This is a genomic window from Apilactobacillus xinyiensis, assembly GCF_019656235.1.
GTDB lineage: Bacteria > Bacillota > Bacilli > Lactobacillales > Lactobacillaceae > Apilactobacillus > Apilactobacillus xinyiensis.
Genome location: NZ_BPLL01000011.1, coordinates 1 through 48,441, shown reverse-complemented (window position 1 = coordinate 48,441; position 48,441 = coordinate 1). Strand labels below are relative to the sequence as shown.

At 31.9% G+C, this 48,441-nt stretch carries 51 protein-coding genes; 8 read left to right on the top strand and 43 right to left on the bottom strand.

Annotation, left to right across the window (positions count from 1 at the left end):
• Positions 1-94: 94 nt before the first annotated feature.
• The gene (locus K5Q11_RS03825) at positions 95-1,492 is read right to left on the bottom strand and encodes an MFS transporter (protein WP_251067904.1); all 1,398 of its coding nucleotides are present in this window, start codon (positions 1,490-1,492) and stop codon (positions 95-97) included.
• Positions 1,493-1,602: 110 nt separating this feature from the next.
• On the bottom strand, positions 1,603-2,478 hold the full coding sequence (locus tag K5Q11_RS03820; protein WP_220751290.1) for an alpha/beta hydrolase: 876 nt from the start codon (positions 2,476-2,478) through the stop codon (positions 1,603-1,605).
• Positions 2,479-2,644: 166 nt separating this feature from the next.
• Between K5Q11_RS03820 and map the strand changes: the two genes are divergently transcribed.
• Entirely contained in the window at positions 2,645-3,439 is a 795-nt protein-coding gene (gene map, locus K5Q11_RS03815) for a type I methionyl aminopeptidase (RefSeq protein WP_220751289.1), read from the top strand.
• Between the two features lie 41 nt (positions 3,440-3,480).
• Here the strand turns inward: map and K5Q11_RS03810 are convergent, their stop codons facing one another.
• The 4 genes from K5Q11_RS03810 to K5Q11_RS07535 form a co-directional block, all read right to left on the bottom strand.
• On the bottom strand, positions 3,481-5,031 hold the full coding sequence (locus K5Q11_RS03810; RefSeq protein ID WP_285289890.1) for a BCCT family transporter: 1,551 nt from the start codon (positions 5,029-5,031) through the stop codon (positions 3,481-3,483).
• A gap of 235 nt (positions 5,032-5,266) precedes the next feature.
• On the bottom strand, positions 5,267-5,818 hold the full coding sequence (locus tag K5Q11_RS03805; RefSeq protein WP_220751287.1) for a sugar O-acetyltransferase: 552 nt from the start codon (positions 5,816-5,818) through the stop codon (positions 5,267-5,269).
• A gap of 39 nt (positions 5,819-5,857) precedes the next feature.
• On the bottom strand, positions 5,858-6,667 hold the full coding sequence (locus K5Q11_RS03800) for a ribonuclease H family protein (RefSeq protein WP_248601561.1): 810 nt from the start codon (positions 6,665-6,667) through the stop codon (positions 5,858-5,860).
• Positions 6,668-6,732: 65 nt separating this feature from the next.
• The gene (locus tag K5Q11_RS07535) at positions 6,733-6,855 is read right to left on the bottom strand and encodes a hypothetical protein (protein WP_269147720.1); all 123 of its coding nucleotides are present in this window, start codon (positions 6,853-6,855) and stop codon (positions 6,733-6,735) included.
• Positions 6,856-7,011: 156 nt separating this feature from the next.
• On the opposite strand from K5Q11_RS07535, the gene thiD reads away from it, so the two are divergent.
• Positions 7,012-7,827 carry a bifunctional hydroxymethylpyrimidine kinase/phosphomethylpyrimidine kinase gene (gene thiD / locus K5Q11_RS03795; protein WP_220751285.1) on the top strand — a complete coding sequence of 272 codons (816 nt, stop codon included), beginning with the start codon at positions 7,012-7,014 and terminating at the stop codon, positions 7,825-7,827.
• A 37-nt stretch (positions 7,828-7,864) separates the two neighbouring features.
• Here thiD and K5Q11_RS03790 read toward each other — a convergent pair whose 3' ends face one another.
• From K5Q11_RS03790 to K5Q11_RS03760, 7 genes are all read right to left on the bottom strand, one after another.
• Positions 7,865-8,041 carry a hypothetical protein gene (locus tag K5Q11_RS03790; RefSeq protein ID WP_220728396.1) on the bottom strand — a complete coding sequence of 59 codons (177 nt, stop codon included), beginning with the start codon at positions 8,039-8,041 and terminating at the stop codon, positions 7,865-7,867.
• Positions 8,041-8,745: an NAD(P)H-dependent oxidoreductase gene (locus K5Q11_RS03785; protein ID WP_220751284.1), complete on the bottom strand. Its 705-nt coding sequence runs from the start codon at positions 8,743-8,745 to the stop codon at positions 8,041-8,043. Before K5Q11_RS03785 ends, K5Q11_RS03790 begins: the two co-directional genes overlap by 1 nt.
• A 104-nt stretch (positions 8,746-8,849) precedes the next feature.
• Positions 8,850-10,646 (bottom strand): ABC transporter substrate-binding protein, encoded by a 1,797-nt coding sequence (locus K5Q11_RS03780; protein ID WP_220751283.1) that lies wholly within the window; start codon positions 10,644-10,646, stop codon positions 8,850-8,852.
• A 72-nt stretch (positions 10,647-10,718) separates the two neighbouring features.
• On the bottom strand, positions 10,719-11,666 hold the full coding sequence (locus K5Q11_RS03775) for an ABC transporter permease (protein WP_220751282.1): 948 nt from the start codon (positions 11,664-11,666) through the stop codon (positions 10,719-10,721).
• Positions 11,667-11,678: 12 nt separating this feature from the next.
• Positions 11,679-12,638, bottom strand: coding sequence for an ABC transporter permease (locus K5Q11_RS03770; RefSeq protein ID WP_220751281.1), 960 nt, complete (start codon positions 12,636-12,638; stop codon positions 11,679-11,681).
• 2 nt (positions 12,639-12,640) lie between these two features.
• A complete protein-coding gene (locus K5Q11_RS03765) occupies positions 12,641-13,624 on the bottom strand; it encodes an ATP-binding cassette domain-containing protein (RefSeq protein WP_220751280.1) in 984 nt (327 codons plus the stop codon).
• 18 nt (positions 13,625-13,642) lie between these two features.
• Positions 13,643-14,635 carry an ABC transporter ATP-binding protein gene (locus K5Q11_RS03760; RefSeq protein ID WP_220751292.1) on the bottom strand — a complete coding sequence of 331 codons (993 nt, stop codon included), beginning with the start codon at positions 14,633-14,635 and terminating at the stop codon, positions 13,643-13,645.
• 295 nt (positions 14,636-14,930) lie between these two features.
• Here K5Q11_RS03760 and K5Q11_RS03755 point away from each other — a divergent pair, with 295 nt between their 5' ends.
• Positions 14,931-15,134 (top strand): cold-shock protein, encoded by a 204-nt coding sequence (locus tag K5Q11_RS03755; RefSeq protein WP_220728402.1) that lies wholly within the window; start codon positions 14,931-14,933, stop codon positions 15,132-15,134.
• A 59-nt stretch (positions 15,135-15,193) separates the two neighbouring features.
• On the opposite strand, the gene K5Q11_RS03750 is transcribed toward K5Q11_RS03755, so the two are convergent.
• The gene (locus K5Q11_RS03750; protein WP_220728403.1) at positions 15,194-15,718 is read right to left on the bottom strand and encodes a TetR/AcrR family transcriptional regulator; all 525 of its coding nucleotides are present in this window, start codon (positions 15,716-15,718) and stop codon (positions 15,194-15,196) included.
• 166 nt (positions 15,719-15,884) lie between these two features.
• On the opposite strand from K5Q11_RS03750, the gene K5Q11_RS03745 reads away from it, so the two are divergent.
• Positions 15,885-16,118 (top strand): P8 family protein, encoded by a 234-nt coding sequence (locus K5Q11_RS03745; protein ID WP_220751279.1) that lies wholly within the window; start codon positions 15,885-15,887, stop codon positions 16,116-16,118.
• A 112-nt stretch (positions 16,119-16,230) separates the two neighbouring features.
• Here the strand turns inward: K5Q11_RS03745 and K5Q11_RS03740 are convergent, their stop codons facing one another.
• On the bottom strand, positions 16,231-16,545 hold the full coding sequence (locus K5Q11_RS03740) for a DUF7671 family protein (RefSeq protein WP_373310672.1): 315 nt from the start codon (positions 16,543-16,545) through the stop codon (positions 16,231-16,233).
• A gap of 105 nt (positions 16,546-16,650) precedes the next feature.
• On the opposite strand from K5Q11_RS03740, the gene K5Q11_RS03735 reads away from it, so the two are divergent.
• A complete protein-coding gene (locus tag K5Q11_RS03735; RefSeq protein WP_282575966.1) occupies positions 16,651-17,349 on the top strand; it encodes a DUF6198 family protein in 699 nt (232 codons plus the stop codon).
• An 8-nt stretch (positions 17,350-17,357) separates the two neighbouring features.
• Here the strand turns inward: K5Q11_RS03735 and K5Q11_RS03730 are convergent, their stop codons facing one another.
• The 27 genes from K5Q11_RS03730 to K5Q11_RS03600 all read right to left on the bottom strand — a co-directional run bounded on the left by K5Q11_RS03730 (position 17,358) and on the right by K5Q11_RS03600 (position 43,799).
• The gene (locus tag K5Q11_RS03730) at positions 17,358-19,016 is read right to left on the bottom strand and encodes a putative glycosyltransferase family protein (RefSeq protein WP_220728406.1); all 1,659 of its coding nucleotides are present in this window, start codon (positions 19,014-19,016) and stop codon (positions 17,358-17,360) included.
• A 67-nt stretch (positions 19,017-19,083) separates the two neighbouring features.
• Positions 19,084-20,817 carry a putative glycosyltransferase family protein gene (locus tag K5Q11_RS03725; protein WP_220751278.1) on the bottom strand — a complete coding sequence of 578 codons (1,734 nt, stop codon included), beginning with the start codon at positions 20,815-20,817 and terminating at the stop codon, positions 19,084-19,086.
• Between the two features lie 30 nt (positions 20,818-20,847).
• Positions 20,848-21,783: a DMT family transporter gene (locus tag K5Q11_RS03720; protein ID WP_220751277.1), complete on the bottom strand. Its 936-nt coding sequence runs from the start codon at positions 21,781-21,783 to the stop codon at positions 20,848-20,850.
• Positions 21,784-21,887: 104 nt separating this feature from the next.
• Positions 21,888-22,799, bottom strand: coding sequence for a DMT family transporter (locus tag K5Q11_RS03715; RefSeq protein WP_220728460.1), 912 nt, complete (start codon positions 22,797-22,799; stop codon positions 21,888-21,890).
• A 27-nt stretch (positions 22,800-22,826) separates the two neighbouring features.
• A complete protein-coding gene (locus K5Q11_RS03710; RefSeq protein ID WP_220751276.1) occupies positions 22,827-24,242 on the bottom strand; it encodes an amino acid permease in 1,416 nt (471 codons plus the stop codon).
• 340 nt (positions 24,243-24,582) lie between these two features.
• The gene (locus K5Q11_RS03705; protein ID WP_220728410.1) at positions 24,583-27,252 is read right to left on the bottom strand and encodes an MMPL family transporter; all 2,670 of its coding nucleotides are present in this window, start codon (positions 27,250-27,252) and stop codon (positions 24,583-24,585) included.
• 17 nt (positions 27,253-27,269) lie between these two features.
• Positions 27,270-27,890 (bottom strand): TetR/AcrR family transcriptional regulator, encoded by a 621-nt coding sequence (locus tag K5Q11_RS03700; protein WP_220751275.1) that lies wholly within the window; start codon positions 27,888-27,890, stop codon positions 27,270-27,272.
• A 108-nt stretch (positions 27,891-27,998) separates the two neighbouring features.
• Positions 27,999-28,901 carry a DMT family transporter gene (locus K5Q11_RS03695; protein ID WP_220751274.1) on the bottom strand — a complete coding sequence of 301 codons (903 nt, stop codon included), beginning with the start codon at positions 28,899-28,901 and terminating at the stop codon, positions 27,999-28,001.
• Between the two features lie 99 nt (positions 28,902-29,000).
• Entirely contained in the window at positions 29,001-29,906 is a 906-nt protein-coding gene (locus tag K5Q11_RS03690) for an aldo/keto reductase (RefSeq protein WP_220751273.1), read from the bottom strand.
• A 77-nt stretch (positions 29,907-29,983) separates the two neighbouring features.
• Positions 29,984-30,970 (bottom strand): UDP-glucose 4-epimerase GalE, encoded by a 987-nt coding sequence (gene galE / locus K5Q11_RS03685; protein ID WP_220751272.1) that lies wholly within the window; start codon positions 30,968-30,970, stop codon positions 29,984-29,986.
• Between the two features lie 120 nt (positions 30,971-31,090).
• On the bottom strand, positions 31,091-32,329 hold the full coding sequence (gene fabF, locus K5Q11_RS03680; RefSeq protein WP_220728415.1) for a beta-ketoacyl-ACP synthase II: 1,239 nt from the start codon (positions 32,327-32,329) through the stop codon (positions 31,091-31,093).
• A 14-nt stretch (positions 32,330-32,343) separates the two neighbouring features.
• Positions 32,344-32,787 (bottom strand): 3-hydroxyacyl-ACP dehydratase FabZ, encoded by a 444-nt coding sequence (fabZ, locus tag K5Q11_RS03675; protein WP_220728416.1) that lies wholly within the window; start codon positions 32,785-32,787, stop codon positions 32,344-32,346.
• Positions 32,788-32,808: 21 nt separating this feature from the next.
• A complete protein-coding gene (locus K5Q11_RS03670; protein WP_220728417.1) occupies positions 32,809-33,576 on the bottom strand; it encodes a biotin--[acetyl-CoA-carboxylase] ligase in 768 nt (255 codons plus the stop codon).
• A gap of 13 nt (positions 33,577-33,589) precedes the next feature.
• Entirely contained in the window at positions 33,590-34,156 is a 567-nt protein-coding gene (locus K5Q11_RS03665) for a 4'-phosphopantetheinyl transferase family protein (protein ID WP_220751271.1), read from the bottom strand.
• 1 nt (position 34,157) lies between these two features.
• Positions 34,158-34,919, bottom strand: a complete 762-nt coding sequence (fabI, locus tag K5Q11_RS03660; RefSeq protein ID WP_220728419.1) for an enoyl-ACP reductase FabI — start codon at positions 34,917-34,919, stop codon at positions 34,158-34,160.
• Positions 34,920-34,965: 46 nt separating this feature from the next.
• Positions 34,966-35,736 (bottom strand): acetyl-CoA carboxylase carboxyltransferase subunit alpha, encoded by a 771-nt coding sequence (gene accA / locus K5Q11_RS03655; protein WP_220728420.1) that lies wholly within the window; start codon positions 35,734-35,736, stop codon positions 34,966-34,968.
• Positions 35,737-35,748: 12 nt separating this feature from the next.
• Positions 35,749-36,519, bottom strand: a complete 771-nt coding sequence (locus tag K5Q11_RS03650; protein ID WP_220728461.1) for an acetyl-CoA carboxylase carboxyltransferase subunit beta — start codon at positions 36,517-36,519, stop codon at positions 35,749-35,751.
• Between the two features lie 28 nt (positions 36,520-36,547).
• On the bottom strand, positions 36,548-37,924 hold the full coding sequence (locus K5Q11_RS03645) for an acetyl-CoA carboxylase biotin carboxylase subunit (protein ID WP_220751270.1): 1,377 nt from the start codon (positions 37,922-37,924) through the stop codon (positions 36,548-36,550).
• A gap of 21 nt (positions 37,925-37,945) precedes the next feature.
• A complete protein-coding gene (locus tag K5Q11_RS03640; RefSeq protein ID WP_220728422.1) occupies positions 37,946-38,359 on the bottom strand; it encodes a 3-hydroxyacyl-ACP dehydratase FabZ family protein in 414 nt (137 codons plus the stop codon).
• A 2-nt stretch (positions 38,360-38,361) separates the two neighbouring features.
• Positions 38,362-38,799, bottom strand: a complete 438-nt coding sequence (locus K5Q11_RS03635) for an acetyl-CoA carboxylase biotin carboxyl carrier protein (RefSeq protein ID WP_220751269.1) — start codon at positions 38,797-38,799, stop codon at positions 38,362-38,364.
• Positions 38,800-38,844: 45 nt separating this feature from the next.
• A complete protein-coding gene (fabG, locus tag K5Q11_RS03630; RefSeq protein WP_220728424.1) occupies positions 38,845-39,585 on the bottom strand; it encodes a 3-oxoacyl-ACP reductase FabG in 741 nt (246 codons plus the stop codon).
• 1 nt (position 39,586) lies between these two features.
• On the bottom strand, positions 39,587-40,492 hold the full coding sequence (locus K5Q11_RS03625) for an ACP S-malonyltransferase (RefSeq protein ID WP_220751268.1): 906 nt from the start codon (positions 40,490-40,492) through the stop codon (positions 39,587-39,589).
• Positions 40,493-40,518: 26 nt separating this feature from the next.
• The gene (locus K5Q11_RS03620) at positions 40,519-40,764 is read right to left on the bottom strand and encodes an acyl carrier protein (RefSeq protein ID WP_220728426.1); all 246 of its coding nucleotides are present in this window, start codon (positions 40,762-40,764) and stop codon (positions 40,519-40,521) included.
• Positions 40,765-40,789: 25 nt separating this feature from the next.
• A complete protein-coding gene (locus K5Q11_RS03615; RefSeq protein WP_220728427.1) occupies positions 40,790-41,743 on the bottom strand; it encodes a beta-ketoacyl-ACP synthase III in 954 nt (317 codons plus the stop codon).
• A gap of 211 nt (positions 41,744-41,954) precedes the next feature.
• A complete protein-coding gene (locus K5Q11_RS03610) occupies positions 41,955-42,896 on the bottom strand; it encodes a DUF4097 family beta strand repeat-containing protein (RefSeq protein WP_220751267.1) in 942 nt (313 codons plus the stop codon).
• Positions 42,897-42,910: 14 nt separating this feature from the next.
• The gene (locus K5Q11_RS03605; protein WP_220751266.1) at positions 42,911-43,489 is read right to left on the bottom strand and encodes a DUF1700 domain-containing protein; all 579 of its coding nucleotides are present in this window, start codon (positions 43,487-43,489) and stop codon (positions 42,911-42,913) included.
• The gene (locus K5Q11_RS03600) at positions 43,482-43,799 is read right to left on the bottom strand and encodes a PadR family transcriptional regulator (RefSeq protein ID WP_220728430.1); all 318 of its coding nucleotides are present in this window, start codon (positions 43,797-43,799) and stop codon (positions 43,482-43,484) included. Before K5Q11_RS03600 ends, K5Q11_RS03605 begins: the two co-directional genes overlap by 8 nt.
• Before the next feature lie 176 nt (positions 43,800-43,975).
• On the opposite strand from K5Q11_RS03600, the gene K5Q11_RS03595 reads away from it, so the two are divergent.
• The gene (locus K5Q11_RS03595) at positions 43,976-45,709 is read left to right on the top strand and encodes a phospho-sugar mutase (RefSeq protein WP_220751265.1); all 1,734 of its coding nucleotides are present in this window, start codon (positions 43,976-43,978) and stop codon (positions 45,707-45,709) included.
• Between the two features lie 42 nt (positions 45,710-45,751).
• Here K5Q11_RS03595 and K5Q11_RS03590 read toward each other — a convergent pair whose 3' ends face one another.
• Positions 45,752-46,072, bottom strand: a complete 321-nt coding sequence (locus tag K5Q11_RS03590) for a MazG nucleotide pyrophosphohydrolase domain-containing protein (RefSeq protein ID WP_251067903.1) — start codon at positions 46,070-46,072, stop codon at positions 45,752-45,754.
• A gap of 252 nt (positions 46,073-46,324) precedes the next feature.
• On the opposite strand from K5Q11_RS03590, the gene K5Q11_RS03585 reads away from it, so the two are divergent.
• Both K5Q11_RS03585 and K5Q11_RS03580 read left to right on the top strand, forming a co-directional pair.
• Positions 46,325-47,134, top strand: coding sequence for a methylenetetrahydrofolate reductase (locus K5Q11_RS03585; protein WP_220751264.1), 810 nt, complete (start codon positions 46,325-46,327; stop codon positions 47,132-47,134).
• Positions 47,134-48,351, top strand: coding sequence for a DUF2075 domain-containing protein (locus tag K5Q11_RS03580; RefSeq protein WP_220751263.1), 1,218 nt, complete (start codon positions 47,134-47,136; stop codon positions 48,349-48,351). The genes K5Q11_RS03585 and K5Q11_RS03580 overlap by 1 nt, the downstream gene beginning before the upstream one ends.
• Positions 48,352-48,441: the final 90 nt, after the last annotated feature.

Sequence of the window (48,441 nt, the reverse complement as noted above, 5' to 3'; positions counted from 1 at the left end):
GATTGAATATCGAAATCATTCCATGAAATTAAATATTTAATTTAGTAATAATTGTCTAACTTTTTTAAGGCACTTCATTATATCTCTAACTCTTTTATTTTTGTTTAGTATTTTTCAATAACATTGCCATCAATAATCCTATAAACTCAAGTGCAAAAAATACTATAAACACAACATGAAAACCACTTTGTTGGGCTAAATAATAGGAAATGCCATTACCAACCTTTAAATTAGTAATGTTAGTGTAGATTAGAGTAGCCACCAAAACTCCTGTAGATCCTAAAATTTGACGAAAAGTAGTAATAAAAGCTGTTCCATGTGAAATTAAATCTTTATCTAATGAATTAGCTCCCATCGTAACAGCTGGCATCATTACAAAAGCATTTCCACCCTCAATAATGGCTGCTATTAACATCATGGGTAATAGTTGAACTGTATTGCGACCTAATACAACTAATAAAAGCCAACCAAATAAGATCATTAACATTCCTGTCAACATTACTTTTTTAAATCCCCACTTATCAGCTAATTTACCAGTAAACGGATTTAATATACTTAAGAAGATAGCTCCAGGTGCTAATGCTAACCCTGACATAGACTTAGAAACGTCTAGAATCTCTTGGTAATATAGTGGAAAAATAATTGTTACTACAATTAAAGAAATATATGAAGCTGCTGTCAATCCTACAGACAAATCATAATTAAAGTTTTTCAGGACAGCCAAATTCAACAATGGATTAGGTAAATTTAACTGACGATATATAAACCAAATAATTGCAATTATACTAAGCACTAAAATAATTATAGTTGTAAACAAATTAACATTAGTTTTACCAATCATATTAATAACATATAAAAGGCCAATAAATCCTAATGATAATAAAACTGAAAACAAATCTAATTGGCTAGCTTTGTGAGGCATGATACTCTTAATTGTAAAGATAGCAACAATAAACAAAATAGAAATAACTAACATAAAGAAAATAAATAGGCCACGCCAAGTTGTAAAATGTAACACAATAGCTGAAATAATCGGTCCAGATGCTAAAGCTGACCCCATTACCAATCCAGCAAATCCCATTACACTGCCACGTTTTTCTTTAGGAGTTATGTATAACATTACTGATTGATATGAAGGAAATAGAATTCCAACTGAAACAGCTTCCATTGCCCTACCTAGCATCATCATTGGAAAATTAGGTGCTAAAACTACAATTAAGGTTCCTACGTCAAATAATGCTAATATGAATAAAAATAGATGTTTGAACTTAACATTATTCAATAACCATGGGCTAACCGGCATCATTACACACATAATTAACATAAATCCAGTTGTTAACCATTGAACTGTACTAGCATCAATTTTAAAATAACTCATTAAAGTGGGATAAGCCGTTGATATTGAAGATTGACTAATCGACATTGTAAAACTACCCAGCAATAAAACTAATATAAACAAATTAGTATGAAATTTATTAAGTTTATTTTCCAAAAAAACACCCCTTAATTATAATTTTTATAAACTAATAATCAATTTAATTTTATTCCTGTAAATTAGATATGTAAAATAATAAAGTCCACATTATAATGTGGACTTTATTATTAATTATTATCGAAAAGAAAACGACTCGTAAGTCTATCCACTACTGGATTACTGTGCAATCGACTATGTTGAGCGTTGTTACCATTAATTTGAATTCCTTGATAACCTTGAGCCTTATTATGAACCAAATACTGTAAAGAACGAGCTGATGGAATTGAAACGTAGCCATCTGAATTTGGCATTTTTCCATAGTTACCGTAGATATTCAATATTTGAACCCCTTTAGGAAAGTTTTTACACTCTTTTAATAGTTCACTATAAGCTGGATACCATTTGTTAGAAAGATTTTCATATTGAGGCTTACCATAACTATTAACAATTAAATTAGAATGCGGACGATCATTAATTCCAATAACCCCATTATATGGTCCGGCGATTGAAACAAATTTTTGCAATTGTGGCATATCACTATCATGACCATACAAAGCTGTAGTTTGCAAAATAGATACACAACCTGCGGAATGCCCAACTGCATTATAATTTTCATAATGGTACTTTTGTTTTAAATTAATTAAGATTTTGTGTAGCCAGTCTACCTGTTGTGAAACTGGTGCATCATTATTCTTAAAATTAACTTGTATTAATGGATTTTTCATATGCTTATCCAAATGGCCTTCATAACTAAGGTCACCATTTTTGGCAACGTAGACAATTAATGCCTTAGTTCCACCATCACGACTAGCTACTGTAACTAAGTGATTAGTTGATTTTAACGAACCATTTAAACCATGAACATAAATGGTTGGTGTCCCTATTCCCTGCTTGATACCATTTTTGATTAATTTGTCACTACGAAAAGCAAAAAAGATAGCAAAAATTCCAACTATTACAGTTAGAATACATAAAATCACATTGGTTCTCGCTGTTTTACTCACAAAAAATCCCCCTTGTATTTACATATTAATAATACTAAAAATTAATTGAAATTACACTAATTCCACAAGTTATTAATAAATTAGCAATATAATAAAAATTGTAGTAGATTAGAAGATAGGAAACCTATTAATAACGTTTCACTTAATGCAATAAAGGAGAATTGTTTTGATTACACTCAAATCACCAAGAGAAATTGAAATGATGGCTAAATCAGGTGCTGTTTTAGCTGGAGTTCACAAAGAATTACAAAAGATTATTAAACCCGGTTTAGATACCTGGGAAATTGAAGAATTAGCTAACAAATATATTACTGAACATGGTGCCCGTCCTTCTGAAAAAGGTTTTGATGGTTACAAATTTGGTACTTGTATTTCAATTAATGATGAAGTTGCACATGGTATTCCACGTAAGGGCTTATTATTAAAAGAAGGCGATGTCCTAAAAGTTGATATGACCGTTAACAAAGATGGCTTTGAAAGTGATTCATGCTGGACATATGCTGTTGGAAAAATTTCTGAAGAAAACAAGAAATTAATGCAAGTATGTCACGATGCTTTATATCGTGGTATTGACCAAGCTGTAATTGGTAATCGCTTAGGTGATATCGGTTTTGCTTGCCAAGACTACATTGAAAACCAAAATCATATGGGTGATGTCCGTGAATTAATTGGTCATGGAATTCAACCCACAATGCACGAAAAGCCAAACGTTCCTGCATATGGAGAAAAAGGTCAAGGAATGCGTTTACGCGAAGGTATGACCATTACCATTGAACCAATGGTTAACTTAGGAACTTGGGAAATTACTGATCGTTATGACAAAAAAGACGATTGGACTTACTACGTTTCAGCTGATGGTACTAACTCAGCTCAATATGAACATACAATTGCCATCACCAAAGATGGTCCTAAAATTTTAACATCTCAAGACCACGTTGCTGATGCTAAATACATGCTATAAAAATTAAAAACAGTGTTGATTTTTCAATCAACACTGTTTTTTTAATCTTTTTCAACAATCGTTTCTTTGTTAACATCTTTTTTAGCTTTTCGACGAATAATAGGTACTCGGCGATATTTTACTGATTCATCTTTACTAATCATTTTAAAGACTGACATCAAAATCAACAAACAAACAAACATTAGTGGGAAACCTGCAATCGTACAGAAAGTTTGAACAGTTTCAAATCCTCCAACTAGCACTAAACTAAATGAAAAGATGATGAATATAAATACCCAAGTCATTCGGTTTAGTCGACTAGGTTCTTGACCTTGTTTTAATCTCAAACTAGTAAATGATGATAAAACAAACGCTGATGACGAAATTGTGGTTGCTAAGAATATAAAACAAGATACACAATAAATTGCAAACATAATGTACTTCATAGGTAACGTTGAAATAACTGCAGAGATAACTTCAGCCTGACCTTGTGTGTTTAAAATGTGCACTAAATCAACTGTACCGGTTTTTTGCAACCATAATGAATATCCACCTAAAATGGCATAAAAACTCATACATCCCAAAGCTCCATATGTTAACATCCCAACTAAAACTTGTCGGATCGTACGACCACGAGAAATTCTAGCTATGAATAAACCCATAAACGGCATGTAAGATAACCACCAACCCCAATAAAAAATGGTTTGTTGTTGAGCTATTCCGGGATGACCATTAGGAACCGTATTTAAACTCATTGGAATAAATTTTTGAATTAATAAACCAAAACTATTAGTTTCAGAATTTAAAATATAAACTGTCGGACCGACTAATAACACAATTGCTAAGAAAATAATTGCAGTCCAAATATGCGCATTACTTAACTTATCAATTCCACCGTTCAAGCCACGAAAGACGGTAACTGAAAAAATAACAAATAAAATTGCAAACAGTTCAACTTTTAACATTAAATTATCTGGAATCCCAGTCAGTGAACTTAAAACATTAGAAATAACAGGAATTTCCATTCCTACTGATGCTCCTACACCACCCATGATACCGAAGACAACTAAAATATTTACAATTTGTTTAGCTGTTCGTTTCCACATTTCATCGCCATCTAAGATGGTAATTGCATCACTTAAAGATTGGATTTGACGATGGTTGTTATACATCATGTAACCAATAGCTATCGTGGGTGCTCCAAACATTAGCCATGCCATTGGGCCCCAATTAAACTGACCATACATATGTGCCAAATTATAGGCAGATTCAGAAAAAGGCTTAACTCCACCAGTGGGATGTTGTACATATCTCAATGGATCAACCATACTTAACATTAAGATACTAGCATCAATTGCTGTAGCAAATACCATGCTACCCCACTGAAAGTTACTATATGTAGGTTTTTCTTCCTTTTTGCCTAATCTGATATTTCCGTATTTACTAAAGATAACATAAGCGAAAAATACAAAGTTAATTGCATACACCCACATGTATCCCCACCCCATTTGAGTGGTAATCCAATTCAAAATAGAATTTAGAAAACCTTGTAGAGAGGAACCGCCAGCCATTAGTAATCCAGAAACTATGATAAATAATACTACAGTAGGAATAAAGACGAGCTTGTCAATATTTTTACTTTTTAAAATAATAATCCTCCTCAGAATATTAAAAACTTTATACACAAAAAGCCATACAAATAGGATCGTAATAACGAGCCATCTGTATAGCTTTTTTAAGGTCATACAAATGCTAAAATTCAATAACTTTTAGATTTCAATTATTATTATACACATATAAAAAAATATGTAAAATGCTAAAAAGCCCAGAAATCAACATTTATAACTATTAATCGATTGTTTTTATAACTTTAGCCGGATTCCCTACAATAACTACATTATCACCAAATGATTTGGTTACAACTGAACCAGCTCCAACTACAACATTATCACCCAAAGTTACTCCTGGTAATATTGTAACGTGACCACCCATCCAACAATTATTACCAATTGTGATAGGTTTACCTAATTCAACGTCAGCTAATCTTTGCTTAGGGTCTAAAGGATGTACAGGTGTATATAAGCCTACATCTGGTCCAAAATAGCAGTGATTACCAATTGTAATGGGACAAGTATCCAGTAGTGTTAAATGATAATTAGCGTAAAATTCATCACCAATATGAATATTATATCCATAGTCAAATTCTATGCCTGTTTCGATAAATAAATCTTTTCCACAGTCACCAAACAACTTAGCTAAATGTTCATTTGATTTAATATTGTCACCGTAGGCATTAATCTTTTGAAGTTCTTTTCTGATATATTTTCTTCTGGCTTGCAGTTCTGGATCAAACTGTTTGTATGGATCACCATTAGTCATTTTTTCTCGTTCCGTTAACATAGAAACACTTCCTATAATAATTTATATCTAGTATATCATTTATTTATACAAACCTAATTTTCGTAAATTTTCTTTGATACTTTTAACTGAACTAGAATCGTTTAAATTTCTAGATTCGTCTTTTACATTATTCTTTTTATTTAAAACCGGTTTAGATACATTCAATTTCATGTTATCCATAGTTTGATTTAATAAAGAATCCACAAAGTTATTTCCTTCATTATTAGCATGGCCCTTAGTCCACGTAAAATCAATATGGCTAAATTCACCTAACAAAACATCTAATTGCTTAAATAGTGCTAAATTTTTAATTTCAGCGCCGTTGCTTTTTTTCCAGCCACGTCTTTTCCAACCATTTAGCCAACCTTTAGTGATGGAGTCTAATACATATTTGGAATCCAAGACACATTGAATACTACTTTTCGTATAATTTCTAGTTTGTAAAAATGTTAAGGCATTAATCAATGCCATTATTTCCATTCGATTATTAGTTGCACCAAACTCACCAGCTGAGTCAGAGTATTTGTATTGTTTATGTAAAATTAGGTACGCCCAGGCTGCTTTATCATCAGCTTTTACATGTTGACCGGCCACATTACCATTATTTCTAGAACCACCATCTGTATATACAACAAATTCATAATCTTTATTTTTATTAAGTGTACGTGATGTCTTAGAAGAACTACTTACTTTTTTACGACCTATAAAATCTTCAGCTTCTGCCAAAGTTTTGAAACTTTTATATATGGCTCCGGAAAATCCCTTTACTTGCTTTTCAGTTTCAGACCAAGTTGAAAAAATTCCTTTTTTGCGACCATTTTTAACCGCATAAAATTTTTTACTTGCCAAAAAATCACTCCTAAAAATTTTATAGTATACAAAAAAAGACTCAGTCATTACTGAGTCTAAAAAAATTATTTAGCTGGTTTTGACTTCAAAAATCTTTGTAAGTCAGAAACTTCTTTTTGTTTTTTGTTACGTTTTTTGGCGTTGATAGGACGACGTCCTTGAACACCGTTTGGATGACATTGTCTCATTTCGATTACTCCTTTACATAACTTAACTCTAGTCATTATAATACAAAATCGACTACTAACGCAAATTACTTTTAATCACTATTATTATATATATATTGGATAAAAATGCAAGTACATGTTAATATACTATTAAAAATAGATTAGAAGGTGCTAATTATGGTTAACGAATATCCACAGGCTCTAACAATTGCTGGATCAGATAGTGACGGCAGTGCTGGTATGCAAGCTGATTTACATACATTTTTTGTAAGAAAAGTATATGGAATGTCAGTTATAACAGCGTGTGTAGCAGGAAATTCATATGGAATTCATGACAGCGTCAATATGCCCGAACATTTTATCAATCAAGAATTTAAAGATTTAGATGACGATTTTGATATTAAGGCAGCTAAGACTGGAATGCTATCTGACGCGAAATTAATTAACATCGTGGTTGATAATTATAAAAAATATAATTTTGGTCCACTAATCGTTGACCCAGTAATCGTTACTAAGCATGGGGCTATGTTATTGGAAACCAAGGCATTTGAAACTTTAAAAGAAAAATTAGTTCCATTAGCCACCGTAATCACCCCTAATTTTTATGAAGCTGAAAAATTAGCCGATATGACAATCAATAATGATAAAGATGTTGAAAAATCCGCGCAAATTTTAAAAAACATGGGTGCCAAAAATGTAATTATCAAAGGCAAACATGTTGCTGGAGAAACTAAAGAAGTTAAAGACTATGTCTTATTAGAATCCGGAGAAGATTTCTGGATAACTGGTCCTTACTATGATACTACCCATAAAAATGGAACTGGTGATTCTCTTTCTGCAGCGATTACAGCAGAAATTGCTAAGGGAAAATCAGTCAAAGAGGCCATTATCATTGCTGATGAATTTGTAGATGCTGCGATTAAGAATGGCATCGAAGTTGGGCATAAATTTGGTCCAATTAATCATTGGGCAGCCACTAAATTAGATAAATAAAAAATATGCTGTATCTAAAATGATGCAGCATATTTTTTTACCATTTATCAGGACTCCAAGTTCTACCATCTAACTCATCTTGTAACTGTTGAATCCGCTTATCTTGTTCACGTATCAAACACTTAGTATGTTCTAATAAAGCGCGATTGGTAAAACTAGTTTCGTCTTTTTTTAGCTTATCAACTTCTTCATCAAACCAACTTTTATCAGTCATTATTCATCCTCTTCTTTTTTTATCATCGATAATTCCCAATTAAGTTCATCTAATTTATCATAGTTATTTTGTAATTGATCAATTAACATATCCATGCTGTTCTTTTTAGAATCTTTTAAATTTTGACGAATTAATTGTAATTGTTCAATGTACCATAACTGTTTACTTTTAAAACTATTTAAATGACTATTAGTCAAATAATTGCGATACTTGACGAGTAATGAAACCTTTTCATGTTCAGTTAAATAATTAAACTGAGAAATAGAAAATACGGGTAAAAATTTCATACCTGCCTTATGCGCTAGTGCATGATACGGTTTCATCAATTCATCAATAGTAAAAGCTTCATTATGACCATCATGATAATGATAAATAGGTTCACCTAGTGTAGTTACTATTCCTAATTCTTTACCATTTAAAACCCCATCTTCATTTTTATAAGTAAATGCTCTAGTTAAAACATCATCTTCATACTGTTTTAAAATAGCTGGCGCACTATACCAATAAAGTGGAAACTGGAATACAATTCTTTCATATTTCGATAAACGTTCTTGTTCCTTAATTACATCAAAATTATAACTGGGATACTCGCGATTTAAAACTAACCAATCAACACTATCAATGTCTTTTTGACATGATTTTAAAAATCCTTGAGTCATCGAATTGTCATACTTTGGATGTGCAATAATTACTAAAGTTTTCATTCGATATCTCCTTCTGGAATTATTAACTCCTTATCAATACATTTTAATTGAATTCCAATCAAAATAACACCATTAAGCCTAAAACTTAATGGTGTTATTTCTTTTTATTCAGGTTTAGATGAAGTTAAAGATAAACTACTCCAGAATTCAGTAGCATTAGGTCTTGCATCATAACCTTTTACACGTTTATTAACAGGTGTCCATGAAAGACTCATTGAAGTTGGTATATATGCAGCTTGATCTTGCATGTATGTTTGCCAATCTTTAAATTGTTTTGCACGATAACTGTCATTCCATGCTTTCGAATTATTCATATCGTTCAATAATTGTGTATTCTTCTTAGTTGCAAAGTGCGCCATGTTAAATGATGCACCTTCACCAAATATTCCGGTAGGTGTAGGTTCAGATGAAACTCCAAATGCACCAGAAAATACATCAAATTGATTTTGTTTAGGTTTATCCAAAATAGCATAAAACTTATTCATATCCATTGGACGTCCACCGGCAAATTGAGCATTTAAGCCTAGTTTTCTCCATTGTTGCAAGTAATAATTATCTTGTGCTTCAATAGCTGGAGTTGAAGTCATTGTTCCATAATTAATAGTTAAAGGCTTACCATTTGGTTGAACACGCCATTTACCTTTCTTCTTGTAGCCCGCTTGATCTAATAATTGATTAGCTTTCTTCATATCTAACATGTAGCGTGGTGATTTACTGTTGTAGTATTTCTTGTAGTATGGAGAAATTAATGAATTTGGATACCAAGCTAATCCATTATTAAATTTCTTACGTAAAGCTCCAATATCTAGCGAGTATAGCATTGCTTGACGTAATTTTAAATTAGCCATTTTAGATTTCGAATCCATCACATTCTTTTGGGTCTTGGTATCCATATGGCCTAAATTAAATGCCAAGTAGTTATAACCTGTCCCCATCGTTCCAACAGTTGTGTAATCGCTAAGTTTACTTACTTGAGGGTATTCAGTACTAATTCCACCACTAATTGAAAAATCGAACTGTTTAGATTTTAGTGAACTAACAAAGTTACTATCATTAACAACTTGAATATCGATATGTTTAATTTGAGCTTTCTTACCATAGTAATATTGGTTTGGAACCCATGAAGTAGATTCACCGACTACTTGTTTGCTCATTTTGTATGGACCAGCCCAAAGTGGATTCTTACGAACTTGTGCAGATGAACCTAATTTAGCAATTGGCACATTTTTAATGTATTCGTAAGGTTCAATAGATCCCCACATGTATGAGTTACCACCATATTGTAATGATGGAGCAAATTTGTTGTAGTGAATAACTACTTTGTTACCTTTAGGACCATCTGGCATCGTAATCCCAGAAATAGTCTTAGCTTTACCAGCATGGTATGCTGCCATTCCGTCAATAGCTTGCCAATCATCAGAATATTGTTGAGAAGTAGTATCCTTAGATGCAATAATTTCATAAGGATATTCTACGTCCTTAGCTGTAATTTTTGATCCATTCGACCATTTAGCATTATCACGTAGCGTAATGGTTGCGGTTTTTTTATCTTTATCTAAACTAAGATTGGCTAACCCACCATCAACTACTTTATTATCCGCATCAGTTTTAAATAGAGATACACTTCCTGGTGCATAGACATCCATATCTTCACCATTAGTTTGCAAAGATGGTGACGTCATCCCAACGAATGGTGATGAATTGTATTCAGCAACTTTCAAGGTCCCATTATTATATGTAGACGTAGATTTTGCTTTGTTATCATAGTAATCTGACATTTTTACTGACGGTTTTAAGCCTGATTTGGCTTCATTATTGCCGCCACCATTTGAACATGCAGCTAGTGTTAAGGCCGAAACCATTGTAATTCCAGCTGCTAGCCATTTTTTATATGCTTTCATAATAAAATTCCCCCTAATTGTTTAAAACTTAAATTAACAAACCATCACCACCTTTAATGATTTTAAATTAAATTAATCGGTACTACGTCTTTGTGTAGAATTAGTAGCTCTACGTAAAGCTGCTCCAATGTAACTAATTGCTAAACATAATAAGATGATTTCGATTGTGGCTGGTAACCAAGTCCACCAGTAAATAGTAATGTTATCAGCGTCATTAGCATTCGCAATCAAAGTTCCCAATGAAGGTGTACCAACTGGTAATCCGAATCCTAAATAAGAAAGGCCGGTTTCTACTCCAATGTTTTCTGCAAATGAAATTGTTGTATCAACAATGATTAATGAAGAAATATTGGGCATGATTTGTTTAAAAATAATTTTCAGATTGCTACTACCTGAAGTTTTAGATGCTGAAACATAATCTTTTTGTGATTCAGCCAAAACTTGTGAACGAATTAATCGCTGTGTTCCCATCCAATAAAATAAGGAAAGTAATAATGTCAAAGTAATTGCATTATAGTTTGGAATGATGTTAACAATTTCAATGATGATCATAAATGATGGAATAATCATCATGAAATCGTAGACTCTTTGCATTGATAAATCAGTAACTCTACCAAAATATCCTGAAATTAAACCATAGCAAATTCCAAAAGCTGAAGATATTACAGTTAAACCTAAGGCAATTAAAATTGAATTTCTAGAACCCACAATTAGTTGTTCTAATATCGGTCTACCGCCTGCATCAGCTCCCAATAAGAAATTAGAAGTAAATGGTTTTGCAAAATAATTCATAATGTTAGTTTGCATCATTTGTGAAACGTTAATAAACATCGAACCTACAATGACAAATACAATGAATGCAACTAAGAATATTAATGAAAATAATGCCATTTTGTCAGCTTTAAATTCTTTCCAAATAATTTTAAAAGTAGATGGTGTAGCGTTATTTTTAGCTTCATCAGATAGTTTAATTAAATCTTCTTTAGAAAGTTGCGCACCCGTTTCTAAACTTTTTTGCATTAAAAGTACCTCCTATTCCACTCGAATTCTTGGATCAACAACACTTAATGCTATATCTGATATTAAAGTACCCAGTAAGCTTAAGAATCCATACAAAAGCACTAATGCGGTCATAACTGTGTAGTCACGGAAGTTAACTGCATTTAAGAACAATAGCCCCATTCCTGGATAAGAGAAGATTTGTTCTGTAAATAAAGAACCACCTAGCACTCCTACAATTGAATATCCAGCAAAAGCAGCAATTGGTAGAAAGGCATTTCGCATAATATGATGCTTGTAGATGTCTTTCATAGGTACCCCTTTAGCCTGAGCAGTCTTCACATAGTTAGATTTTCTAGCATCAATGACTCCTGAACGAAGATATTGTGTAATACCTGAAGTCGCAAATAATGCTCCTAGAGTTGCTGGTAAAATCATATGATAAATTTTAGATAATACCACTGGAAGAAATCCACTAGCACTAGGTGAAACTGATCCATTAGTTGGGAATAGGTTCAAATCATATCCAAAAATCCAACAACCAATAACTAATACTACGAAAAATGGAATTGACATAGTAACATAAGTGTAAATTCTTACTAATGCATCTTGTAGCTTACCTTCATGGCGACCAGCATATAGTCCCATTGGTAATCCAATTGCATACGTCATAACCATTGTTAATAATGATAACCAGAAAGTGTTAACCGCTCTTTCTGCAATTAAACGAGTTACTGGTTCTTGATATTGGTAACTATTTCCTAAATTACCGTGGAATAATGAAACTACCCAGTTCCAATATTGTTGATACCATGGGTCATATAATCCATTAATTCTCATTAAATGATGAATTTGTGACATCGAAGCTTTTGGGTTAATTGACCCTGTAAATGGGTCTCCAGGTAATTGCTTAGAAATTACAAAGACAATCACACTTAAAATTATTAATTCTGGAATCATTATTAAAATTCGTCTTAAAATTGTTTTCCACATATCTAATCACTTACCTCCCCAGAGCCACTTTTTAATAAATTGACCCTACTTTTTGGAATAGCAGCAAAATGTGTTTCAGATATTTTTTGCAAAGGCAAAGCTTCGCCTTTTTCATCATAATATTCTGATTTATGATCTTGATACATCTTTTCAACTGCTAAACGATTTTCATGATGTGCTTTTCTTTGATTAACATTAGTTTCGGGGATAGCTGCTAAAAGTCGTTTAGTATAAATGTGCATTGGATGATTATAAATATCATCTTTGGTCCCAACTTCAACTAGTCGTCCACGATTCATGATGGCTATATGATTACACATGTGTCTAACCACCCCTAAGTCATGGGAAATAAATAAATAAGATATGTTAAATTTCTCTTGTATCTTTTTCATAAAGTTAAGTACTTGGGCTTGAACTGATAAATCCAAAGCCGATACCGGTTCATCAGCAACAATTAATTTTGGATGCGTAGCGACCGCTCTGGCAACTCCAATTCTTTGTCTTTGACCACCCGAAAATTGATGTGGATATTTATACAAAGCTTCTGGCCCTAAACCAACAATGTCTAAAAGCTGTATCACCCTGATTTTTTCTTCTTCTTTAGATAATTTTTCAAAGTTACGTAAAGGTTCAGCAATAATATCAGCAATTCTTTTTTCTGGGTTTAAACTTAATTGTGGATCTTGAAATATCATTTGAACTTCTCGGTTATATTTCAATTTTCGTCTAGTAGATTTTTTAGTAATATCCATTCCTTGATAATAGATATTTCCCTTTGTAGCATCTTCTAATCCTACAATTGCTTTACCAGTCGTTGATTTACCAGAACCAGATTCTCCAATCAAGCCATATGTATCACCTTGATGAATCGTAATACTTACACCATCTACCGCTTTTACATTATCAACAATGCGGTTCCAAAAACCACCTCTAACAGGATAATGAACTCTTAAATTATTAACTTTTAATAATTCCTTATTTTTCATATAAAATACCTTCTTTAATTACTCATTGGGAAAATGGAAATTCTTATAACATGTACATCTTACCCAATGATGATTTTCTACTTCATGCATCTTCGGATTTTCTTCATGTTCAGATGAAGGAATCCATGGAATTCTAGGTGCAAATCGGTCACCTTTTTCAGGCATCTTCTTTAAAGAAGGTACGCTACCTTCAATTACATATAACTCATCACCTTCATTATCTTTTTGTGGCATTGAACGAAGTAACGAACGCGTATAAGGATGCATTGGATGGTTGAATATTTCTTCAACTGAAGCTAATTCTACAATTTGTCCTGCATACATAACTGCTACACGATCTGCTGTTTCTGCGACTACTCCTAAATCATGAGTAATCAAAATAATTCCACAATGATTAGTTTTTTGAATATCTTTTAATAAATCTAGAATTTGTGCCTGAATTGTTACATCTAATGCAGTTGTGGGCTCATCAGCAATAATTAAATCCGGCTCACAAGCAATTGCCATTGCAATTACAACTCTTTGACGCATTCCACCAGATAATTGATGTGGAAATTGATGTGCGGTTAATTTTGGATTTACGATGCCTACTTTATCTAAGAGATCTAATACTCTTTGATATCTTTTATCAGCGTTATCATCGGTATGATAGACTAACGATTCAGCAACTTGATCTTCAATTCGCTTTAATGGATCTAAGGCAGACAATGGATCTTGAAATATCATGCCAATTTTAACTCCACGAATTTCATTTATTTTTTTCTCATTTAAATTTAATAAGTTTTGACCTTCAAAAATAATTTGACCTTCACTTTTTGCTTCTTTGCTATTTTGGAGTCGCATAATGGTTTCAGCTAAAGTTGATTTACCACAACCTGATTCACCTACTAATGAGAGAATTTCATTTCTTTTAACGTTAAGATTAACGTCTGAAATAGCTTTATAGAATTTACCATCAATTTTAAATGCGGTACTAACATTTTGTACATCTAACACTGATTCACTCACTATAACTTCCTCCTTTTCGAAACATTATTTATCAATTCAATAAATTTTAATGTAATTCTAATCTTAATTTAATCTAATTTCAACACTTTTTTATAAAAAACTTTATTAATGAATAAAATATAAGCATATATTTGACATTATTCAGTTTATGATATATAGTAATACCAATGTGTTAGATAGGTTCGAGTTAAAGGTTACTTGTTTTATATGTTTTATGAAATAACTTCCTTAAACGATTCAAGCTTTATTATGATACATTAGAAATTTATAGCGCTATGCGCAATGGAGGTTTCATATTATGAAACAAGGTACTGTTAAATGGTTCAACGCTGATAAAGGTTACGGATTTATTACTACTGAAGATGGCGATGTATTCGTTCACTTCTCAGCTATCAACAAAGAAGGTTTCAAGACTTTAGAAGAAGGCGAAAAGGTTACATTGGACGTTGAAGAAGGCGACCGTGGCCCACAAGCTGCTAACGTTACTCCTGTTGAAGGTTAATTCGTTAGATAATAAAAAAGAGTTATCGTTAATTCGATAGCTCTTTTTTTGTGCAAAAATTAATTTATTTTAAAATGCATATATTTAGACACGAAAATAACTAATGACTGTATGGGTTCTTTCATACCATCTTCGGTCCAGGTAATAATAATTTCAGTTAAACCTCCGGCAATCAAAGACACTAATAGTTTGGAAGATTGTTCCCGTGTTTCTAATACTTGTTCATTGATCAAGGTTGAAATATAATGTTTTAATTTTTCTAACAAAAACATTGATAAATTATTTTTAATGATTATTTCCATCATAGTTTGATCTTCTTTAATTAATTCAAAAAAAATTGTGGCAATATCAGTTAAATTGTGAGAATGACTAGTTGCTAACCTTTGTACAAAAGTTGTAAAAGCACTATCAAATCGATACGTTAATACATCTTTTTTACTATGAAAATTACGGTAATAAGTCATTCGAGATACCCCTGCATCTGAACAGATGTCTTTTACGTTAATATCTTCGAAAGGTTTAGTTTTTAATAATTCGAACATAGATGTAACTATTTTATTTTTTGTAGAAAATTTATCTTTCATTATTTTGCCCCAATTCAATAATACTTAACAATAATTAATTATTAGATTGATTAAAAGTCGTAAAGTAATAATACACCAAAATTATTGTGAGCATTTTTTTATACATTTTTTAAAATAGAACTATAATAGAAATTGAGCTTACATATAAACAAGGAGGAATTTAATTATGGCAGAAACTGCAGAAGAAAAACTTGAAGAAAAAACAAAGGTATTAGATACACCAATGAATGAAGAATTTGACTGGTCAACTGACAAGACACCAGTTCGTGATGCTTTATGGAATCACTACATGGAAAACAACAACAAAGACACTATGAAGACTGAATCCGAAATGGAAAAGTACTTAGACATGAGTAATGAAGATGTCAAAAAAGCTTCTGTAGATCTATTAAAGAAATAATGTTTTAATTTTTAATTTCGACGCTCCTGTTTTTATAAGAAACGTTTAAGTAAGCTCAACTTAAATTATAAATTAAATAGAAACGCCAACAAATGGAACTTGATGTCTTAAGCTAGACATTGAGTTCTTTTTTCAGTTCTTTTAACAATTGATCATCAACATATTCAGTTGTAAATCTTTGCAATGGCGTATATTCATGACGATGGTTAAATTTAACATCATAAACAGCCACTACCGCAACCATCATGTTATTTTCAGTTAGAAATAATTGACCCAGTTGTTTAAATTTTCCCTTGGTATGCTTACCTGTTCGCCAATTATGAAATTTATATTCACCGTTTTCATCTTTTTTTACTATGTATTGTCCAGACGCATCACTTTCTACTGGCACCCCTACATAGCGATGAACTTCATATTTGCCTTTAATACTAATCATTCCTTTAACTTGTAATAACTAAATTCTATCATTAAAGCTGTTACAATACATTATTTTTAGATAAGTAAATATGATGTATAATAATACTACAATAATATGGGAGATGTTAACATTAAGGATAAAAACACCTTACAATCAAGAATTATCGCTTTAATATGTGGTTTAATACTAAATTCATTTGGAAATGCATTAACTATCGTTTCTAGTTGCGGATCTGGCATATGGACCGCCGCAGCAGTTAATATTAATAAACTGTTAGGCTTTGACCTTGGAATTCTTATTTTCACTTTTGGGGTTATAAACGCTTTAACCAATCAAATTTTACTAAGAAGAATTGATATCCCAAGATTTGTTGAAGAAATTGTATTTATTTCTGGATTCAGTTACTTCATTAACATTTTTACTAAACTATTTACTAACTTAGGATGGGAAAATAATGCCCTTTGGATTAGAGTAATTATGTCTATTATTGGAGTAGCTTGTTTCTGTACTGCAATCTCACTATATCAAAGAGCTAACATTTTTATGCATCCAAACGATGATACCACTAATATTTTAAGATTTAAGTTCCTTAATGGTAGTGCCATCTTATCACAATTAATTGATATGTTACCGCCAATCATAATCATTATTATATGCTCGATTCCACTAGGACGCGTATATTCAGTTGGTGTTGGAACTATTTTTTCTGTGTTGTGCAATGGAATTTTAATTCAAAATGCAGATAAATTTGTATTTCCTAGTTTAAAACATAATAAAAATATCAATGAAGAAATACAAAACAAAAGAGAATGATTTTAAAATCATTCTCTTTTTTGTTTACTCTGGTTAAAAGCAATCATAATCCAGGTTGATAAAAATATTATCCATGCAATTAACGCTATTAACATTAATACGTAAACATATTTTTTAGCATTATATTCAATCGTAAGTGTATTTTTACCCTTTTTTGATTTAACTATTATAGCGCCAATAGATGAAGTTTTAACATCTTTGACATGAATGCCATTTAAAGTCACTAAAGTATGTTTATATTTTACTACTGGAACTGTAATCAAACTACGATGTTTAGCGTTCCAGGTAACATTTAAGCGACCATTATAGTCAATTAAGTATTTAAATTTGTGGTTATGATTAATAAATTCTAAATTGTATAAACGATATGGATGTAAGTTGTAATACTTTTCTGCATTATATTTTTCAGTAACCGGTAGATAATCCGGGGTTCCCTTATCCATAATGTCAAAAACTTTATTCATTTTAGGTTCGACAAAAGCATTTCTAATTTCATGTGGGGAAAAATGTTTTTTAAAATAAACATTACTATTAGTAACAATAACTTTATCAGAATGCCATGCATCAATTTGTTTATATTGATTATTAAGAATCTGCGCATAATTAGTTAGAATTAATAACAATGCCATGAATGAAATTTTTAAAATATGATTGCTTAAAATTAAATTACTACTTATTAATTTCCCAAAAAGCAATAAAATTAAAATATAAGCAACTGTTACAAATCGTTTTGGAGTTTGAATATTAAACGCTAAACTAGGCACTAATTTTTGTAGATAATCCCATGGAAACAGATGCGTAGAAAGCAATAAGAATAAGAATCCAACAATTCCAGAAATTTTTAATATTAAGTTAATTGAATTAAATTTCCAGATAAAAATTATTAATGAAAAAATAATAATCACTAAAAAAGTTAATGGAATAAATTGAACAACTGATGCATGTAAAAAACTAAATCCTACTGTTCCAGTACTTAAATGTTCTCTAGGAAAAACTGGCAACAAATGATTAGAAGTAAAGGCTTCCAACATTACTGACCACACATTGGCAGTTAAAATTAATGTGATTAAAATAGATAAACCTAATTTTTTAACGATTAATAAACGATTGCTATTTTTTACAAATGCCATTACAAAAAATGGAATTAAAGCTAGTGCTGAAATTAAACTAGTCATTACATGAATTTGTAAGACTAAAGCCATTACAAAAGATAAACTGAATACATTAATATCCAATTTTTTTAGCATCATCGTTCCCTGCAAAAGTATTAGCGGTGTCACTGCCGCACCTAATCCGGTAAATTGATTTCCATTAACCCATTCCATTACTGGCGGACATAACATGAAAAGCAAGCCAACAAAGGTAGCCAAAACAATGCTAATATCATTTTTCCTGCATAGATAATACATTGATGAGCCGGCAACGAACATTACCATAATCGATGTAATAATCTGAAAATGAAACCAACTGCCAGCTAATAATACTATTATGCCCATAAAGTACGCTAATCCCGGACCATAAAGACTATTAACCATTCTACCTGAATGTTCAAATCCAAATTGAGATATAAAATAATTAAAGTGCCCCGTTTTTATTTGCATCGCTGTATCATAAAAACGGTTCATGTGAAAGATCGTATCTACTCCAACAATAGTTGCTCGATTCATAATTTGCGGCAATACAAAACAAATAGCAATTATTAATATTAGTAAGTAAGGCCAAGTTCGGCAAAGTCTATTTTTTAGAATAATACTTAACTCCCTTCACACCAAATTTAATAACTAAATAGCCAATTAGAATAATCCAACTAAATGAAGTTAACCACAGCAACATAGTTAACCATCTGGCCGGTTCATACTTCAGTTTGATAAAACTTGCACCTGGTTGCAAATTTAAATAAACCGAACCAATGTGTGAAGTTTTAACTTTATTTTGCAGCTTATCATTTACATATATTTGAGTATTGTGATATTTGATAACTGGTAATTCAACCGTTTGAACTTTATCACTAGCATTATTAAATTCCATTATTAAATTACCTTTATTATCAACTGAACGTTTTAAGGGTAATTTATTATTAATAACGCGATCATCATAATTACCATAGGGATGATAATCAAAATAATTAGTTGGGGTTACCTTATAATTTATCGGCAAATAGTCAGGAGTAGCTTTAGTTAATGCTTTAATAGCATATTCTACATCCATACTACGCAAACTATCTCTTAATCGATTATTGTTATAAGACTGATAATGCACATTATAATCGTTATATAAAACTCCTGGAGATTGATAGGCTTTTACACCTTGGCGAATTAACGTTGAACCCTGTAAAAACACTAAAATTGCTACTACAAATGGCAAAATCATTTTAATTCCATTAACTAGTTTTAGCTTAGATGTTTCAGTCATTATCATTCCAAAACACAAAATTAATAGAATAAATGCTATCACTGAAAATCTACGTGGCATTTGAATAAAATATGCAATTCCTGGAACTAATTTGTAAAATGTGTTCCACGGAAATAAACATGATGAAATCCAAAGAAAAAACATTCCATTTAAAAAAGTAACATGACTAATTAGCGTGATTTTTTTCCAGAAAATAATAAAGTATGCAATCACAAAAATAATAATGCATGAATAAAGTGGGTTTAGTACAAAAACATTTTTACCAAAAAATGCAATAGAGTCAGAAGCCATTTCTGTTTGTGGTGCAACCGGTAATAATTTATTATTACTATAAACTTCTAACATACCACCCCACACATTAGCGGTTAAAGCTAACGTTATGAAGACTGCAATGATTGCATTTAAAAACATGCGCTTGCGATTTCCAGAATAACAAAATCCATATAAGAAAAATGGTACTAACGCACAGGCACCAATCAAACTACTCATAATGTGTGTCTGCAATAAAAGCGTCATCGGTATTGCTAATAATAATATTTTTACGCGATGGTTTTTAGCCATGTCTAAACCAGAAATCATCAACAATGGCAATAAAGCTGCTCCCCAACCGGTAAACTGTTCACCCACTACCCAAGCCATAACTAAGTTGGACAACATATAAATAATAGCCACTACTAATGAATTAAATTTATCAATATTTAAACGACTAGCTAAATGATACATAGACGATCCACTTAAAAATAAAACGATAGTGGAAGATAAAAGTTGGTATCTAAACCAACTTCCACCTATTATTAGTAATAAGCCATTAAAATAAGCTGAAAGTGGTCCATATAGTGGATTTACCATACGTGCTGATTGTTGAAATCCAAATACTGATAAAAAGTAATTATATTTTCCTGTTTTCATCTGCATTGCTGTATCATAAAAACGATTCATATGAAAAACAGAATCAATTCCTATAATCGTTGACTTAGATACAATTTGCGGTAATAACAATAAAATTGTCACTGCAAATATTAAAAGATATGGAAACAATCGAGAAGCTCTTTTCATAAGGATTAGCTTCCTTTCTAAAACTATAGACTAACTATTCTTATCAATATCTAGTTTACGATGTGAACGTTGTAAAATAAAAATAGCTAGTATAACTAGGCAAGCGCCTAAAACTTTAATGAAATTCAAACCAGTATTAAAGAAAATAAAACTTAATATGAAAGTTACAACTGGTTGAACTGCATCCACTAAACTTACCGCTTCAGATGGTGCAAATTTTAAAGCATGCAATATAATTAGAAATGGGAGAATCGTCCCCAACAAAATAATGGCACCAATGCCCAATACGGTTGGCAAATTCAATGCTGGAGTTTTTACCCAAATAGGTTGATGCAAGTTAAAAACAATTCCCGCAATAAAAGTTCCCCAACCTAACACTACAACAGGAGGATACTTCTTTAAAACTGGTCTAGGCAAAACTACATAGAAAGCAGCTGTAACTCCAGACAACACTCCCCAAATCAATGAGTTCATTGGAATGGATAATTTATGAATGTCACCTTGTGTAATTGATAGAAAAACTCCTAACAATGAAATTAGAAAAACAATCATGTCTGATTTCATTGGTCGACGATGTTGAAACAAAATGGCCCCAATTAAAATAAAAACTGGTGATAAGTACTGTAAAATGGTTGAAGCATCAGCATTACCAGTCTGTACACTTAAATAAAAAGTCATTAAATTAGCCCCTAGTCCAAAAACACCATAGGCTAATAACCAAAAAATAACCGATTTATCTTTCCAAACGTCAAATATATGTTTTCCATACATAAAACTACCAATTAACAATAGAAATACTCCGGATATAATAGTTCGTGTAGATAAAAACCAGCCAGCTGGAATAGAGGCGTTTTGTGATACAAATTGTAGAATTGTACCTGACGTTCCCCATAAAGCAGACGCCAACATTGCCCACATAATTCCCTTTATAATATTAGTCTCTAAAATTCCTTTTTCATTTTCCATTTTTTCACCTCAAAAAAAATAAAACCATGTTTAATTTTAAATTAATCTAGTTAAAAGTCAATCTAACTAAAAAGCCAAGGCCTTAATTGACCTTGGCTTTTATATTAATCTAATTTAGCTCGTTTTTGATGTGACTTTTGTAAAATGTAAATTGCCACAATAATTAATGCTGAACCTAAAACTTCAATCATATCTATTTTTAAGCCTAGGAAAATAATACTCAAAATAAATGTCACTACTGGTTCAACAGCATCCACAATACTTGATACTTCTGATGGAGCAAATTTCAAACTATAAAGCACTGCTGAGAATGCAAAAATAGTTCCAATTAGAATAACTCCACCAATTCCAAAAACAATTCCTGGCGTAATTTTAGGTGCATCAACCCAGAATGGGTGGTAAAGATTAAAACCTAAACCAGCAATTAAAGTTCCCCAACCTAATACTACAAATGGCGAATTGTCTTCCATTAATTTTTTAGGAACTGAGTAATAAATAGCAGCTGATACAGCTGATAAAAGGCCAAAAACCACTGAAATCATTGGAATGGATAATGAGTGAAAATTACCCTTTGTAATAGCTAAAAATACTCCAGCTAGTGCAATTAAAAATGATACAATATCTACTAACATAGGTTTCTTTCTTAAGAAAATTACCCCATATACAACAATAAAAATTGGTGCTAAATATTGTAAGATAGTAGCTGATGCAGCATTACCAGTTTGAATACTTACATAAAAAGTAGACATATTAACTGCTAAACCAAAAATTGCATAAACAAACAATCTAATAATAGATTCTTTATTTTTAAAAACATCAAAAATTCTTTTGCCAACATGTATATAACCAATTCCTAACAATAAAATACCGGCAAAAAGCGTTCTAACTGATATAAACCAGTTAGTTGGTACGGCTTCGTTTTTAGCAACGAATTGCATAATGGTACCGGATACTCCCCATAAAGCTGCGGCTAATCCAGACCAAAAAATACCACGCATAACATGTTCATGTTTCATTTCCATTTCTTACACCTCAAATAAAAATTACTTCTTATTACTTACGTTTAATTTACTATGTGAAATTCCATATCCAAAGTAAATAACCAAACCAATTATAAACCAAATTATAGCTATAAGCCATGTTTCAGCAGGTAATTGCGTCATTAGACCTATACATAATAAAGTAGAAATGATTGGTAAAACCGGATAAAAAGGTACTTTAAAACCGTCTTTATTATCAATATCTTTACGCTTACGTAATGGAATTACTCCGATTGATATGAAAGTAAAAGCAATTAAAGTTCCAATGTTAACTAAACTAGCTAATTTGCTTAGTGAAACGAAACCACCCATAAAAGCAATAATAATGGTTACGATAACCACACTATGTTTTGGAATGTTATTTTTAGGATTAATTTTACCCAAGAATTTAGGTAGCAATCCATCTCTTCCAATAGAATAAATTAATCTAGAACTACTGTAAATCATTGTAACCATCATTGTGAACATTCCAGCTAAAGCACCTACAGCAATAATTCCTGATAATTTACCTTGACCAACTACTTGCAAAGCAAATGACACTGGATCAGAAACATTTAATCGACTGTAATGTACCATTCCAGTTAATACGATTGAAACTAACATGTAAAGGATTGTACAAATAATTAAGGTTCCAAAAATTCCAATTGGCATATTTCTTTTTGGATTTTTAACTTCAGCAGCAGAAGATGATACACAATCAAAACCTAAATAGGCAAAGAAGACAAGCGAGGCCCCTTTAAATATTCCAGAAGTTCCAAATGGTAAAAATGGTGTCCAATGACTTGGTTTAACATAGAAGAAACCTACCACAATGAATAAAAGAATAATTGCTATTTTCACAACTACGATAATACTATTAATTCTTACAGATGATTTTAGGCCAAATGATAAAATCCAAGCAATTAACAGAACAATTAGTACTGCGAATAAATTGAAATACGTTCCATTAGCCGGATCATAGAATCCGGTCAAAGCTTTAGGTATGTGAATTCCAAAACCACCCAACAGTGATTGAAAGTATGCCGACCATCCCGAAGAAACGGCAGCTACCGATAACATGTACTCTAACACTAAAGCCCAACCTAAAATCCAACCAGTTAGTTCACCAAAAACTACACTTCCGTATGAATATGCACTTCCGGCAATTGGTAATGCTGATGAAAATTCAGCATAACATAATGCACTAGTAGAACAGACCAAGGTTGCTAATAAGAATGAAATTATAATTCCTGGACCAGTGTGTTGAGCGGCTACAGTTCCAGGTAATATAAAAATACCGGTACCAATTACTGCCCCTACCCCTAGCATAATTAAATCTTTGGCTGTTAAAGTTCGTTCTAATTTATTATCACGAGCCAAGTAATTATCTAAGGATTCTTTTTGATTCATTCTTGAAAAAATACCTGATGTTTTCCCCATAAATATCCCCCTTAAAATAAAACGATAAAAAAAAATCGCACTAGCTAGTTATTCACCGCTAGTGCGAAAAAACACTAGCCAAACAACTTACTCATAAGTTATCTGACTAGTGTTTTAGAAGTTTTAGTAAGACACACTTTTAAAATTTCTTCTTCGAACTAGACAAGATAACTAGAAAAATTAAAGAAGAAATTATTAAAGCTGTATATAGATGTTGGTCTATAAATTGTCATACTATACCTCCGTTATTTATATCGTTAAATTAATTTAATGTAATTCTACACAATTTCTAATTTAATTGCAAGCAAAAAGCCCTTTTTATAAAAAGGGCTTTTTTATATTACTTTGTGTGCTTACCTTCGCCATAAGTTAATTGAATTAAACTTGGAATTGTAATTGGAATTATAATTACCAAAATAATCAAACCAACAATTACACCTAAAGCAACTTGAATTAACGTTAACACTCCTGATGGCATTAACGCAGCAAAGGTTCCACCTAAAATAACTGCCGCAGAAATAACTACGGTTCCAATAACTGAACATGCATGAATAATTTGTTGTGCAGGACTAGCATCAACATTGTGATATTCACGATATTTCATCATTAAGAAGATACTGTAATCTACTCCTAGAGCAATTAACATTACAAAAGTAAAGAATGGTGTGTTCCATGTCAACAGATTTTGACCTAAGAAAGCTCCGCTAATCATTTTAGTAATTCCCAATGAAGCTACGTAAGCAAATAATAATGTACCTAGAATGTACATTGGTTGCAAAATAGATCTAGTAATTACAATCAATGCCAAAGTAATTCCGACAATCATAATGATGGCTGTTCTAATAAAGTCTGAACTAGCAATCTTTCTAGTATCAGAAATATTAGCAGTTTGTCCACCAATAGCTACAGTTGATGAGCTTAAACTAGTCCCTTTCAAGTTGTGTTGAACTTGGCTTTGCAAGTCGTTAACTTGATTCATTGCAGCTTCAGAACTTGGATTGTTGTTTAAAACAACTGTTATCTTAGCAGTTTTCTTATCTTCTGATAGATAAGTGTTTACCGATTCATTAAATGTTTCACTCTTTAATACTTTATTTGGGATGTAGAATGTGTCAGCAGCTTGTGATTTACCCAAGGCTTTTAGATATTCATTAGATTGACCCATTCCATTACCAATTTGTTTAAGACCCTTATTAGCCTTTTTCAATTTAGCTTCCATAGCTTTTAATTGTTTAGCTAAGGTCTTGGTATCATTACCAATACTTTGAGTATCAGAAGCAATACCTTGTAAACCACTAACCGCTGATTGTTGTTGACTAGCTTGTTGTTGTAAAGCCATCGTTAGAATTCTAACTTGTGCATTAGATAATGGTTGCTTTACTGCGGCCATTTGTTTTTGTAATGCCTTAACAGTAGTCCCTACTGATTGACCACTAGAAGCAGCTTGCATTGATTGTAATGAACTAGCAATCGATTGAGCTGATTGACCAATTCCTTCCAATGCAGATGTATCAAAGGATGAACTAGTAGCTGCTTTATTAATCTTGTTCAAACCATTCTTAGCTTTTCCCATTTTACTAGTCAAATCGCCAAGTTGGTCACTAACATATAATTGATCAACGGGCATTCCACTAGGTTGAGTAACTGATGCTGCTGTTTTAATTCCCTTTTGATTGCTCAATTGGGTAGTAACACGATCAATTTCATTCAAATCTTTTTCGTTATCTAAACGATGATTAGATTTAATATAAATAGTTGATGGTTCAGCAGTTCCTTTAGAAAAGTGGCCTTGAACAACCAATAAACCTTGTTTAGAAGGTACATCATTATGCAATTCTACAGTATCATCATAGTTTAAATTATTGTGATAACTAACCATAAATGGCACTGTAACAATTAAAGCAATTACTAAAGCAACAATTGGTTGCTTAGTAGATACTTTAGAAATCCATTGCCAAACTTTATTTTGACCTTCACCATTAAAGTTTTTGGATGGCCAGAAAATTTTCTTGCCTAGTAAGGACATAAAGAATGGATTTAAAGTTGTCAAAACTAATAGCAATACAGCTACACCTACTGCAACACCTACTGCAGAACGGTAAATAGAGAAGTTCGCTAACCCTAAAGTAGCAAAACCAATTAAAACTGAAAGTCCTGAGAATAAAATCGTTTTGCCCGCTACTTTTCTTGCATGAATTGTCGCCGTAACGTTATCTTTACCTTCACTCAGTTCCTCTTTAAACTGGTTATATAACAGAATATTGTAATCGGTCCCTATTCCGAATAAAACAACCACTAGGAACACTCTAGTAAAGTTAGAAAGTGGGAAATTAAAAGCTGACACTAAGTTCATTACAATACTTAATGAAACAATTAATGAAACCCCTACGGTTAATAGTGAAATCAATGGAACCACTGGTGAACGGAACACTAAGATTAGCACAATTAAAATAAAAATAGCTGCAATAACTTCAGTCTTTTTAATTCCATTTTCAGTCGATACTCTAAAGTCATCGTTTAAAATATCTCCACCAGTAACATAAGTATAAACACCTTCAGTAGATACTGAATTAGTTAACTGCTGGTTAATACTTTGAATCGAACGGTCTTTAGTAACGTTCAATTGCACTAATTCAGTCGTTTTATCCTTAGAAACTAATTGTTTTTGGGTTGCAGCATTATCAAATGGTGCTGTAATCCCCTTTATTCCATATTTGTTTTGATTGTCACGCAACTTTTGAATGGTGCTGTTAATGTTGTTTTGTTGTGTACTATCAATTGCCTTATTACCAGTATTAAATACTACAACTGCTTCAGTTGTATTACTGATATTGTGTCCCCATCCTTTTTGAATGGATTGAGCAACTTGGCTTTGCATATTGGATGGTATTTTAGTTTGCCCTTTTTGACTAACAAGCGTCGACATATTTGGCAAATATATAATACTTAAAATCACAACTACTAACCAAGCAATTGCAACACCAGAATATTTTTTAATAAAATTTGGCATGTTATTAGTCCTTTCTTTTAGCTTTCCTCTGTATCAAAACTAATCAATTGATTAGGAGCTATGTGTTGTGAAGCAATAATGATTTTAGCAATGTCCATTGGTTTTTCTGGACTATCTTTTTTTAACCAAAAAATAACAATATCCATTAAACAATCCATCATTAACTCTTTAATATAATCTTTGGGTACTTTTGGATTGTATTTAACTTTTCCAGACATATCATTAAAATATTGATCCACTACTTTGTTGAATAATTTTTTAGTTTTACCCACAAAAAAAGGATCGCCCTTTTCACTTAATAAAGCTGCCAAAAGTTGACGATTATCATAAAAGTAGTTCAATGCCTTGATAACGACTGCAGAAGGTGCATCTGTTATATCTTTTTGGTAGTTATTTCGTAACTCTTCTGGCATGAACTTAGTTAATAACTCTTCTATATCCAACATTAATTTAGTTTCAACCTTGTTCAATAAATCAAATTTATCTAAATAATGAATATAAAAAGTTCCACGACTTATTTTGGCTTGTCTAGTTAAATCAGTAACTTTAATGTTGTTAAAACCCTTTTGGTTAATCAAGATAATAAGCGAATCAATTATTGCTTGTTTAGTTTTTAATATTCGCTCGTCTTGCTTCAATCACTCACCTCCTAATACAAAAGTATACAATGACTAATTATATTCATTTCAATAAACAAGTCAACACGGTGTTCATTATTTTTATAAAATTAAAAAGTAGCCAGCTGACTAGCTACTTTTTCTAGCACCTAAAGATAAAATAAAGACTGTACTTAGAATTAAAATCCCGCCAAATATTTCATAAATATTGAAATCCGTATTTAAAAATAATATTGTTCCCAATGTAGCCGATAATGGTTCGAAAGTGTTCAATAAGCCAGCTACCGTAGGTGAAATAAATTTCAAACTATTAATAAAACATAAAAAGGAAGTCATTGTACCAAACAATACAATAAATGAAACCCCTAAAATAGTGCCTAGATTAAAGTTAGGTGCATCATGCCAAAATGGATGAATAATGGTAAAAATGACCCCACCGATGACCATGGCCCAACCAACTACCAATAGTGAACTAAATTTTTTCAATAAATTAATTGGTAGCATGGTTTGAATGGCTCCAGAAAATGCTAATAACAAGCCTAATGTTAGTGCTACATCAGTTATAGCTAGATGCGTTAAATAGCCTTTAGTAACTAAAAACCAAGTTCCAATCAAAGCCACTATCACAGCTGTTAATTCATATTTACTAGGCGCATGTTTGTAGATAATTACCGTTAAGATAACTATAAAAATAGTTCCTAAGCTTTGCAAAATAGTTGCCGTCCCAGCATTACTAGCTCTTACCGTTACTAAATATAAATATTGAACTGCTGAAAGTCCAAATACCGCATACAGTATAAAAACCATAATGTTAGTTTTTCCATGCCAGATTCTAAAAATATTTTCATGTTTAAAAAATTTAGTAAATAGTAATATTAAAATACCGGAAATACCCATTTTCACTCCCATTAGCCACTCAGGAGATAAATGATTGTCCGCAAATAAATACTGTGAAACTGGTCCTTGAATTCCCCAAAGTAAAGAACCAAATATTGCTAAAAAGGCTCCAAAAGCTTTCTTATGTACTTTCAAATTTAAAACTTCCCATCATTTAATTGTTAACTTTTGAATTATAACATAATAAAAATGCATACCACATCGAGTGTAGTATGCATTTTTAAATACTTTCAATTAATCTTTGTAGTTTTCAGGTGAATCATCCCAATGATCTACCTCGTCTACGTATTCGCCACCATGCCATGCAAAGTTTTCATACCATAGACTACGTTTACCTTTATCTAATTGATTAATAGCTTCCATTTCAGCATCAGATAATTCGAAATCAAAAATATCAGAGTTTTGAATAATTCTTTCCTCATGTGATGATTTAGGAATTGTTACAAATCCACGTTGCCAATCCCAGCGTAAAATAACTTGAGCTGCAGATTTATTATGCTTTTCAGCTATTTTATTAACTTCTGGGTTAGATAAAGCTTCTCCACCGCCAAGTGGTGACCAAGCTTCTAATTGAATTCCAGCATGGTTGTTGAATTCTAAAATACCCTTTTCTTGATTAATTGGATTAGTTTCCATTTGATTAACAGCTGGTACTATGTCAGCATGATCTAATAAATCTTGTAAACGTTCATTATCAAAGTTAGATACACCAATTGCTCTAATTTTGCCTTGACGATACAAGTGTTCCATTGCTTTCCAAGTATCAACATATTTGCCATCGACTGGCCAATGTACCAAATACAAATCTAAATATGTTAAATCTAAACGTTTTAAAGTTCCTTCTAAAGCGTTGATGGTACTTTCATAACCTTGATCACCATTAAACAACTTAGTAGTGATAAATAAATCTTTACGATTCATACCAGTTTCAGCTAGAGCTTCTTTAATTCCTTCACCTACACCAGTTTCATTACCATATTGCTTAGCAGTATCAATTAGATGATAACCCTTTTTAATTGCTGTTTTTACAGATTCTTTTGCGCTTTTATTATCAGTTTTCCAAACACCTAAACCTAACTTAGGCATTTTTACACCATTGTTTAAGGTGGTTGTTTGTTCTAGACCTTCTAATCTATCCATGAACTTATTCCTCCTTTTAAATTACTACTGTATTATGCTATCGAAAATATGCTTATAATTCAACAATCCTGTCTGCATTAATTTAAACCATCGGTATGCTTTTCGATAAAATGCCAAGCTGAACTAATAATCTTTTCAATACTTTCGTATTTAGGTTGCCAGTGCAAAACTTTACGTGCTTTAGTTGAATCTGCAATTAATGTTCCTGGATCACCAGGTCTTCTATCAGCAAATTCAGCTGGAATTTCTTTATTAGTAACTCTACGCGCCGCATCAAGAATTTCCATGTTTGAAAATCCACGTGATGAGCCTAAATTAAAAATATCAGATTTACCACCATTTAAGAGATATTGCATTGCTAAAATATGCGCATTGGCTAAATCGACAACATGCACATAGTCTCTAACGTTAGTTCCATCGTTAGTGTCATAATCAGTTCCATAGATTTGTAATTTATCACGTTTACCCTCAGCTACTTGCAAAACAATTGGAATTAAATGCGTCTCTGGATTATGTTGTTCACCAATAATTCCATCGATACTTGCACCACCAACATTAAAATAACGTAAGGCTATTGAATTAATTCCGTAAGCTTGGTCTGCCCACTTCATTAATCTTTCAATAATTAGCTTACTTTCCCCATATGGATTAGTGGGATTAGTAGCATCACTTTCTTTAATTGGAACTGCTTTAGGTTCACCATAGACTGCTGCTGATGAAGAAAATACTAAATTCTTAACTTTATATTTTTCCATCATCTCTAGTAAAGTAATCATTCCATAAACATTGTTATCAAAGTATTTAATTGGATGTTGCATAGATTCGGGTACTACTGAACTACCTGCAAAATGAATAACTGCATCAATATTCTCTTTATCAAAGATTTCACTCATGAATTCTTTATCACGAATATCACCTTCATATAATCTAGCTTTAGAATTAACACTTTTAGCATATCCAGTTGCTAAGTTATCAACTACTGCAACATCGTATCCATTTTTAATTAAATCATTAACCGTATGTGAACCGATATATCCGGCTCCTCCTGGAACTAAAATAGTCATATTGTTAAAACTCCCATCAAATTCATTAACTCTATTATTTATAATATAAATTAATTAATCAAGAATAAATACTTTAATTATGATTAGATAATAAAAAAAGACCTAAAAAGGTCTTTTTTATTATTCACTATATTTTTTGAATGCAAGTACAGCATTATGACCACCAAAACCAAATGAATTACTGATAGCAGTTTTAACATCTGATTTTTTGTTATCTTCATTTACTAAAGTAACATCACATTCAGGATCTTGTTCTTTAACACCAACGTTAACTGGCATTTGACCACGATTCAATGCACCAACTGTAATTACAGCTTCTAAAGCACCAGCAGCACCTAGAGCATGACCAGTCATTCCCTTAGTACTACTTACTTTAATATGATCATTGTCACCGAACAAAGTACTAATAGCTTTAGATTCAGCAGAATCATTAGCATGTGTACTAGTTCCATGAGCATTAACGTAGTCTAAGTCAGAAGTTTTAATGTCACCTTCATCAACTGCTTGTTTCATAGCAGCAATGGCACCGGCACCATCAGGTCTAGGAGCAGTCAAATGATAAGCATCACTTGTAGTTCCATAACCTACGATTTCACCTAAAATCTTAGCTCCACGAGCTTTAGCATGGTCATAATCTTCAAGGATTAATGTACCAGCACCTTCACCCATAACAAAACCATTTCTGTTCTTATCAAATGGAATTGAACCGCCTTCAACAGTTTCAGATGTTGATAATGCAGATAAAGCAGCAAAACCAGCAATTCCAAGTTCATTAACTGAAGCTTCAGAACCACCTGTAATCATTAATTTGGCTTTACCATTTTTGATATGTTCGTATGCATCACCAATTGCATTAGTTCCAGAAGAACAAGCAGTAACAATTGCTTGACTGGTGTTTCTAGCATCTAAATTAATAGAAATGTTACCAGCAGCCATGTTAATAATTGAGTTAGGTACGAAGAATGGTGAAACACGACCTGGACCTTTTTTACTCATCTTAATAGCTTGTTCTTGGATAGTTGTTAAACCACCAATTCCTGAACCATAAATAACACCTAAGTCATAAGGGTTATAATCACCCTTACTCAATCCAGCATTTTCCATAGCTTCCATGGCAGAGTAAACAGCATATCTAGAAAAGTTATCCATACGTTTAGAAACTTTTTTATCTAAACGTTTTAGTGGGTCAAAATCGTTTACTTCTGCAGCTAATGTAACACCAGTTTCACTAGCATCAAAATGCGTAATTGGAGCAATACCTGTTTTAGAAGCAAAAATACCATCTAAAAATGAATTTAAATCATTACCTAAAGGACTAACAGCACCCATTCCGGTAACTACAACTCTATGTTGTTGCATTTTAATGTCCTCCTTTATTTACGTTTAACATCAGGAACGATGAAAGTTAATTGTGCTTGGCAAGCTTTCTTGTCATCAACGTATGCTGTACAATCAACAACTCCCATGTTTTTCTTTTGTTTACCCATGATGATTTCAAAAGTAATTACATCACCTGGTTTAACCATTTTTCTAAATTTAGCGTTTTTAATTTCACCCATGTAAGCTGTCTTATCTTTATACTTTTCACTCTTAAGAATTAAAATAGAAGCAGCTTGTGCCATAGATTCAATAATTAATACTCCAGGCATTACAGGGTTACCAGGGAAATGTCCTTGGAAGTAATTTTCATTAATTGTAACGTTTTTAGTTGCAACGATTTTTTCGCCAGGAACTAATTCTTCCACCTTGTCAATGTATAAAATAGGGTAACGGTTAGGAATTAAATCCATAATTTCTGTTGTGTTTAGTACGCTCAAAATCAGCACTCCTTATTGATATTATTCTATAAGTCTAAGATTAGAGGAATCAGAATAATTACAGTGATATAACTTTCCAGAATCTGCTTTTAATAGCAATCTAGACATTTCATCTATCCCCTGCAAAGTTCCTTTAACTAATCCAATATTTTCAATATTAATTTGCACTTTTTTACCAACCCATATTAACATATTTCGATAACTATCTAATATATAATCTTGGGACTGATTAAAATACATATTAACTATATTATTGTAAATCTCAGCAATAATCTTTTCATTAGAAAAGTTATTTTTACTGAATAAAAAACCAGCTCGATGACTAATTTCGCTTGGAAAATCATTGGGATATAGATTAATCCCCACTCCAATAACAAAGCTTTGAATATGATTTTTTTCGTTTACATTAGTTTCTACTAAAATGCCAGCACATTTATGGTGTTTAAAATAAATATCATTGATCCATTTTAGACCAACTTGAATTCCACTAATTTGATAAATTGCCTTAGATACAGCTATTCCAATTCCAATCGTTAAAATACCTGGATTCATTAAAAATCGACTAGACACAGGTAAAACAATCGAAAAATAAATTCCCGTATGTTTAGGAGAATAAAAACTATGTCCTCGCTGCCCTCTACCAGCAGTTTGTTCATCAGCAACTACTATTGTTTCATTAATAATTTTTTGATCTAAACAATATTGATTAGTCGAATTTAACTTATTAAACAACTCAACATGCGGTTTAAAATCAGCATTCAGTAGCTTATAAAGCTTGCTTTTATCCACAAAAATCACATTCTTATACTTTTGTAGCTATAGTACCTAGATAATCATTAAACAAATCTAAATCATGCAAGTGATAAATGCAGTTATTACGCTTAGCAAATTCTAAGTTATCCAAATTAATATGCACACTTTTAGGATTTCCAGATAAGCCAACTCCAATCTGTTTTAAAACAGCTTCTTTAATCGTCCATAATTTTAAAGTCATATATTCATTTTTAGCATTAGCTAAATATTCTAATTCATCCGAATTAAAAGCTCTAGCAATCCGTTTATATGAAAATGAACGTTTTTTTTCAATGTCTACGCCAACATCATGACTACTAGTTACTAAAATAACCAAGTCATACGAGTTAGAGACATTAAAAAAGCATTTTTTGGATTTTAAATATGGTTTATTATGTTGCTTATTAACAAATGGGGTTCCATTTAAAACTTCATGATATGACAAACCTAAGAACTTAGCCTTTAAATGTTGACCTACAATCTTTTGTCGAGTATGAAATTTATTAAAATCAACTTTTCTTTGAATAAACTCATCTTGATAAATCGGATTGTTAATATTATCTACATAGATGTTCATATTATGATAATAAATGAACACCCTTATCAACGTAAATTAAGTCACCAGTAATTCCTGAAGATAGGTCACTCATCAAGAAAGCGGCAGTTCCACCAATTTGGAAAATATCTACACTCTTACCATCAACAGTACGAATTTCAGATTCCTTAAGTAAGTCTCCGTGATTTTTAATTCCTGTAACAGCTAGGGTCTTAATAGCACCAGCAGAAATAGCATTTACACGGATACCCTTATCACCCAAATCACGAGCTAAGTATCTAACATTAGCTTCAAGTGCAGCTTTAGCAACTCCCATCATATTATATGATGGAATAGCTCTAGTAGATCCCATGTAAGTTAAGGTAGCAATACTTCCACCTTCGTTCATAATTCTACTTGCATATCTTGAAACAGCAATTAGTGAATATGCACTAATGTCTTGAGCAAGGTTATAACCATCTTTTTCAACGTCAATAACTCCACCAGACAAGGTCTTTTTGTCAGCATATGCAATTGCATGCAAAACTCCGTCAATGTTCCCGTAGTCTTCTTTAATTTTATTAAAAGTATTTTCTACGTTAACATCTTCAGCAACATCACATTGAATCATTGGTGTGCCTTCTGGTGAAATTTTTTCTAATTGGCGTTTTAAACGATCATTTTGGTAAGTCAAAATAACTTGTGCACCTTGATCCATTAGGGATTTTGCACAACCCCAAGCAATACTACGTCTATTAGCAACTCCCATTACAACAATTCGTTTTCCGTCTAAGATTCCTGCCATCAGATTTGGCCTCCTAAATTAATAAAATCATTATTAGAAATTACGTTTAGTTAAACTTTCGATAACGTTTATGACGGTTGTCTAACAGTTCATCTTTAGGTAGTTTCTTTAGTTCGTTTATTTTTTTCAATAATTCATTTTTTAAACTATTAATTGTTTCTGTATCACATACTTCTGGAATTATTTTATCAATGATTCCATTTTCAATTAAATCTTCGGGGGTTAATCCCATTTGTTCAGCAGCCTCAGCGGCTCTACTTGAATCTTTCCATAAAATGGTGGCATATCCTTCTGGCGATAAAATTGAATAAACACTATTTTCCATAGCCCATACACAATCACCAACAGCAAGTGCTAAAGCACCACCACTACCACCTTCACCAACAATTATACTAATGTATGGTACTGATAAATTTAATCCTTGCATAATTGATTGAGCAATCATATATCCTTGACCATGATATTCAGCATCAACGCCAGGATAGGCTCCTGGTGTATTAATTAAATTAATAATTGGTCGATTAAATTTTTCAGCTTGTTTCATTAAGCGCAATGCCTTACGGTAACCATCTGGTTCAGCTGAGCCAAAATGACGTTCAATGTTGGAATCTGTATCAAATCCCTTTTGAATACTAGTAATTGTAACTGGCAATCCGTCAATAGTTCCAATTCCTGCATAAACTGCTGGATCATCGCCATAAGCTCGATCACCATGTAGTTCTATAAAATCATCGGTTAGACCAGCTACCAAATCATGGATACTAATTTTATTAGAACTTCTTGCAGCCATTACGCGATCATATGCTGATTTAGTCATAATAATGTCCTCCTAGTTCCATGCTAATAACTTAGCCAATGTAGATTTCATTTCTGAACGTTTAACAATTGCATCCAAAAAGCCGTTTTTTAACAAGGTTTCAGCTCTTTGAAAATCTTTTGGTGGACGTTGTTGAATTGTCTTTTCAATTACTCGACGTCCAGCAAAACCAATTAAAGTATGTGGTTCAGAAATGTTAATATCGCCTTCCATTGCAAAACTAGCCGTTACTCCACCAGTCGTTGGATCAGTTAATACAGATATGTACAACAGACCTTTTTTAGAATGGTCAGCAACTGCTTGAGAAACTTTGGCCATTTGCATTAATGAATGAATACCTTCTTGCATTCTTGCCCCACCTGAAGCAGAGAAAACAACTACTGGAAGGTTTTCATCAGTACACTTTTCGAACAAACGCGTAAGTTTTTCACCAGTTGCAGTTCCAAGACTTCCCATGATAAAACGCCAGTCCATAACTGCAATTCCAAATGATTGTTGCCCAATTTTACCGATTCCGGTTTGAACACCTTCATTCAAGCCTGTAATCTTACGAGATTTATCTAATTTACTTAAATATTTTTCATCATCAAAACGACTTGATGTTTTTAAATCAGCATTAATGGGAGTAAATTCATCACAAATTAATGAAATTCGTTTTTCATGACCAATCCTAAAACCAAAACTACATTCAGGACATTCATAATACTTGCCTAATTTTTTTCTATAAAAACTTGCTTTACAAAATGGACACTTAACCCATAAATTATCTGGAATTTTATCCATTAAAGTTTGCAAATCTTGTTCTTCAGAATTATTTTGTGTCAAATTTCTTCAACCACTCTTTCAAGAATGAGTTTTCAATATATAAATTATTAAAATTAGAATCATTAAAGTTCTTATCTTCTAATAAGTCACATAAAAATTGTCGGTTTGTTTTAACACCTTCAATTTCAAACTCTTGAATTACTCGTTTCATCTTAGTAATCGCTTGCTCTTTGGTAGGCATATGAACAATAATCTTAGCAATCATTGAATCATAAAAAGGTGAAATAACACTACCCTCTTCTACTCCGGAGTCAATTCTTACTCCTTTAGTTCCAAATGGAAAACTCAATTTAGTAATCTTACCCGGTGAAGGTAAAAAACCATTTTGTGGGTCTTCTGCGTTAATACGACATTCAATAGCATAACTATCTTCTCGAATATCAGATTGTTTAAATGGTAGTTCTTTACCTTCAGCAACTAAGATTTGATCTTTAATTAGCTGTACACCAGCAACCTCTTCGGTTACTGTATGCTCTACTTGCAAACGTGTATTCATTTCCATGAAATAGAACTTCATATTTTCTTCATCTAATAAGAATTCAAAAGTTCCGGTGTTTTCATAACCAATTTCCTTAGTAGCCTTAGTGACTAAACTACCCAAGTAATGTCGTTGTTCTGGAGACACTTTCATACATGGACTCTCTTCCAGAATTTTTTGATGCTCACGTTGTAATGAACAATCACGTTCTGGAAAATACACTACGTTACTAAATTGGTCAGCAATAACTTGCATTTCAATATGTTTGGCATTGCTTAAATCTTTTTCCATGTACAATGCATCGTCACCAAATGACATTTTAGCTTCACGCTTAGTAGTGGCAAAAACTTGTTTTAATTCATCTTCATTAGAAATCTTTCTAATCCCTTTTCCACCACCACCAGCTGCAGCTTTAAGCATTACTGGATAACCAATTTCATTAGCAATTTTCATTGCTTCATCAATGTCTTTAATAAATCCATCACTACCTGGAATAGTTGGAACTCCACTTTTTTTCATGGCTGCTTTAGCATGTGACTTGTTACCCATTGAGTCAATGACCTTAGAACTGGGGCCAATAAACTTAATATGGCATTGCTCACACAATTCAGCAAATTCAGAATTTTCAGAAAGGAAGCCATAACCAGGATGAATTGCATCACAATCAGTTAAACAGGCTGCATCAATTATGGATGGCATATCCAAATATGATTCATTGGGAAATGGACCACCAATACAAACAGATTGGTCAGCTAGTTTAACAAACATACTATCTTTATCAGCTGTAGAATAAACTGCCACTGCTTCGATATTCATTTCATGTAACGAGCGTATAATTTGTACCGCAATTTCGCCACGATTTGCGACTAAAACTCTCTTAAACATTAAATCACCCTTAATTCAAAGCTATTCAATCGCAAAAATTAAATTAGCTTCACAAATAATTTTGCCGTCTCTAGTAATCGTGCCATGGCCTTCACCAATATTACGTTTTAGCTTAATCATTTCGACAGCTAAATCTAATTTATCACCAGGTCTAAAACTGTCTTCAAAAGTAGCATTTTTGATTCCACCAAAGAAAACGTTACGTCCTTTATACTCAGGCATTGAAAGCAAGGAAACAACTCCTGTTTGTGCTAACATTTCCATTGCTAAAGGTCTAGGCATTCCAAATTCTTTGTGTTGATTTTGAAAAAACCATTCGTTGACATTCAAAAGCTTAGTTGCTTTTGCGCCCTCTCCTGGTTTTACTTCTTCTATCTTATCAATCATTTGAAATGGATATCTTTGTGGAATAAATTCTTGTACGTTATATTCCAAGATTAGTCCTCCTCCACTTCAAAAATAGGTTGATCGTATTCAACCATTGATCCATTATCAGTCATTTTTTTAGTAATTGTACCGTTTACCGTACTCTTAACTTCATTAATAACTTTCATAGCTTCAATGACACAAACTACTTCACCTTTTTTAACGTGGTCCCCAATATTTTTGTATACCGGTTTTTCTGGACTTGGTGAGAAATACACAATTCCAACCAATGGTGCAGTAATTTTACTACTGGAATTAGATGGTTTGGTATCAGTACTTTGAACAGGTGTGTTAGATGCAACAGTATTTTTTTCCTTAACATCACCACTATTCTTGCTACTTAACTTACTAAAGTAAATATTAGTACCGTTCTCATCATTGATTTTAAGTTCTTGCATGCTAGAACTGTCAAACTTATCCATTAATTTTTCGATATCTTTTTCGTTCATTACAGATTCTCCTGTTAATTAAGATTTGTTCTTATTTAACTTTGATTACATGGTTAAACCGCCATCAACAGTAATTACTTGTCCAGTAATATATCTACTATTAATTAAGAATTCAACAACTTCTGCAACTTCGTCAGGATTACCAAAGCGACCCAATGGAATTTGTTCTTCCCACTTTTTAATATTCTTGTCACTTAATTTAGCAGTCATATCGGAAGTTATCATACCAGGTGCGACTGCATTACAACGAATTCCACGCAATGCTCCTTCTTGAGCAATTGTCTTAGTTAATCCAACAATTCCGGCCTTACTTGCAGAATAGTTAGCTTGTCCCAAGTTACCATGTAATCCAGCAATACTAGCCATGTTAATGATGCATCCTTGACGTTTCTTTTGCATATTCTTTAAAGCGAATTTAGTCATGTTAAAGACCCCAAATAAATTAGTGTCTAAAACTTGTTTAAATGAATCTGCTTTCATTCTGGTTAATAAAGTATCTTGAGTAATACCAGCGTTATTAATTAAAACATCAATACGTCCATATTTATCAACTACTTCATTTACCATGGATTTAGCATCATCTTCAGAAGCAACATCACCAACTAAAATATCAACTGGGTTGGCAAACTTGCTTTGTAATTCATCACGTTCAGCATCAGATAGTTCACGATGTGAATTAGCAATAACAATGTTGTTACTATCTTTAGATAGTCTAATAGCATCGGCTAAACCAAGTCCTTTGGTAGCACCCGTAATTAAAATAACTTTTTTATCATTAGTATCCATGCTAATCCTCCTTCAATGTGTTGAGTAAATCATTAAGTGAATCAACACTATCAACATTATATGTTGGAACACCTTTAACTGTCTTTTTGGCTAATTTACTCAAAGTATTACCTGGTCCAATCTCGATAAATGCATCAATGCCGTCATCTTCAATTGCTTGTAGGTCTTGCATAAAATGAGTTGGATTAATTAATTGTTCAACTAATGTCTGTTTAACTGAATCAGCTGTAAAAGGTTCAGCAGTGGTATTACTCATTACCTTAAATTCAGGTTCTGTGAAATCTTCATCTGCCAAACGATTGGATAGCTTATCAGAAGCTAGCTGCATTAATGGAGTATGTGATGCTACAGCTACTTTTAATGGAATAACTCGTTTAACCCCTTGGGCTTTAAAAGTTTCCATAGCTTTTTTAACACCATCTTTAGTTCCACCAATGACCGTTTGCTTTGCGGTGTTGTAGTTAGCGGGATATACCCCATCAATTTCATCACAGACATGCTTAACATCATCCGGACTAATTCCTAGAACAGCTGCCATCGCACCTGGGTTCTTTTCACCAGCTTCATCCATATACATAGAACGATCATGGACTAATTTTAGCCCTGATTGAAAAGATAGTGCTTTAGCAGCAACTAAAGCACTATACTCACCTAAGCTCAAACCCATGCCAACTGTAGCTTTAGGCAACTTATCGGATAAAATACGATAAATTGCAACGCTCATAGTTAAAATTGCGATTTGAGTATTCTTAGAATTATCAAAAATGTCTGGATCTGCTAAGTTTAAATTTAAAACACTGGATGCTTCATCAATGGTTTTTTTATAGATAGGATTAGATTCATATAAATCTTGTCCCATCTTTGGAAATTGACTTCCCTGTCCACTGAATAAATAACAAATATTCAAATTTAAACACTCCTAAGCAAATCTAATTATTTTTCATCTAATTGTTTTGCAACGTAATCAACTAATTGATTTACAGTTTCAATATCATTATCTGAATCAATTTCAATATCGTATTCGTCTTCTAAAGCGTCAACGATTTCAAATAAGTCAAGACTGTCTAAATCCAAGTTTTCTTTGAAGTTAGTGTCCATTTTAATGTCATCAGCTTTAACGTCTGATTGATCCACAACGATTTCTTTTACCTTATCTAAAATTGCATTCTTGTCTGCCATAATATAATTCACTCCATAATATAATTTAGTATTTTAAAATAACAGTTCCTGTGGTTAAGCCACCACCGAAACCAGAAAGGGCAACAATATTGCCCCTAGCTATTGTACCATGCTGTGTCAATTCTTCTAACAAAATTGGTTCACTAGCTGCTGCAGTATTCCCATACTGATTAATGTTAATTGGAAAACGTTCGATACTAATACCTAATTTCCTGGAAACACTTTTGATTATTCTAGCATTAGCTTGATGTAGGACAAAATAGTCTATATCTTGCAAATCAATTTTTGCAGATTCTGCAGCACGTTTAATTGATTCTGGGACGCTATGCGTAGCAAAATCATAAACTGCTCGACCATCCATATGAAAATAAATATCAGCATTTTCATCTGTCTTACTTATATGACCAGCAGTCAAAGAATGACCCTTTTCACCATAAGTTTTTAAATCCTTGGATAGTATTTCACCGCTACCTTGATTTGAAACTAAAACACCACCAGCTCCATCACCAAATAATACAGCCGTACTGCGGTCGTTCCAATCAATCATTTTGCTAAGTGTTTCACCACCGATTAAGATTCCTTTAGATTCAACATCTCGATTCAATAGAGAATTTAAAATATCCAATCCAAAAACAAATCCTGAACAAGCGGCATTAATATCGAATGCAACTGCGTTAGTTGCCCCAATTAAGCCTTGTACTGAGGCTGCAGTTGATGGGGTTTGATAATCAGAAGACATAGTTCCCACAATTATGAAATCTATTTCTGAAGCATCAACCCCTGCTCTTTGAAGCAAGTTTTCAGCAACATTAGTGCATAAAGAAGTAGTTGTTTCATCATTAGCAATGTGACGAGTTTTAATTCCAGTTCTTCTGGTAATCCATTCATCAGATGTATCCATAATTTTTGCTAAATCATCATTGGTAACTACTTTTTTGGGAACAGCTTTAGCAGTAGATAAAATTGAAAAACCGCTCATGATGTCTCCTCATAAAAATAATAAAATAATATAATTTCTAAAACTACTGTTATAGTTTCTGATATTTTAAGTTTTTTTTCAACCATTGTGAATAACATACTTACTAAATAAAAGCGAAAATATGCAAATTTACATAGGCTTTAAGCAAATTTAACTAGAATAAAAAAAATAAGTTACGATTATTTCAATCTGTAACTTATTTTAATGTACCTTACCGTTTTGATATGTTAACATCCCCATCACTGGTATAAAAACTATAAGTTTTTAAATGCTTAGGGTCTGTGTAGTTATTAGGTTGGTAAACATTGGTACTACCATCATCAGATTTAGCATTTATTTTAACATTCTTATCATTGATGATTTTGCCAGAAATATCGCCGTCTTCAGATTGAGCATTTATTTTTTTATTAGCTAATAGATTATAAAAGTTAATATCGCCATCACTAACATTACAGTAAAGCGAATCAAATGTAGCATTTTTCAATGTTACATCCCCATCACTATCGACAATTTGACTTTCACCCTTGTTAAAAATGCTATTAACAATTGAGATATCACCATCATCTGCATTTAAAATCGCATTATTGGCTTTTACATTTGATAAATGAACATCACCATCGGTACTACCAATTTTAATTGTCCCCTGAGCATTTACATTCTGCAAATGAACACTTCCACCGCTTAAAGACATTTCTTTGGTATTAATATCTTTAATAAACACATCACCGGACTGATTATATTGATGAATATAGTTTAAATAAACATTTTCTGGTAAGTAAATTTCAGTTTTATTAGAAACGTTTTGAAATAAACCAACTAACATAAATCCAGAGTTTTCATTGCCAGTAACACGCAATTCATGATTTGATATGCTTAATCCAGAATTATTCTCTTTAGAGTTATAAAATATAATTCTTGGGTCTGAGCTAGGTTGAATTGATACATTAGAATTGTTTTCTATACTAATAGTTTTAATACCACTAACTTCTTGGTTGTTAATTTTGCGATAAACGTGCTTATTTTTCAATCCAATCACTAAATTATGCTTATTACTAAAGTATAATGGACGAACTCCATTATGCAAAAAGCCCACAAAAATCAAGATAATTCCTAAAAACAAAACTATTAAACTAATTACATATTTATTTTGCATATCTATCTTCCTTTTCAAAAAAATTTTTTAGCAATATTTGTTATTTGACTATAAGACCATTTACAAAAATTTTTGGTTATTAAAAGTAAATTAATTAATAGCCATTTAGCTGGTTCAAATAATATAGTAACTATGCCTAAAGTGACTAGCGCTAGACCTAAGTAAAACAGACCGGTCCAAAAGTTAGTGAAAAGTAACCAAAATGAAACCACTAAAATCACAATTGCAGATAACCCCAGTGCAAAAATAGTTACTATAATTGAAAATATTACTGAGAATATCGTTACAAATATTGAAAAAATAATTGAAATAATCGTTAATAAGAAAGGAATGGCAATTATGCAAAGTAAAACAATTAAAACAATCGATACATTCCTTTTATCGCGAACGTAACCACTACCATGCTCACTTTGATAATTAGCAATTATTTTATTAGCTAACATCTGTGGAGTCCCTAATTTTTCTGAGCACTCTGCATATGTCTTAAAATCACCATCTTGCAAATATTCAGTATAAAAATTTAACGCATCTTGTTTGTCTTGATAGGAAAGGACATTTAAAAGTTTACTTAATTCCTCTATATATTTATTCATGTCTATCTCCTTTCAGCATAGTATCCACTGCATTTTTAAATTGTTTCCATTCTATATCAATACTTTTTAAACTATTTAAACCTAAATTGGTAATTCGATAATATCTACGATTACGACCTTGATAAGGTTCATCATACGTAGTGACTAATCCATTAGATTTTAAACGACGTAAAACTGGATACATAGTGGATTCAGAAACTGCTATGTATTTTTGTACTTCTTGAGTTAAAGCATACCCATAATAATCTTTTACTGATAACAGTCCTAGCACGCTGCCATCAAGTAATCGGGAGCTAATTTGTACAGCCATATTATCACCTCGATAATATTATATGATATATAGTATAATTTGTTAACTAGTTGAATAAAATTTAAGCGAAAATAATGATAAAAAGATATAATATTATATGTAGTAAATTGACTTAAAATATTGATTTAACTATAATCACAAATAGTAACGTAATCGAATTTATTGGGGATTTTATTATGATTAAAAACGAAATATATACACAATGGAAGCAAGCAAGCAATCTTCCAGAATCAATTAAATTAGATCTTACTGAAATTGATAATCAAGAAAATATTATTGAAGATGCTTTCAATGGCTTCTTATCATTTGGAACTGCTGGAATGCGTGGCATCATGGGTGCTGGTACTAATCGTATCAACATTTTTACTATTAGACAGGCAACTGAAGGTCTAGCTAAATATATGGACACTTTAAACAATGCTGATAAAAAACGTGGAGTTGCCATAAGCTTTGATTCTCGCTACCACTCTAAAGAATTTGCTTATGAAGCAGCTAAAGTATTAGGTCATCATAATATTCCTTCATATGTATTTGACGGAATTAGACCTACTCCAGAACTATCTTTTGCCGTTAGACATTTAAATGCTTTTGCTGGAATTATGATTACTGCCAGCCACAACCCTAAACAATATAATGGATATAAAATATATGGTGAAGATGGTGGCCAAATGCCTCCAGAAGCATCTGACATGATTACTGAATTTGTAAGACAAACTTCGGATTTATTTTCAATCCAAACAATGCCAGAACGTGATTTAAGAAAAAACAATTTAATTAAAATTATTGGTGAAGATGTAGATGAAGCGTATTTAACAGAGGCTAAATCTGTAAATATAAATCATGAATTAATTAAGAAAACAGGTAAAAATTTAAAATTTGTTTACACCCCTCTACATGGTACTGGTAAAGTTTTAGCTAGAAGAGCATTACAAAATGCTGGATTTATGAACTATGATATTGTAGCTGAACAAACTATTTCAGATCCTGAATTTCCTACTGTAAAATTCCCTAATCCAGAATTTCCGGAAGCTTTTGATTTATCTATTAAGTTAGGTAATAAAACTGCAGCTGACATTTTAATTGCTACTGATCCAGATGCTGACCGATTAGGAGCTGCCGTACGTCAACCTGATGGCAACTATGAATTAATGTCAGGTAATCAAATTGCAGTTGTCTTAATGGATTACATTTTAAAAGCTAAACAAGCACATAATGAATTACCTAGTAATGGTGTAATTGTTAAGTCTATCGTATCCACTGAACTAGCAAGTAAGATTGCTGAAAGTTATAATATCAAAACCATCAATGTTTTAACTGGTTTTAAATTTATAGCTGAACAAATCAAAGAATTTGAAGAAAAACATAGTCATACTTTCTTATTTGGATTTGAAGAAAGCTTTGGCTATTTAATTAAACCTTTCGTTCGAGACAAAGATGCCATTCAATCAACTATGTTACTAGCAGAAGTAGCCGCTTATTATAAAGAAAACGGTAAGACTGTATATGACGGCTTACAAGACATTTATAAAAAATATGGATTTTATGAAGAAAAGACTGTTTCTAAAGTATTTGAAGGCCCTAACGGTAAAAACAAGATGGCTAGCATCATGAATAACCTTAGAAATAGTAACTTAGATAGTTTTGGTAATCATAAAGTTATATCAGCTGAAGACTTCCAAGAATCTATAAAAATTAATCAAGATGGCAAGCAAGAAAGTATTTCATTGCCTAAGTCCAACGTTTTAAAATACTGGTTAGAAGATGGAACTTGGTTGGCTGTTAGACCATCAGGAACTGAACCTAAAATCAAATTCTATGTAGGTACAAATGGCAAAACTAAAGATATAGCCCTAGAAAAATTAAATACATTTGAAAATAGTGTTCATGAACTAGTCAATAAATTAATTTAAATAAAAATAAGCTATCTCCTAATTGAGATAGCTTATTTTTATTTAAAAGTTAAAACGCTTATGTAATTTATGTTCACTATATTTCAACAGTTCTTCACCAGATATATTATATTTAGATGCCAGAACTAATACTTGGTCTAATAAATCAGATAACTCCTCATGTAAATTATCATCTAATTGTTCCGGCGTTTTTTTACTTTCACCAGGATGGTCCCTTCCAATTTCAATTGCGCGTACTGCTCTGGCCAATTCACCGATTTCTTCAGCAATAAAGTTCATTCTAACGAATGGTGATAGTTCATACCATTCTCGACTTTGGTAAAAATTCTTTAACCACTTTTGATGTTCATTGATTTCTTTCAATTCAAAAACCTCCTGATGAATGTCTTTTATAGATAATCACTTGAATCTAAAATTATTAAAACAATTTAAATTCACTTAAGTAATTCATTAATTAAAACATTATTACTTAATAATTTTTTCATGGCAATTTTCTAATTTTTTTAAGATTATATCATGAAAATCAATATTTTGATAAACGATTAAAATATGGTTGTATATACTCAATATATTAATTACTATAAAAGTATACAATTTTGAAAGGAAAATACATTTATGAGTAATAAAATGTTTTCTATTGAAATATCAGCTGAATTGAATCAAATTCAATTAATAAAACATTATTTAAAAAAGTGGCGACCAAGTTTTGTATCTATAAATAACTTAAGTGAAACGCGCTTTGAAGATATTGTTCAAATAACTAATTATATAAAAAAAGACCTAAAGATTCCCGTTTTAGTTCATATGTCAGCTATTAGTAAAACTAAAGATGAAATTATAACCGAACTTAAAACTTTAGAATCATATGGAATTCACAGAATATTAGCCCTACAAGGTAATTTATACCATGGTATTAATATTAAAAATGATTTTCATTATGCTAGTGATTTAGTCAAGTTTATAAATGACTATGATAAATCCATAGAAATTTTTGGTACATGCTATCCAGAAAAACATCCCGAAGCTAAAGATTTGAAATCAGACATTGAACATTTGAAAATAAAAGTAAATGCTGGTGCAATTGGGTTAATCTCTCAAATTTGTTTTGACAATGAAAAAGTATATCAATTTATTCAAAAAATTCGTAAACAAGATATCAACGTGCCAGTCTTTTCTGGTATCATGCCTGTTACTAAAGATTACCAACTACATTGGTTAGATCATAATATGATATCGACACATGGCAAGTTTGATAACGTAAACGAATTAGATCAATATGGCGTTAATTTTTCAGTCAATCAAATTAATGATTTGTTGAAACATAATGTTGATGGAATTCACTTATACACTATGAACGATTGGCAAACTACAGATGCAATTTATGATAAAATTAAACATAATTTCCAAAAGAAAGAAAGTTTTTAATGCAATTACAAAATGCAGCGGTAGATAAGCTTAATCCTAATAAAAATCTAACCGATGAACAGCAATATTTAGTTGAAAAAATTGAAAATTTTGCTAAAAACAATTTCAATCAAACTAAACATGCTGTTTTTACAATTTACGGAGATGCTGGAACCGGAAAAAGTGTTGTACTAAGCAAACTTTTTTATGATTTTCAGCAAATGGCTAAGCAACCCGGTATCTTAGAAGGTACCCAAAATCATTTTTTAGTGAATCATCCTGAAATTCTAAAAGTTTATAAAAACATTGCTGGTGACGAACCCAATGTATTAAAGAAAAATTTTAATCGCCCCACTTCGTTCATTAATTCAATGAATAAAAATGGCCTGCATTCAGATATAATAATCGTTGATGAAGCCCATTTACTATTATCACGTTCCGATCATTACAACAATTTTTATCAAGATAATCAATTAACCGAAATTATTAAAAAATCAAAAGTAACTATTATCGTTTTTGACCATCGACAAGTATTGAGAACTAAAATGTTTTGGAACGAAGAAATGTTGAGACGATTATTAGAGCCATACCACAATGATGAATATCATTTAACTAAACAGTTTAGAATGACTGCTAGCCAAAAGCTAGTTGATTGGATTAACAGTTTTACCGATGGTTATCTGGAAGAAATTCCTAATGATGCCAAACAAAATTATGACTTTAAAGTTTTTGAAGATGCTGAAGAAATGCGAAAAACTATTGTTAAAAAAAATAAACAAGTGGGACTTTCTAGAATTGTTTCTACCTCAGGTTACCCCTCAACTTTAGATGGTGGTAAACACTACGTAATTGAAGGAAACTTTAAAATGCCTTGGGATCAATATAATTTTACACAAACTCCTTGGGCTGAAATCCCTAAAACTATAAATGAAGTCGGATCAATTTTTACTTGCCAAGGATTTGATTTAAACTATGTAGGTGTAATATTAGGGCCACCCATTTCATTAAGCAATGATGGAAAAACAATAGATGTTAATTTAAATAAATTTACTGACGTTGAATCATTAAAAAAAAGACCTGATATGGAAAATGATGAAAGTTTTGAAAAAATAAAAAAACAGTTAATTTTAAATTCAATTAATGTTTTAATGAAACGTGGCGTACATGGTCTGTACATTTTTGCTCATGATAAAAATTTAAGGGATAAATTATTGTCATTATTTAAAAATATTAAATAAAAAAGGTGTCCACAAAGTGTACCGCCTTAAAAAAGTTAGACATAATATCTAATTTTTTAAGGCGGTTTTTTTATGTCAAAATATTCAACT

Coding starts and splice junctions, on each gene's coding strand:
- K5Q11_RS03650 (WP_220728461.1), bottom strand. CDS start 36,519: ATGGATAAAATTCCAGATAATTTATGGGTTAAGTGTCCATTTTGTAAA.
- K5Q11_RS03615 (WP_220728427.1), bottom strand. CDS start 41,743: ATGAGCGGTTTTTCAATTTTATCTACTGCTAAAGCTGTTCCCAAAAAA.
- K5Q11_RS03765 (WP_220751280.1), bottom strand. CDS start 13,624: ATGAAAAATAAGGAATTATTAAAAGTTAATAATTTAAGAGTTCATTAT.
- K5Q11_RS03710 (WP_220751276.1), bottom strand. CDS start 24,242: ATGGGGAAAACATCAGGTATTTTTTCAAGAATGAATCAAAAAGAATCC.
- fabG (WP_220728424.1), bottom strand. CDS start 39,585: ATGGATACTAATGATAAAAAAGTTATTTTAATTACGGGTGCTACCAAA.
- K5Q11_RS03735 (WP_282575966.1), top strand. CDS start 16,651: ATGGGAGATGTTAACATTAAGGATAAAAACACCTTACAATCAAGAATT.
- K5Q11_RS03605 (WP_220751266.1), bottom strand. CDS start 43,489: ATGAATAAATATATAGAGGAATTAAGTAAACTTTTAAATGTCCTTTCC.
- K5Q11_RS03780 (WP_220751283.1), bottom strand. CDS start 10,646: ATGAAAGCATATAAAAAATGGCTAGCAGCTGGAATTACAATGGTTTCG.
- K5Q11_RS03785 (WP_220751284.1), bottom strand. CDS start 8,745: ATGAAAACTTTAGTAATTATTGCACATCCAAAGTATGACAATTCGATG.
- K5Q11_RS03595 (WP_220751265.1), top strand. CDS start 43,976: ATGATTAAAAACGAAATATATACACAATGGAAGCAAGCAAGCAATCTT.
- K5Q11_RS03775 (WP_220751282.1), bottom strand. CDS start 11,666: ATGCAAAAAAGTTTAGAAACGGGTGCGCAACTTTCTAAAGAAGATTTA.
- K5Q11_RS03620 (WP_220728426.1), bottom strand. CDS start 40,764: ATGGCAGACAAGAATGCAATTTTAGATAAGGTAAAAGAAATCGTTGTG.
- K5Q11_RS03755 (WP_220728402.1), top strand. CDS start 14,931: ATGAAACAAGGTACTGTTAAATGGTTCAACGCTGATAAAGGTTACGGA.
- K5Q11_RS03770 (WP_220751281.1), bottom strand. CDS start 12,638: ATGTGGAAAACAATTTTAAGACGAATTTTAATAATGATTCCAGAATTA.
- K5Q11_RS03690 (WP_220751273.1), bottom strand. CDS start 29,906: ATGGATAGATTAGAAGGTCTAGAACAAACAACCACCTTAAACAATGGT.
- K5Q11_RS03645 (WP_220751270.1), bottom strand. CDS start 37,924: ATGTTTAAGAGAGTTTTAGTCGCAAATCGTGGCGAAATTGCGGTACAA.
- K5Q11_RS03730 (WP_220728406.1), bottom strand. CDS start 19,016: ATGAATCGAGCAACTATTGTTGGAGTAGATACGATCTTTCACATGAAC.
- K5Q11_RS03600 (WP_220728430.1), bottom strand. CDS start 43,799: ATGGCTGTACAAATTAGCTCCCGATTACTTGATGGCAGCGTGCTAGGA.
- galE (WP_220751272.1), bottom strand. CDS start 30,970: ATGACTATTTTAGTTCCAGGAGGAGCCGGATATATCGGTTCACATACG.
- K5Q11_RS03715 (WP_220728460.1), bottom strand. CDS start 22,799: ATGAAACATGAACATGTTATGCGTGGTATTTTTTGGTCTGGATTAGCC.
- K5Q11_RS03705 (WP_220728410.1), bottom strand. CDS start 27,252: ATGCCAAATTTTATTAAAAAATATTCTGGTGTTGCAATTGCTTGGTTA.
- K5Q11_RS03790 (WP_220728396.1), bottom strand. CDS start 8,041: ATGACTGATAAAAGTTGGTTTGATGAAGAAGTTGATAAGCTAAAAAAA.
- K5Q11_RS03725 (WP_220751278.1), bottom strand. CDS start 20,817: ATGAAAAGAGCTTCTCGATTGTTTCCATATCTTTTAATATTTGCAGTG.
- K5Q11_RS03805 (WP_220751287.1), bottom strand. CDS start 5,818: ATGTTAACGGAACGAGAAAAAATGACTAATGGTGATCCATACAAACAG.
- fabF (WP_220728415.1), bottom strand. CDS start 32,329: ATGCAACAACATAGAGTTGTAGTTACCGGAATGGGTGCTGTTAGTCCT.
- K5Q11_RS03585 (WP_220751264.1), top strand. CDS start 46,325: ATGAGTAATAAAATGTTTTCTATTGAAATATCAGCTGAATTGAATCAA.
- accA (WP_220728420.1), bottom strand. CDS start 35,736: ATGACTAAATCAGCATATGATCGCGTAATGGCTGCAAGAAGTTCTAAT.
- K5Q11_RS03665 (WP_220751271.1), bottom strand. CDS start 34,156: ATGAACATCTATGTAGATAATATTAACAATCCGATTTATCAAGATGAG.
- K5Q11_RS03635 (WP_220751269.1), bottom strand. CDS start 38,799: ATGAACGAAAAAGATATCGAAAAATTAATGGATAAGTTTGACAGTTCT.
- K5Q11_RS07535 (WP_269147720.1), bottom strand. CDS start 6,855: ATGAGACAATGTCATCCAAACGGTGTTCAAGGACGTCGTCCTATCAAC.
- K5Q11_RS03610 (WP_220751267.1), bottom strand. CDS start 42,896: ATGCAAAATAAATATGTAATTAGTTTAATAGTTTTGTTTTTAGGAATT.
- K5Q11_RS03580 (WP_220751263.1), top strand. CDS start 47,134: ATGCAATTACAAAATGCAGCGGTAGATAAGCTTAATCCTAATAAAAAT.
- K5Q11_RS03720 (WP_220751277.1), bottom strand. CDS start 21,783: ATGGAAAATGAAAAAGGAATTTTAGAGACTAATATTATAAAGGGAATT.
- K5Q11_RS03745 (WP_220751279.1), top strand. CDS start 15,885: ATGGCAGAAACTGCAGAAGAAAAACTTGAAGAAAAAACAAAGGTATTA.
- thiD (WP_220751285.1), top strand. CDS start 7,012: ATGGTTAACGAATATCCACAGGCTCTAACAATTGCTGGATCAGATAGT.
- fabI (WP_220728419.1), bottom strand. CDS start 34,919: ATGGCAGGAATCTTAGACGGAAAACGAATTGTTGTAATGGGAGTTGCT.
- K5Q11_RS03750 (WP_220728403.1), bottom strand. CDS start 15,718: ATGAAAGATAAATTTTCTACAAAAAATAAAATAGTTACATCTATGTTC.